The 57671-nt window shown below is 34.0% G+C and carries 50 protein-coding genes (2 of these 50 cut by a window edge); 26 read left to right on the top strand and 24 right to left on the bottom strand.

Annotated features, from left to right (window positions below; genetic code table 11):
- The 4 genes from NBRC110019_RS08660 to NBRC110019_RS08675 form a co-directional block, all read right to left on the bottom strand.
- A protein-coding gene (locus NBRC110019_RS08660; RefSeq protein WP_281754087.1) for a SusC/RagA family TonB-linked outer membrane protein crosses the window boundary here: on the bottom strand, positions 1-2211 show its 5' portion. Its footprint begins 918 nt before the window's first position; 2211 of the gene's 3129 nt are visible here — the first part of the coding sequence; the start codon lies at positions 2209-2211; its stop codon lies beyond the left edge, outside the window.
- Between the two features lie 657 nt (positions 2212-2868).
- Positions 2869-3885, bottom strand: a complete 1017-nt coding sequence (locus NBRC110019_RS08665) for a phytase (RefSeq protein WP_281754088.1) — start codon at positions 3883-3885, stop codon at positions 2869-2871.
- A 13-nt stretch (positions 3886-3898) separates the two neighbouring features.
- Positions 3899-6742 carry a TonB-dependent receptor gene (locus NBRC110019_RS08670; protein WP_281754090.1) on the bottom strand — a complete coding sequence of 948 codons (2844 nt, stop codon included), beginning with the start codon at positions 6740-6742 and terminating at the stop codon, positions 3899-3901.
- 161 nt (positions 6743-6903) lie between these two features.
- Positions 6904-8481, bottom strand: coding sequence for a tetratricopeptide repeat protein (locus NBRC110019_RS08675; protein WP_281754092.1), 1578 nt, complete (start codon positions 8479-8481; stop codon positions 6904-6906).
- 301 nt (positions 8482-8782) lie between these two features.
- Here NBRC110019_RS08675 and NBRC110019_RS08680 point away from each other — a divergent pair, with 301 nt between their 5' ends.
- Positions 8783-9757, top strand: coding sequence for a ribonucleotide-diphosphate reductase subunit beta (locus tag NBRC110019_RS08680; RefSeq protein WP_281754094.1), 975 nt, complete (start codon positions 8783-8785; stop codon positions 9755-9757).
- Positions 9758-9775: 18 nt separating this feature from the next.
- Entirely contained in the window at positions 9776-11470 is a 1695-nt protein-coding gene (locus NBRC110019_RS08685) for a ribonucleoside-diphosphate reductase subunit alpha (RefSeq protein WP_281754096.1), read from the top strand.
- Between the two features lie 93 nt (positions 11471-11563).
- Here NBRC110019_RS08685 and NBRC110019_RS08690 read toward each other — a convergent pair whose 3' ends face one another.
- The 3 genes from NBRC110019_RS08690 to rplU all read right to left on the bottom strand — a co-directional run bounded on the left by NBRC110019_RS08690 (position 11564) and on the right by rplU (position 12862).
- Positions 11564-11923 (bottom strand): hypothetical protein, encoded by a 360-nt coding sequence (locus NBRC110019_RS08690; protein ID WP_281754098.1) that lies wholly within the window; start codon positions 11921-11923, stop codon positions 11564-11566.
- Between the two features lie 169 nt (positions 11924-12092).
- Positions 12093-12353, bottom strand: a complete 261-nt coding sequence (gene rpmA, locus NBRC110019_RS08695) for a 50S ribosomal protein L27 (RefSeq protein WP_281754100.1) — start codon at positions 12351-12353, stop codon at positions 12093-12095.
- A gap of 26 nt (positions 12354-12379) precedes the next feature.
- Positions 12380-12862, bottom strand: a complete 483-nt coding sequence (gene rplU / locus NBRC110019_RS08700) for a 50S ribosomal protein L21 (protein WP_281754101.1) — start codon at positions 12860-12862, stop codon at positions 12380-12382.
- Positions 12863-13433: 571 nt separating this feature from the next.
- Between rplU and NBRC110019_RS08705 the strand changes: the two genes are divergently transcribed.
- The 3 genes from NBRC110019_RS08705 (at position 13434) to NBRC110019_RS08715 (ending at position 17435) form a co-directional block, all read left to right on the top strand.
- On the top strand, positions 13434-14759 hold the full coding sequence (locus tag NBRC110019_RS08705; protein ID WP_281754103.1) for a M16 family metallopeptidase: 1326 nt from the start codon (positions 13434-13436) through the stop codon (positions 14757-14759).
- A gap of 15 nt (positions 14760-14774) precedes the next feature.
- Positions 14775-16850: an insulinase family protein gene (locus tag NBRC110019_RS08710; RefSeq protein ID WP_281754105.1), complete on the top strand. Its 2076-nt coding sequence runs from the start codon at positions 14775-14777 to the stop codon at positions 16848-16850.
- Positions 16851-16961: 111 nt separating this feature from the next.
- A complete protein-coding gene (locus NBRC110019_RS08715) occupies positions 16962-17435 on the top strand; it encodes a heavy-metal-associated domain-containing protein (protein WP_281754107.1) in 474 nt (157 codons plus the stop codon).
- Positions 17436-17505: 70 nt separating this feature from the next.
- On the opposite strand, the gene gdhA is transcribed toward NBRC110019_RS08715, so the two are convergent.
- Entirely contained in the window at positions 17506-18846 is a 1341-nt protein-coding gene (gdhA, locus tag NBRC110019_RS08720) for an NADP-specific glutamate dehydrogenase (RefSeq protein ID WP_281754109.1), read from the bottom strand.
- A 227-nt stretch (positions 18847-19073) separates the two neighbouring features.
- Here gdhA and NBRC110019_RS08725 point away from each other — a divergent pair, with 227 nt between their 5' ends.
- Entirely contained in the window at positions 19074-19862 is a 789-nt protein-coding gene (locus NBRC110019_RS08725) for a THC0290_0291 family protein (RefSeq protein WP_444980198.1), read from the top strand.
- Positions 19863-20028: 166 nt separating this feature from the next.
- On the opposite strand, the gene NBRC110019_RS08730 is transcribed toward NBRC110019_RS08725, so the two are convergent.
- Positions 20029-20982: a nicotinic acid mononucleotide adenyltransferase gene (locus NBRC110019_RS08730; RefSeq protein ID WP_281754113.1), complete on the bottom strand. Its 954-nt coding sequence runs from the start codon at positions 20980-20982 to the stop codon at positions 20029-20031.
- 149 nt (positions 20983-21131) lie between these two features.
- Between NBRC110019_RS08730 and NBRC110019_RS08735 the strand changes: the two genes are divergently transcribed.
- From NBRC110019_RS08735 to NBRC110019_RS08755, 5 genes are all read left to right on the top strand, one after another.
- The gene (locus NBRC110019_RS08735) at positions 21132-22133 is read left to right on the top strand and encodes an NAD(P)H-dependent glycerol-3-phosphate dehydrogenase (protein WP_281754115.1); all 1002 of its coding nucleotides are present in this window, start codon (positions 21132-21134) and stop codon (positions 22131-22133) included.
- 63 nt (positions 22134-22196) lie between these two features.
- Positions 22197-23135 (top strand): bifunctional riboflavin kinase/FAD synthetase, encoded by a 939-nt coding sequence (locus NBRC110019_RS08740; protein ID WP_281754116.1) that lies wholly within the window; start codon positions 22197-22199, stop codon positions 23133-23135.
- Positions 23125-24441 carry an HTTM domain-containing protein gene (locus NBRC110019_RS08745; RefSeq protein WP_281754118.1) on the top strand — a complete coding sequence of 439 codons (1317 nt, stop codon included), beginning with the start codon at positions 23125-23127 and terminating at the stop codon, positions 24439-24441. The genes NBRC110019_RS08740 and NBRC110019_RS08745 overlap by 11 nt, the downstream gene beginning before the upstream one ends.
- A 95-nt stretch (positions 24442-24536) precedes the next feature.
- Positions 24537-25808, top strand: a complete 1272-nt coding sequence (serS, locus tag NBRC110019_RS08750; RefSeq protein ID WP_281754120.1) for a serine--tRNA ligase — start codon at positions 24537-24539, stop codon at positions 25806-25808.
- Between the two features lie 118 nt (positions 25809-25926).
- The gene (locus tag NBRC110019_RS08755) at positions 25927-27720 is read left to right on the top strand and encodes a tetratricopeptide repeat protein (RefSeq protein ID WP_281754122.1); all 1794 of its coding nucleotides are present in this window, start codon (positions 25927-25929) and stop codon (positions 27718-27720) included.
- On the opposite strand, the gene NBRC110019_RS08760 is transcribed toward NBRC110019_RS08755, so the two are convergent.
- Positions 27715-28341, bottom strand: a complete 627-nt coding sequence (locus NBRC110019_RS08760) for a MarC family protein (protein ID WP_281754124.1) — start codon at positions 28339-28341, stop codon at positions 27715-27717. The genes NBRC110019_RS08755 and NBRC110019_RS08760 overlap by 6 nt on opposite strands.
- A gap of 219 nt (positions 28342-28560) precedes the next feature.
- On the opposite strand from NBRC110019_RS08760, the gene mgrA reads away from it, so the two are divergent.
- Positions 28561-29553: an L-glyceraldehyde 3-phosphate reductase gene (gene mgrA, locus NBRC110019_RS08765; RefSeq protein ID WP_281754126.1), complete on the top strand. Its 993-nt coding sequence runs from the start codon at positions 28561-28563 to the stop codon at positions 29551-29553.
- A gap of 70 nt (positions 29554-29623) precedes the next feature.
- On the opposite strand, the gene NBRC110019_RS08770 is transcribed toward mgrA, so the two are convergent.
- The gene (locus tag NBRC110019_RS08770; RefSeq protein WP_281754128.1) at positions 29624-30574 is read right to left on the bottom strand and encodes an NADP-dependent oxidoreductase; all 951 of its coding nucleotides are present in this window, start codon (positions 30572-30574) and stop codon (positions 29624-29626) included.
- 99 nt (positions 30575-30673) lie between these two features.
- Between NBRC110019_RS08770 and NBRC110019_RS08775 the strand changes: the two genes are divergently transcribed.
- The 6 genes from NBRC110019_RS08775 to NBRC110019_RS08800 all read left to right on the top strand — a co-directional run bounded on the left by NBRC110019_RS08775 (position 30674) and on the right by NBRC110019_RS08800 (position 35370).
- A complete protein-coding gene (locus NBRC110019_RS08775) occupies positions 30674-30985 on the top strand; it encodes a DUF4286 family protein (protein WP_281754131.1) in 312 nt (103 codons plus the stop codon).
- A gap of 3 nt (positions 30986-30988) precedes the next feature.
- On the top strand, positions 30989-31771 hold the full coding sequence (gene rsmA / locus NBRC110019_RS08780; RefSeq protein WP_281754133.1) for a 16S rRNA (adenine(1518)-N(6)/adenine(1519)-N(6))-dimethyltransferase RsmA: 783 nt from the start codon (positions 30989-30991) through the stop codon (positions 31769-31771).
- A 69-nt stretch (positions 31772-31840) separates the two neighbouring features.
- Positions 31841-33196: a magnesium transporter gene (mgtE, locus tag NBRC110019_RS08785; protein ID WP_281754135.1), complete on the top strand. Its 1356-nt coding sequence runs from the start codon at positions 31841-31843 to the stop codon at positions 33194-33196.
- 84 nt (positions 33197-33280) lie between these two features.
- Positions 33281-34219: a 2-hydroxyacid dehydrogenase gene (locus tag NBRC110019_RS08790; RefSeq protein WP_281754137.1), complete on the top strand. Its 939-nt coding sequence runs from the start codon at positions 33281-33283 to the stop codon at positions 34217-34219.
- Between the two features lie 29 nt (positions 34220-34248).
- Positions 34249-34707, top strand: coding sequence for a DUF1801 domain-containing protein (locus tag NBRC110019_RS08795; protein WP_281754139.1), 459 nt, complete (start codon positions 34249-34251; stop codon positions 34705-34707).
- A gap of 273 nt (positions 34708-34980) precedes the next feature.
- Positions 34981-35370 (top strand): VOC family protein, encoded by a 390-nt coding sequence (locus tag NBRC110019_RS08800; RefSeq protein ID WP_281754141.1) that lies wholly within the window; start codon positions 34981-34983, stop codon positions 35368-35370.
- Positions 35371-35382: 12 nt separating this feature from the next.
- On the opposite strand, the gene NBRC110019_RS08805 is transcribed toward NBRC110019_RS08800, so the two are convergent.
- Genes NBRC110019_RS08805 through NBRC110019_RS08820 form a run of 4 tightly spaced genes read right to left on the bottom strand, consistent with a single transcriptional unit; the run spans position 35383 to position 39987 of the window.
- The gene (locus NBRC110019_RS08805) at positions 35383-36396 is read right to left on the bottom strand and encodes a carboxypeptidase-like regulatory domain-containing protein (protein ID WP_281754143.1); all 1014 of its coding nucleotides are present in this window, start codon (positions 36394-36396) and stop codon (positions 35383-35385) included.
- Positions 36377-38212, bottom strand: a complete 1836-nt coding sequence (locus tag NBRC110019_RS08810) for a GNAT family N-acyltransferase (protein WP_281754145.1) — start codon at positions 38210-38212, stop codon at positions 36377-36379. The genes NBRC110019_RS08805 and NBRC110019_RS08810 overlap by 20 nt, the downstream gene beginning before the upstream one ends.
- A gap of 43 nt (positions 38213-38255) precedes the next feature.
- Positions 38256-39506 (bottom strand): aspartate kinase, encoded by a 1251-nt coding sequence (locus tag NBRC110019_RS08815; protein WP_281754146.1) that lies wholly within the window; start codon positions 39504-39506, stop codon positions 38256-38258.
- Positions 39493-39987, bottom strand: a complete 495-nt coding sequence (locus tag NBRC110019_RS08820; protein ID WP_281754226.1) for a GNAT family N-acetyltransferase — start codon at positions 39985-39987, stop codon at positions 39493-39495. Before NBRC110019_RS08820 ends, NBRC110019_RS08815 begins: the two co-directional genes overlap by 14 nt.
- 123 nt (positions 39988-40110) lie before the next feature.
- On the opposite strand from NBRC110019_RS08820, the gene fbp reads away from it, so the two are divergent.
- A complete protein-coding gene (fbp, locus tag NBRC110019_RS08825) occupies positions 40111-41115 on the top strand; it encodes a class 1 fructose-bisphosphatase (protein WP_281754148.1) in 1005 nt (334 codons plus the stop codon).
- Positions 41116-41164: 49 nt separating this feature from the next.
- Here fbp and NBRC110019_RS08830 read toward each other — a convergent pair whose 3' ends face one another.
- On the bottom strand, positions 41165-41596 hold the full coding sequence (locus NBRC110019_RS08830) for a tellurite resistance TerB family protein (protein WP_281754150.1): 432 nt from the start codon (positions 41594-41596) through the stop codon (positions 41165-41167).
- A gap of 429 nt (positions 41597-42025) precedes the next feature.
- On the opposite strand from NBRC110019_RS08830, the gene NBRC110019_RS08835 reads away from it, so the two are divergent.
- The 4 genes from NBRC110019_RS08835 (at position 42026) to mfd (ending at position 47217) form a co-directional block, all read left to right on the top strand.
- Entirely contained in the window at positions 42026-42541 is a 516-nt protein-coding gene (locus NBRC110019_RS08835; RefSeq protein WP_281754152.1) for a hypothetical protein, read from the top strand.
- 102 nt (positions 42542-42643) lie between these two features.
- On the top strand, positions 42644-42847 hold the full coding sequence (locus tag NBRC110019_RS08840) for a hypothetical protein (protein ID WP_281754154.1): 204 nt from the start codon (positions 42644-42646) through the stop codon (positions 42845-42847).
- 155 nt (positions 42848-43002) lie between these two features.
- Positions 43003-43797, top strand: coding sequence for a TspO-related membrane protein (locus NBRC110019_RS08845; protein WP_281754156.1), 795 nt, complete (start codon positions 43003-43005; stop codon positions 43795-43797).
- 75 nt (positions 43798-43872) lie between these two features.
- The gene (gene mfd, locus NBRC110019_RS08850) at positions 43873-47217 is read left to right on the top strand and encodes a transcription-repair coupling factor (RefSeq protein WP_281754158.1); all 3345 of its coding nucleotides are present in this window, start codon (positions 43873-43875) and stop codon (positions 47215-47217) included.
- A gap of 49 nt (positions 47218-47266) precedes the next feature.
- Here mfd and NBRC110019_RS08855 read toward each other — a convergent pair whose 3' ends face one another.
- From NBRC110019_RS08855 to proC, 6 genes are all read right to left on the bottom strand, one after another.
- On the bottom strand, positions 47267-49453 hold the full coding sequence (locus NBRC110019_RS08855) for a M12 family metallo-peptidase (protein ID WP_281754159.1): 2187 nt from the start codon (positions 49451-49453) through the stop codon (positions 47267-47269).
- Positions 49454-49528: 75 nt separating this feature from the next.
- Positions 49529-50188 (bottom strand): aspartate kinase, encoded by a 660-nt coding sequence (locus NBRC110019_RS08860; protein ID WP_281754161.1) that lies wholly within the window; start codon positions 50186-50188, stop codon positions 49529-49531.
- 63 nt (positions 50189-50251) lie between these two features.
- Entirely contained in the window at positions 50252-50611 is a 360-nt protein-coding gene (locus NBRC110019_RS08865) for a YraN family protein (protein WP_281754162.1), read from the bottom strand.
- Between the two features lie 111 nt (positions 50612-50722).
- The gene (locus NBRC110019_RS08870) at positions 50723-51922 is read right to left on the bottom strand and encodes a glutamate-5-semialdehyde dehydrogenase (protein WP_281754163.1); all 1200 of its coding nucleotides are present in this window, start codon (positions 51920-51922) and stop codon (positions 50723-50725) included.
- Between the two features lie 21 nt (positions 51923-51943).
- Positions 51944-52714, bottom strand: coding sequence for a glutamate 5-kinase (gene proB / locus NBRC110019_RS08875; protein WP_281754164.1), 771 nt, complete (start codon positions 52712-52714; stop codon positions 51944-51946).
- A 6-nt stretch (positions 52715-52720) separates the two neighbouring features.
- A complete protein-coding gene (gene proC / locus NBRC110019_RS08880) occupies positions 52721-53527 on the bottom strand; it encodes a pyrroline-5-carboxylate reductase (RefSeq protein ID WP_281754165.1) in 807 nt (268 codons plus the stop codon).
- Between the two features lie 700 nt (positions 53528-54227).
- Here proC and NBRC110019_RS08885 point away from each other — a divergent pair.
- Complete coding sequence (locus NBRC110019_RS08885; RefSeq protein ID WP_281754166.1) at positions 54228-54635, top strand: ankyrin repeat domain-containing protein; 408 nt, start codon at positions 54228-54230, stop codon at positions 54633-54635.
- 35 nt (positions 54636-54670) lie between these two features.
- On the opposite strand, the gene rsmI is transcribed toward NBRC110019_RS08885, so the two are convergent.
- Positions 54671-55342 (bottom strand): 16S rRNA (cytidine(1402)-2'-O)-methyltransferase, encoded by a 672-nt coding sequence (gene rsmI / locus NBRC110019_RS08890; RefSeq protein ID WP_281754167.1) that lies wholly within the window; start codon positions 55340-55342, stop codon positions 54671-54673.
- 44 nt (positions 55343-55386) lie between these two features.
- Positions 55387-56178 carry a DUF8457 domain-containing protein gene (locus NBRC110019_RS08895; protein WP_281754168.1) on the bottom strand — a complete coding sequence of 264 codons (792 nt, stop codon included), beginning with the start codon at positions 56176-56178 and terminating at the stop codon, positions 55387-55389.
- A gap of 106 nt (positions 56179-56284) precedes the next feature.
- Here NBRC110019_RS08895 and NBRC110019_RS08900 point away from each other — a divergent pair, with 106 nt between their 5' ends.
- Together NBRC110019_RS08900 and alr are read left to right on the top strand one after the other, a co-directional pair.
- Positions 56285-56947, top strand: a complete 663-nt coding sequence (locus NBRC110019_RS08900) for a thymidine kinase (protein WP_281754169.1) — start codon at positions 56285-56287, stop codon at positions 56945-56947.
- On the top strand, positions 56931-57671 hold the 5' portion of the coding sequence (alr, locus tag NBRC110019_RS08905; protein WP_281754170.1) for an alanine racemase. 366 nt of this gene lie beyond the right edge of the window; the window shows 741 of its 1107 coding nt (coding positions 1-741); it begins with the start codon at positions 56931-56933; its stop codon lies off the right edge, out of view. The genes NBRC110019_RS08900 and alr overlap by 17 nt, the downstream gene beginning before the upstream one ends.

Raw genomic sequence — 57671 nt, forward strand, 5'->3', positions numbered from 1 at the left:
CATAATTTCAACCCCTTTATTTTCAACGTTACCAGCATTTACAGACATTGTAGTAAATCCGTTTTGAGCAGGAATTGTCTGATCTAATAAGAAATCTTTAGCAGATTTATTAAAGTAATCAACAGTACCATAAAGTCTAGAATCTAATAATTCAAAATCTAAACCTATGTTTGTTTGTACTTGAGACTCCCAAGTTAAATCAGGGTTTGCAAGACTAGCCAATGCTAAACCAGTAACCGGAGTACCTCCAAAAACATATCCTGAGTTATCCTGAGTTTCTCCAGATGTATAAGAAGCCAAATATTTAAACGCTGCGATACCTTGGCTATTACCAGTTTGTCCCCAACTACCTCTAATTTTCAACACATCAAAAGCAGAATTTTCCATGAATGATTCTTGATCTACATTCCAAGCACCCGCTACAGATGGGAAAACACCATATAATTTATCTGATGAGAACTTATTCCCAACTCCATCACGTCTTACAGTAGTAGTGAAAGAGTATTTACCATCATAACTGTAGTTTAATCTAGCAAACTGGCTGGCAAAAGTTGCCGTACCATAAGTACCAGAATACTTAATAATACTTTCTGAAGAAGCAAGATCTCTAATACTATTATTTAAGTAACCCTGTCCAGTTGTAGAAATATTATTATAAATCTGCTTTTGTGCAGAAGAACCTAATAATAAATCAAAGTTATGTCCGTCGAATGCCTTCTTATAATTAACTAAAAATTCACCTAAATACTGTCTTGATTTAGACTGAGTAACTGAATACGTTGCATTCGCATTTTGGTCATTAGCACTTCTAAAGTACGTTGGCCTAAATGAACTACCACTATAGCTATTTAACTGATATCCAAATTTACCTGTAACTTTTAAGCCATCAATAATTTCATAATCTAAAGCTAAATTACTTAATAAGTTATCGTTAGCGTTATCATTATCATATAACAATGCATCAGCAATAACGTTGGTACTACTAGAAACTAAGTTACTATCTGTAAAAGCTCCATAATTTCCGTTATCATCATATGGCTCATTAATACCACCACCATTTAAATAAGGTACATTGTTAAATATTCTTGCAAAACCATAAAAACCTGCAGGTAAGTTGTTGTACGTTTCAGAGTACGCATATTTTACACTAGCTCTTGCTTTTAATCCTTTCGCAATATCGTAATCTGAGTTTAAACCGATATTGTATCTTTTATACTGTGCAGTAATAACAGTACCATCATCATCTACCATACCTAAACTAAAGGCTGTTCTAGATTTATCGCTACCACCTCTAATACTAATATTGTATACTTGCTTAAATCCGGTATCAAAAGCATAATCTTGCCAGTTAACAGTTCTTAAACTTTGTGGATCAGACCACTCAGCTAATGTTTCAACACCCTGAGCTTGACCTGTTTCTAACGCAAAACCTGCAAAAGTTGGTGCATCTAACATATCAATTTGTTGTGGAGTAGTCTGTACACTAACAAAAGCATCTAAAGAAACCACTATCTGGTCTCTAAGTCCGCTCTTAGTTTTAATAATTACAACCCCCGCATTAGCTCTAACACCATAAATAGCAGCAGCCGATGCATCTTTCAATACCGAGATACTTTCAATATCGTTAGGGTTTAAGAAAGAAATGTCTTGCGTTGGGAAACCATCTACTACATATAAAGGATCGTTACTACCAAATGAAGCAACCCCTCTAATGTTAATACTCATTGCAGATCCAGGACTACCCGAGTTTTGGGTAATTTGCACCCCTGATAATTTACCTTGAATTGCCTGATTTACATCAGTAGCAGGAAATGTTTCAAGCTCGTCACTTGACATCGTATCTACCGCACCTGTTAAATCTCTTTTAGTAGCAGTACCATATGCTACCAAAACAACTTCATCTAAAAGATTACTAGACATTTCTAATGCTACATCGATTTCGCTTTGATCACCTACTACAATTTTTTGTTCTTGCATACCTACATAGGTAAAAATCAAAACACTGCTTGATGTTACATTACGAAGCTCATACTTCCCATCAAAATCCGTTACTGTACCATTCGTAGTACCTTCTACAGTAACATTGGCACCTGGAAGAGGTGTCCCCTGATCGTCATTTACAGTTCCCGTAATCGTTTTTGTTTGTTGTCCTAATACAAGAAAAGAAACAAAAAACATACACGAGAAAAATAATATTTTAAGTTTTTCCATAAAAAGTTTGTTTTAATTTCATGCGCATCATCAGCAGAATTTATCGCTACCAAAAATTACACATTTTATAAATTGATTAACAAAACGAAATTATGAATATCGAAAACTAGTAACTAATCATATTTTGTCAAATTGTTATTATATTAATAATCATGTGTATATTTTTTTATAATACATTTTTTTGGCTTGTATATATGTGAATTCATTAATTTCAAACAAAAACACAGACATCTGTACGACTAAAAATCAATTGTAAAAACTATCTTTTCTTGGTTAAATAAAGCTATTACCATTCTATAAACCTACTGATAATCTACATATTTACTAATGAAAAGTTAATTTTCTTAAAGATTCATTCACCCACAATTAATTCCATAACACAACCTCCCCGTCAATTAATGAAAAGTATTTTTCCTGACTTACATTTAACTATATCTTATTTATATATAAATAATACATGCGCAAAATAGACCTAACACAATATTTTCATTTAATGATAAAAATCACAAGGCTTTTAATCATTTTTATAACATTATAGACCACACACTATCAATTACACTACTAATTTTCTAAATCGTTTACAGCAAAACTTATTAAAAACAATAACCCCTTGCTTTTGGCAAGGGGTTATACACATGAATTAATGAAATCAACAATTTATTCTAGTCCTAACTTTTTGTAATCAAAAAAATAGAAAGAAGCATCGTCATTCATAGCAGCAAATAAACCCTGCGTAAACGTTTTGTTTAACGGCACTGTTACTACATCGCAACCATCGGTTTCAACTGTAGATAAGTTTACCGCTTTTACAAACGTATTATCACTTCTTTTATAGATATTAAACTGCCCTTGTTGTTGGTCAGATACTATTACATATCCTTTTCCATTTGGTTTGGTAGCAATTGCTATACCTTCAATATCCTCAGTAAAATCTTGCTGACCAAATAAACCAACTTGTTCGTTCCCTTTAGATGGCTCGGCATAGTATTTCTTTACTCCGGTCATTTCATCAGAATAGTATACAAATCCTAGTTCATCATCTACTGCAATAGCTTCTATTTCTTTTTTACCACTAAAGCTTCCAAACTTACGAACCACTTCTCCAGTAACTACACCAAGACTGTCTGCCGTTAATTTGTATTGATATAAGTACCCTTCCAATGGTCCAGCCTTTCTACCAACAATTGCATACATAGCATCATCTTTTGGAGACTTATATAAACTTACACCCATAGGGTATCTAAATTCATTATTCTCATCATCTGCAAAAACTGGTATTCCTCCATTATCTAAAGGCTTCATGCTAGGTACAGAATACACTCTAATTTGTTGCTTTTCTCTTTCTGTAAAAACAATAATATCAGTTTTGGTGCTATCATTAATAGCAAACCCATATCGTAAATCTACATTATTTGGTCGCTTTACATTTAATATACACTTATCCTGTATTATTTTACCATCAAGATTAAAGGCATAAATACCCCCATTTGTATCCTTATCTGTTCCAAACACAATACTCTTTGAAGCATCTTGCGGATTTACCCATATAGCAGGGTCATCTGTATCATTAGGTGTTTTTTCTGTAATTACATCCGGTGCAATAGCCGGTAGTTTTTCTTTATTGTTACACGCAAAAAAACCTAAAGCGCATAAACCTATTATAAGTTTCTTCATTTTTAATGGTTTCTTAGAATATGTTATACTTTACTCCAAAGTTCAATCTTCTTTCATAGTACTCTAACTGCATTGTTCTGCTGCTTACCCCTTGATAGTAACGTAATGGTTGGTTAGTAATATTATGAATATCTGCATAAACACTTAGATTCTTGTTAATTGCATAGTTTACATTAAAATCTAAGAAAAACTGCTGATCGTAATATCTATCTTCAAAATCGTTTCCTCCTAATTCATCTAAGTATGCATCAGAGAAGTTTCCTGATAAACGAGCACTAAACTTCTTATCTGAATATGATAAAGATGCGTTAAACATGTTTGGTGCAGAACCTGGTAACGATAAATCACCTCTTTCATCACCATCTTCGTTACGGATACCCTTAGCATCTGACTCTAAATATGTATAATTTAAGTAAATACCAAAGTTTTTAGCAAAACCAGGTAAGAAATCTAACTGACGTTGGAAAGAAACCTCAGCACCGTATACAACAGCATTATCTCCGTTTAATGGTTGGTAAACTTCATAACCTTCGTCATTCTCTGTTACAAATGTATATGTAAAGTCACTGATGTTTTTAAAGAATACACCTCCCGATATAACCCCTACTGATTTGTAATAGTGTTCTGCCATAAAATCAAAGTTCATTGATCTAGCCGGATCTAAATCAGGGTTTCCTAAGATCAATTCTTCGTCTTCTCTATTCTCCTCAAGGAAAGGTACTAAATCTACATAGTTAGGTCTTGCTAACGTATTAGTCCATGCAAAACGTAAAACAGTATTCTCAGAAGCATTTAATTTAAAATGTAATCCTGGCAAGATATTAGTATAACTGCTACTTCCTTTTAACACCTCAGTACCAGCATAATCACCATCCTCATCAAAAATTATAGAATTTCCTGTACTCTCAATGTGTGTACTCTCCACACGAACACCAAACAATACATTTAATTTGCTCGATAATTTTTGATCTGCCATTACATAACCTGCATATACATTCTCTGTTACATCAAAGTTTGCTGTAAGGTATTCATCTGGTAAATCTTCTCCTTCAAATAAATCGGTATCGTTTAAGTTTAACCCTCCTAAATATTCTGCTGTTGCAAAATACCCAGCTTGGTATTGGCTACCTGCTAAGAAATTAGGATCAGAATAATCTTTAGTAGTAACATCTGCCATTGTTTCCATTCCTGAAAGTGGCGAGTACTCAATAAAACCATTATTTCTATTCTTATTTTTAAATCTACCTCTTGTACCAAATTTAAATGTACCCTCTCCTTGACCAAATAAGTTAGCTGGTAATTCAAAGTTTGCAAACACATTCAAATCATCCTCTTCTGTATATTGATTTTCTTCTGTAAGCTCACCAAATTCAAAGTTACCTAAAGCCAAATCGTCATCATAAACTGCTTTATATCTTGGGAATTCAGAATCAATAGTTCTAGCCACTAAAAATTCAGATTCAAACTCTATATAACGCTCATTCAAACGCTCTTCAGAAGCTTTCGCGTACGATGCCATCCAATCGAATTTCACACTACCAAAAAGGTGATTACCACCTAAAGTGTAGTTTTGCATACGCTGATCTTCTAAACGTCTGTTCTTGTTTCTATTGTTATTAATCCCTCCTTTTGTTTGACGCTTAGACTCTGCTAAAAAGCTAGTTAAATTTCCATTTTCAACAGTAAAGTCATTTGGTCCAATATCTTCACCATCTAAAATTTCATACTCTACTCTATATCTATTTTCTCTATCATCTCTCCAATTATACATAGACTTGAAGAAAATAGTATTGTTATCATTAAACTTATAGTCAAAGTTTGCCGAAAAACTTCTTCTTACACGTTCAACTAAATACGTTCTTAATTCAAAAGTACTGTTATAAGGATTAACATCTACAGACTCTAAATTATCTTCGTCTCCGTTATTATATTCAAACTCATCAGACCATTCTGCTTCAATGTTATCAGAACCAAAATCATTATCATTATAAGAAGCAGCAACCATCCATCCAAACTTACCGTTTTTAGTTCTGTCTCCTACTAAGAAAGACCCATTAACAATTGGCTTGTCTGTAATAAAGTTCATACCAGAACCCACAGTTGCAGCTAAACGAAACTTCTGAGGAGCCGAACGTGTAATTAAATTTACAGAACCTCCTAATGCGTCACCATCCATATCTGGAGTAACCGCTTTATTAACTTCAATTGTCTGAATCATATCAGATGGGATAAGGTCCATCTGTACATTTCTATTATCTCCTTCAGCAGAAGGAATACGGCTACCATTTAAGGTTACAGAGTTTAACTGAGGCGCTAAACCACGAATAATAATATTTCTTGCCTCCCCTTGGTCAACCTGCATTGTAATACCAGGAATACGCTTTACTGCATCTCCTATGTTAGAGTCAGGAAACTTACCAATTTGTTCTGTAGATACAACATTCGTAATGTTTGTATTGTTTTTCTGTGTATTTAAAGCTCTTGCTTGTCCGGCCAAACCAAACCCAATCACTTCCACTTCCTCAAGTTCTACATCCTGAGAATTTAAAACCACCTCTACCGAAGTTGTTTGTCCGGCAGTTACTGTTGCAGAAACTTTTGTATCTGCAAAACCTAAATACTTTACTAAGATAGTATACGATCCTTCAGGCACATTTACTAAGGTAAACTTACCATCTTGGTTGGTAATAGCCCCTTTACTTAAAGAGGTAATAGATACCGATGCACCTGGTACATAAATACCATAATCATCAGTAATAGTTCCTTGAATTGTTCCCTCTCCACTTTGTGCAAAACCGCAGAATAAGGCAACAAACCATGTTACAATAGCTAATTTTAAGCCGTTTGATTGTTTCATTGTTAGTGTTTTTTGTTTTAACCAAAATTATGTATATCAATACATTAAGCATTAAAATTAAAAGCAACAAAAGAGAAACAATCCATTTTTTAAGAGAAACAACAAGGCAACAATTAAGATTTATTTACATTACACTAACAATAAAGAAAAAACAGCCATTTTTAGAAGTCTAACATGAAGTTAACAAGCTCTTGTTTCTGATTTATTGGTAATTTTTTTCGTAGCCTGTGTCTTGCTACTCTAACACTATCTGGAGTGACTCTTAAAACTGATGCAATTTCTTTACTAGATAAGTTAAGACGAAGCAACATAGCTAATCGTAACTCAGTAGAGGAAAGTTTATGATCTGTAGCAGCAGAAATATTTTTAATAAAGTCAGGATGTATATCTTCAAAGAATTGCATAAACTCATCCCATTCTTCATCTTGCTCTAAAGACACCTCTAATTCCTTAGCCATTTCTTTAAGCTTAGATTGTACATCTATTTTAGATCTCGAAGACATATTTCTTAAGGTAGCAGCCACCTCAGATATAAGTTTGTTCTTTTGGGCTAAATTTAAACTATACTTAGAGAGTGTTACGGTTTTTAGCTGTATTTCATTTTGTAGATTCTGTTCTTCAATAGTTTTCTTTTCAATCTCAGCCTTCATGGTTCGTTCTTTATACTCTTGTATTTTCTGAGAAGCTTTACGCTTTTTAAACAGAAACACATATATAATAATACTAATACTAACCAATGTTAACAAGCCTAACCATAACAAGTTTTGTCTGGCTGTATTAACTTCGCTCTCTTGCATTAACAATTTAATCTGTGCTTCTTTCTGCTTGGTTTCATAAATTGTTTGAAGCACATTCATCTGATTAAAGTTAAGCGAGTAGAAAAGTTCCTCCCTAATTTCTTCGGCTTGTTTTAAATGTTCATAGGCATTTTTATAATCCTTCAAAAGTATATACGTTTTCGCCAAATCCTTATGAGCACTTTCAAGCTGATGCCCGTCATTAATACGTTCCGCCAATTCTTTTGCTCGTAATGTATAAGCTAAACCTTTTTGGTAATTACCGGTTTTTCTAAAAACATCTCCAAGATTATTAAGAATATTAATCAGTAAATCGTTATCTGTATGTTTAGCCAATTCATAAGCACGCTGAAAATACATATGCGCCTTATCAAACTGATTTAGATCTTCATATATACTACCTATATTTTCGTTTACTTGCGTTACACCTATATTGTCATTTAACGATGTAAATAAACGAAGACTATTTTGCTGCTCTATTAATGCTTTTGGGTAATCGCCCATTTTCTCATAGCAACCGCCCAATATTTCAGAAGTTTGTGCCTCGCCACGTATATATTTCAATTCACTACTTAATTTAGCAGCCTTTTTTAAATACAATTGAGCTTTAGCGTAATTTTTTAGAGATAGGTAAACATCGCCTAACCTATTCAAAACCTTCACCGAAATAGTATCTGGTTTAGTTAACGCCAAGGCTAAACTGTACTGATCTACAGCTTCTGTATAAATACCCGAGTAAAAATAAAAATCTCCTAAATCTAAATACTTGCTAATAAGCAACCTTTCGTCATTTCCTTTTTTTGCTACTTCTAAAGCATCTTTATATGTATGGAAAAGCGAATCATTGGTTGCACTCTTTAAAAACCCAGAATAACTTTGAGCAGCAGCTACACAGCTATAAAAAAAACTTATAACTAGTAGATATTGTAACTTTTTAATCAACACGAAACCTAATTGAATTAATGGGCTAAAGTCTTAAAATAATATTAAGCTAAAGTTAGCAAGCCGTCATTAAATGATTAAAATAAAAAAAACAACTTTCAGAAGCCCTCATAAATACAGGTGCTAGCGCCGTTTGTTAATAACCTTTTCAAATCTTTTGGCACTATATTTAAAAACAAACAGCAACAATTTATAATTTAACGCTTCCAAACTTAAAGCAGTTTACACTCTAACACTGCTTACCCATACAACTGATATACATCAACTTACAAAAAAAAGTAACAATTAAAACAAAAGTGTAATGGCTATTTTTGACAGAAGAATTAACTACAAACCATTCGAATACCCGGATGTATTACAATTTACAGAAGCTATCAATAAATCGTATTGGGTACACAGTGAAATTGACTTCACTGCCGATACACAAGACTTCCATTCTCACTTAAGTCAAGCAGAGCGTTCTGCTATCAAAAATAGTTTGTTAGCAATTGCACAAATAGAAGTTGCCGTAAAAACTTTTTGGGGAAACATCTATCTACATTTTCCAAAACCTGAGTTTAATGGCCTAGGAAGTACATTTGCAGAATGTGAATTTAGACACTCTGAGGCATATTCAAGATTATTAGAAGTCTTAGGACACAACGATGAATTTGTTGACCTTTTAGAAGTTCCGGTAATTAAAGAACGTGTAGAATACCTATCAAAAGCACTTAAAGACGCCAACTCTCAAGACAACAAACAATATGTAGTCTCACTTATCTTATTTTCAATCTTAATAGAGAACGTTTCATTATTCAGCCAGTTTGCCATTATACTTTCGTTTACGCGTTTTAAAGGACTAATGAAAAACGTGAGCAACATTATTGCTTGGACTTCTGTAGATGAGCAAATACATGCCAATGCTGGCATTTACCTGGTAAACAAGATAAAAGATGAATACCCTGATTTCTTTGACAATGACACCATGAATCATATTAAAGATACAGTTAAACACTCTTTAGATATTGAAAGCAAAATTCTAGACTGGATTTTTGAAGAAGGAGAGATTGATATCATCAATAAGACTGACTTACTAAACTTTATGAAGTTTAGAATTGATGACAGTCTTGAAAAAATAGGTATGGGCAAAATATACCATATAAGCGCCGAGGAATACGCCCCTTTACGTTGGTTTGAAGAGGAAGTATTTGCCAACAGTCTTGATGACTTTTTTGCCAAAAGACCTGTAGATTACACCAAACACGATAAGAGTATTACAGCACAAGATTTATTTTAATTTAACCTCTATTGCCATATGATTACAAGAGAATTACCACTAACCAATGAAAACGACGTCTCATTAAGAGAAAAACTTTGGTGGAAAAACGATGAAAGTGAACAGATATTAAACAGGGGTTATTTATTAAAAGGAGAAACCGTTGAAGGAGCTATAGACCGAATTACCACCGCAGCGGCTAAACGCCTTTACAAACCAGAATTAAAGGAATCATTTCAGGAAATGATTGAACGTGGATGGATAAGCTTAAGTTCTCCTATATGGGCAAATATGGGTACCGAAAGAGGGCTCCCTATATCATGTTTTAATGTTCATGTACCTGACCATATAGAGGGAATTACCCATAAATTAGGAGAAGTAATTATGCAAACCAAAATTGGGGGTGGTACTTCTGGTTACTTTGGTTCATTACGTGCTCGTGGTAGCGCTGTTACCGACAATGGCAAGAGTAGTGGTGCCGTAAGTTTTATGAAGCTTTTTGATACCGCCATGGATACTATTTCTCAAGGAGGTGTACGTAGAGGTGCCTTTGCCGCTTATTTAGATATTGACCACCCAGATATTGAGGAATTCCTAAAAATAAAAAACATCGGAAACCCTATCCAAAATCTTTTCTTTGCAGTATGCGCATCTGACTACTGGATGCAGGAAATGATTGACGGCGACATGGATAAACGTCGTGTATGGGCTAAAGTACTTGAGAGTCGTCAACAAAAGGGGTTACCATATATTTTCTTTACAGACAACGTAAACAGAAATAAACCACAAGTTTATAAAGACAAAGGAATGCAGATAAACGCAAGTAACTTGTGTTCTGAAATTATGCTGCCTTCTTCAATAGAGGAGTCTTTTATCTGTTGTTTATCTTCTATGAATCTTGAATTATATGACGAATGGAAAGATACAGAGGCCGTAAAGCTTGCTATTTTCTTTTTAGATGCAGTTTTACAAGAATTTATTGCCAAAACAGAAGGCAATCATTATTTGGCTTCTGCTAACCAATTTGCTAAAAACCACCGAGCATTAGGCCTAGGTGTGTTAGGATGGCACTCATACCTACAAAAGAACATGATTCCTTTTGAAGGTATGGAAGCCAAAATGAGGACTACCGAAATCTTTAAGCATATACGCGGTAAGGCCGATAAAGCAACCGAAGAATTGGCTAGAATTTATGGCGAACCTGAAGTATTAAAAGGCTATGGTAGAAGAAACACCACTACCCTTGCTGTTGCGCCTACTACCTCTTCATCGGCTATTCTTGGGCAAACATCTCCAGGGATAGAGCCATTTAGCAGTAATTATTACAAAGCAGGATTATCTAAGGGTAACTTTATTCGTAAAAATAAATACCTTAAGAAATTACTAGAAGAAAAAGGTCTTGATAATGAGGATACCTGGAGAAATATTATGTTAGACGGTGGAAGCATTCAGAAAATAGACGGACTTACCGCCGAAGAAAAGGCGGTTTTTAAAACCTTTAAAGAAATCAGTCAAATGGAAATTATCCAACAAGCTTCTATTAGACAGAAATTTATTGATCAGGCGCAAAGTTTAAATATCAATATTCCGGCTACTGTACCAATTAAAGATGTAAACAAACTTCTTATTGAAGCCTGGAAGCTTGGCATTAAAACGCTTTATTATCAACGTAGTCAAAGTGTTTCTAAAGAAATGGTAAACAACCTTGTTCACTGTAGCAGTTGCGAATCTTAATTAGACATTATATTCTTATAAATAGCAAAGCGCATGAATTAAAATTCATGCGCTTTTTTTATATCACTTATAAATGAATACAACAACCGATTTTTAAAGTTTCAATACACGTACAGCGTTAAAAACTGCAAAGCTTTGATGTAATTCATCTACATTAAATTTCTCATGATATTTACAGTGTTTTTCCTCTGCATACACACTACTAGAAACAACATAATTCGCTTCCTTACAAATTATAGCATCGTAATTCACTTCGTTGCTACTAGAAAAACACTCCTGAAGTCCCTTACCAACACGCACAGATACTTTTGAAATAGAATTAGCACCTGAAAACCTTCCATTACCCTCTTCCCAATAAACATTAGAATCACTATTAGCGATACTTCTTTGCGAAAACGCCAAATAACCTAAAAAAAACAGAAAAACAAGTAACACTACTCTATTCCTTTTCATCAATTAATCTTTTAAAGATTGTAAATATTAATTTTATAATTCTTTACACGATAAAAGTAAACCAAAACAAATAGATACATATACCACTTTTACGGTATATTTTAAGCTATAAAATAAAAAAGGCGTTCAGTAAAACTGAACGCCTTTTCTATATAAAATCTTCTACAAATTATGCTTCAAAAGGAACTATTGAAACATATGATCTGTTATTTCTCTTTTTCTCAAACTTAACAACACCGTCAACTCTAGCGTGTAAAGTATGATCTTTCCCCATGTAAACATTTTCACCTGGGTTGTGAGCTGTACCACGCTGACGAACAATAATGTTTCCAGCAATAGCAGCTTGTCCTCCAAAAATCTTAACGCCTAATCGTTTCGATTCTGATTCTCTACCGTTCTTCGAACTACCGACACCTTTCTTGTGAGCCATGTCTTATACTTTTTTTAAGGGTTAAATTAGCTTAACGCTTCAATTAATTCAGCTTTCTTCATTGAAGAATATCCTTCAATACCTTTTTCTTTAGCCATTTGCTTTAAATCTGCAACAGTTAATTTACTTAAATCTTCTGTTTCAGTAGCAGTTTCAGCTTTAGGTGCTTCTTCTTTTTTAGCAGCTTTTTCAGCTTCAGAAGCAGCTACACCTTCAATTACAATTTGAGTTAAAGCTTGTCTGTGACCGTTTTTAACCTTGTAACCTTTACGTCTCTTTTTCTTGAAAACAATAACCTTGTCTCCCTGTAAATGTTTTAAGACTTTAGCTTCAACCGAAGCACCGTCTATAGCCGGGGCGCCAATAGTAACCTTCCCTTCGTCGTCTAATAAAAGTACGTTATCAAAAGTGATATTTGCACCTTCTTCAGCAGACAAACGGTGTACATATACCTTCTGGTCTTTCGCAACTTTAAATTGCTGCCCTGCTATCTCTACAATTGCATACATAATGTATCCGTTATTAAATTAGTTTATTAAAAAATGAGTGCAAATATAGTGCTAATTCATTAAATTACAAACAGTTTATACATTTTACCCCATTTTTTCAAAACTCTTTGTGTTCCAATTCATTTTTTCACGCTAGATTAACACCTAAGCTACTAAAATACTTAAACTTACACCTTCTACAAATATAAATAATAACAGCGAAAATCATTGTGCAATACCGTAAAGTATCAGGTGGCTTAAACATGTTTACTCAATAATTGATATTAAATGCTCCATGGGCTTGCCCCGAAGTAGTTTACTAACAAAAAGTACACAATACAATATGCAGCCGAAATAAATCCGTAAAAAAAATGGTATTTTTCTTTCTTTCCATAACTTTATACTCTGTTAAAAGCTCCCCACATTTTTAGTTGATTGTAAATCAACAATAAAAAAACAGCCAAATTCTTTTTTTATCAGTACTTTAAGAGATAAATGTTAAAAAAAGACCAGCAAATGCTAAAATATGTAACATTCATATTAATATTAACACATATACAGACTGAATATCATTGATAAAAACTTTACAACAATGAAAAGAAACTTACTGACACTTGCATCTGTGATGCTCATTGGAGGTGCCACACTTGCACAAGAAGTTCCTTATGAGGAATATGATCTAGATAACGGACTTCACGTTATTCTTCATCAAGACAACACTGCACCGGTAATTACAGCCGGGGTTATGTACCATGTTGGCTCAAAAGATGAAGATCCAGGAAGAACAGGATTTGCTCACTTCTTTGAGCACCTTTTATTTGAAGGAACCGAAAATATAGAAAGAGGACAGTGGTTTGATATTGTTTCTTCACATGGTGGAAGCAACAATGCAAACACCACTCAAGACAGAACATATTACTACGAAACGTTCCCTTCTAATAACTTAGAGCTTGCTTTATGGATGGAAAGCGAACGTATGTTACATCCTGTTATAAATCAAATTGGTGTTGACACTCAAAACGAAGTTGTTAAGGAAGAAAAAAGACAACGTATAGATAATGCACCATACGGAAAGGTAATTTACGGAACTGGCATTAATCCGCATTTATTCGGAAAACACCCATACGGTAAATCGGTTATTGGTAGTATGGAAGATTTAGATGCTGCTCAGTTAGACGAGTTTATTGCATTTAATCACAAATTCTACAACCCTAATAACGCTGTTTTAGTAGTAGCAGGTGATATTAAGATAGATGAAACCAAAAAAATGATTTCTGATTATTTTGGCACTATCACTAACAACGCACCAAAACCAACCAGAACAGTAATTGAAGAAACACCTATTACTAATACTATAAAAGAAACTGAGTACGATTCGAACATTCAGATTCCTTTAAAAATTTTAGCGTACAGAACTCCGGGAATGAAATCTAGAGATGCTTATGTATTAGATTATATTTCTACCTTATTAACAGGAGGAAAAAGCTCTAGAATGTACAAGAAAATGGTAGATGAGCAAAAAATTGCCATGCAGGTTTTAGCCTTCCCTAGAACTATGGAAGACTACGGAACTTATATTTTAGGCGCTCTACCTTTAGGCGATGTTTCTCTTGATACCTTAACAACAGCTATGGATGAGGAAATCACAAAATTACAGACAGAGCTTATTACAGACAGAGAATACCAAAAACTAAGAAACCAATTCGAAAATCAGTTTGTAAACTCTAACTCAAGCATTCAGGGAATTGCTAATTCTTTAGCTCGTAACTATATGTTATATGATGACACTAGCTTAATCAATAAAGAAATTGAAATCTACAGAAGCATTACTCCTGAAGATATTAAGCGTGTTGCCAACGAATACTTAAAGAAAAACCAACGATTAGAATTAGATTATCTAGCTGAACCAGCTCAGTAATTAAAAAATAACAAAATGAGAAAAAGACTCACATTTATCATAGCAATATTAGTTGCCACAATGAGTGTAAATGCACAAATAGACCGATCTCAAATGCCTGAACCAGGTCCAACACCATCTATCCATCTAGGGACTCCTGAATTATACACCCTTAGCAATGGATTAACCGTGTTATTTGTAGAAAACCACAAACTACCAAGAATTTCTATTAGCTTACAAATTAACAATACTCCGCATACAGAAGGTGACAAAGCCGGTGTTGGAAGCTTAACTGCTTCTTTAATGGGTAACGGTACTACCAATATGTCTAAAGATGAATATAATGAAGAGGTAGACTTTTTAGGAGCCAGAATTAACCTTAGTGCTGAAGGTGGGTATGCACAAGCACTTTCTAAAAACTTTGAACGAATTACCGAGTTGATGGCCGATGGGGCATTAAATCCTAATTTTACTGAAGAAGAATTAGATAAAGAGCGCACAAAATTAATTGAAGGCTTAAAATCTGGAGAAAAAAGTGCTGCCGAAGTTTCTTCTAGAGTACAAGATGTACTTTTATACGGAGCAAACCACCCTTATGGTGAATACACAACGGAAGAAACATTAAATAACGTAAGCTTAGCAGACGTAAAAAAATACTACAAAACCTATTTTGTACCACAAAATGCATATATGGTTGTTACGGGTGATTTTCAGTTGAAGAAAGCTAAAAAATTTATTAAAAAGTATTTTGGCCCATGGTTATCTGCAAAAGCTCCTTCTATAACCGTACCGGAAGCGAATCCAATTCAGTATACTCAAATTGATTTTGTAAATATGCCAAATGCTGTACAATCTGAATTAGCAGTTGTGAGCCCTATTAAATTAAAGATGGCCGATGCAGATTACCCTGCAGTATTGGTAGCTAACTATATTTTAGGTGGTGCTTTTGGTAGTTACCTAAATATGAACCTTAGAGAAGAGCACGGATACACATACGGAGCACGATCTAACGCTTCTCCAGATGAATGGACAAATGGTGAATTTAGTGCTACTACTAAAATTAGAAATGCAGTTACTGATAGTGCCGTAGTGGAAACTTTAAAAGAAATTAAACGTATTAGAGAAGAACTAGTTACAGATAAAGATCTTTCTAATGCAAAAGCCAAATATTTAGGAAACTTTATTATGGCTACAGAAGATCCGAAAACTACTGCTCGTTACGCAGTGAACATTAAAACTAAAAATTTACCTGAAGATTACTACGAAACCTTCATTAGTAGAATTAATGCTGTAACTGCTGAAGATGTAAAACGTGTTGCCAACAAATATTTCCCATATAACAACCTAAGAGTAGTGGTTGTTGGCAAAGGTAGCGAAGTACTTTACACATTAGAAAAAATAGAATTTGAAGGTAAAACCATGCCGGTTTTCTATTTTGATAAATTCGGAAATAAAATAGACCGCCCTGTATTCTCTAAACCTATTCCGGAAGGTGTTACAGCTAAAACCGTTTTAACCGATTATATTGAAGCTATAGGCGGCATGGACGCTGTAAGTAAGGTTAAAACAATTATGATGACCGGAGAAACTAAAGTACAAGGAATGACCTTACAATTAGACATTAAAAGATCAGATAAAGGTCAATTGTCCCAAGCATTATCTTTAAATGGTAATGTAATGCAAAAACAAGTTATTAACGGAGACACGGGTTACATTGTATCTCAAGGTATGAAAAATGACTTAGAAGCGGAAGATTTGAAAAACGCCTCATATGAAGCATATCCAATACCAGAATATCAGTTATTAAACAATGACAACATTAAGCTAACAGCTATTGAAACATTAGACGGCAAAGACGTATACGTAGTTACTTTTAGTGATAATAAAACTTTCTACTATGATACCCAAACTCATTTAAAAGTCAGTAAAGTTGAAACTAACGAATTTAACGGTCAAGTTTACACTACAACTTTAACATTTAGTGATTACCGCGAAGTTGACGGAATAAAATTTCCATATATTTTTAAACAAACTACAGGTCCACAAGAGTTATCTTTTACATTAAAAGAAGTAAAAATAAACGAAGGAGTTTCAGATGCTGATTTTGAATAATTCTAAATAAAAATTACTTAAAAAGGATGCCTTGCGGCATCCTTTTTTATTATATACTATTCATATATATCTAAAAAAACAGTATTTTTGAGCTATATTAAAAACTACAAAATGAAAACTACGTTGTATTTATTAATGCTCCTTTTGTCTGTTAGCTTTACTTCATGTAACTCACAAACAAAAGAAGTTACCGCTGCAAAAGAAACAAAAGTTTTAGCTGCAAACTTTGAAACTACCGAATTTAATATTGACGGTATGATGTGCCCAACTGGCTGTGCCGCTAATATTGAAAAAAAATTAAACACCCTTGAAGGTGTTAAACATGCTAAAGTTGATTTTGAAAACAAAAAGGCTGAAGTATCTTTTGATAGCACCAAACTATCTTTAGAAGCTATTGCTACTACCGTAACAACCATTGGTGATGGTCATATGTACAAAGTATACAATATGGCTAAAACTGAAAAGACTGCTAAAGGAGGCTGTACTGAAAAGTGTAGTGCAGAAAAAAAAGCAAACTGTTCTGAAGAGAAAAAAGCAAATTGTACACCTGAGATGAAACAAGGGTGTTGTGCTAAAAAAATGTAATTAGCATTATATATAAAAATAAAAAGAGGCGCAAATTGCGCCTCTTTTTGTATACTTCTCTAACCTTATATTATACCACTCCTTGTGCAAGCATAGCATCTGCCACCTTAACAAACCCAGCAATATTGGCTCCTTTCACATAGTTTATATATCCATCTTCATCACCGTAAACAACACAGTTATCATGAATATTTTTCATAATTTCCTGTAACTTGTTATCAACCTCTTCCCTTGTCCAACTAATACGTAATGAATTTTGAGACATTTCTAAACCAGAAGTTGCCACCCCACCAGCATTAGATGCTTTTCCTGGTGCAAATAAAATCTTAGTCTCATGGAATTTATGAATTGCTTCAGGTGTAGAAGGCATATTAGCACCCTCGGCAACACATATACATCCATTGCTTAAAAGTGTTTCAGCAGCATCTCCATCTAATTCATTTTGCGTAGCACAAGGTAAAGCTACCTCACAAGCAATACCCCAAGGCTTTTCTCCCTTAAAGAATGTTGCGCTAGCATACTTATCTGCATACTCGCTAATTCTACCTCTCTTATTATTTTTAAGATCCATTACAAAAGCAAGTTTTTCAGCATCAATTCCTTCTTCATCATATACATAACCAGAAGAATCTGAAAACGTTATAACCTTACCTCCTAACTGTAATACTTTCTCTGCAGCATACTGAGCTACATTACCAGACCCCGAAATAACAACCGATTTACCGGCTATACTAGTTCCACTTCTTTGAAGCATATTTTCTGCAAAATAAACAGCTCCATACCCTGTAGCTTCAGGACGAATTAATGAACCACCCCAAGAAAGTCCTTTACCTGTTAAAACTCCGGTAAATTCATTCTTAATCTTTTTGTACATACCAAATAGATATCCTATCTCTCTAGCACCTACACCTATATCACCAGCAGGAATATCGGTATGCGGACCGATATGTCTACTTAGTTCTGCCATAAAATTATGACAGAAACGCATAATTTCAGCATCTGATCTTCCTTTCGGATCAAAATCTGAACCTCCTTTACCACCTCCCATAGGAAGCGTTGTTAAGCTGTTTTTAAATACTTGTTCAAAAGCAAGAAATTTCAAAATACTCATATTTACAGAAGGATGGAAACGCAATCCACCTTTGTATGGCCCAATTGCCGAGTTCATCTGAATACGGTACCCTCTGTTCACCTGTATTTCTCCTTTATCATCTACCCATGAAACTCTAAAGCTAATCGCTCTTTCCGGCTCAACCATACGTAAGAGAATGTTTTTACCATTGTAAATATCGTGCTCAGCAATATAATCAAGCACGGTTTCTGCAACTTCTTGTACGGCCTGAATAAACTCCGGCTCGTGTTGATTACGGGCTTTTACAAGCTCCATAAACGATGCAACTTTCTGATTCATTTAGTTTTGGATTTAAAAATTCACAAAATATAGGTACAAATATAGATATATTTTAAATACAATTAAAAAAAATTGGGTAAATATTAGGAATATAAGAATTTTAATATGTTCAAAATAACAAATTGGTATTTTCGACAATTGGATCATATTATCAGACGGAAGAACTTATATAAAAACACAATTGATTACAAATTTTATATATTTGTAATTAGTTCACAACAAGAAAAATGCAAATAAAAAAACAAATCTTTTTCCTACTTCTGCTATTCATCTTATCATTCAATAAGATGTTTTCTCAATTTTCACATGAAATAGGAATTATAGCAGGTCCTACTGCATTTCAATCTGACTACGGTGAGGACAAAAACTTTGACAACATTAAAGGAAACATTGGGTACAGTGTAGGTATTGTTCATTACATGAACCTTGCATTAAACTCTGACTGTGACTGCTTTAATAGATACACCTATTTTAACGATCACTTCATGATTAGAAATGAATTGGTTTATATGAATGTAACGTTAGACCACTTTGGTAAATGGGTAGACCCTAGTTTACAATCGGAAGTAGCTAACAGTTTAAGAGCTATGCATGGCGAAGTAAATGTCATTGATTTTGGTACTCAATTAGAATATTACCCTATTCCTTTAAGAGAGTTTATAAGTGGTAACTATATATTTGTACCGTATTTTGCTATGGGAACTCAGGCAAATTATTATTTCCCTTCAAATTATTCAGACTACGGTAATATTATTACACAAAACGAAGAGGTATTTTTACCTAAATATCAAAACGGACAAGTAAACAACGGAGCTAGAGTTGCTTTCTCAGCAACTGCTAACATTGGTATTAAAATAAAGCTTACAAGAGATTCTGATTTAATGGTTGATATGCGTTATCAATTTTATTTCTCTGATTGGATAGAAGGAATGAAACCAGACCCTAGTATATATACGGAAAATCAACGTAACGATTCAGCCGTTACCTTATCTCTAGGATATATTTTCTATCTATAATTTGGCTTACACTATTATATTATTCTTTTACTCACATCATATTTACGATGTGAGACTACTCTTTTAACAGGTTATTCCTTTATAAAAAAGCAAAGCCAATTCTCGTTTAGTATAGAGAACTGGCTTTACGTAACTAAATAACCAACCAAAAACTATTTTAATATTTTTAAGTGTCAAGCTTTTTGAATTTGCTTGCATCAAACTTTTCATTATTTCTTTTAATTCTCAATTTCCCTCTAGACTCTTCCAATCCCTTGCCATTTTTATTTTCTTTTAAGTATTGGATATAGCCTCTACCTCTAAACCTATATATTGTTCCAGAATACGGATGATACAACTCTATGGTTTCGTCATTTATAACGGACAACTCAAAGTATTCATTGCCTAAATAATCATAATCTAATGTTAAAGCTTTATACTGGTAACTTCCAGACATATCTAACACTTCATAAATACCTTCATAATCCCAATACAACTGATTAATACTTGTACCTGGAGCATCTACAGAAGACAAGAAAGTATCTCCATTACCATCTGGCAAAAATGCTAAATAGTTCTCTTGGTCAAAATCATTCACAGCACCAGCCTGACTCGTATATATTTTTTCCCAAGCCTCATACTCTTGTAAAAAGTAATGAATGTTATCATAAAATAACATATCGTAATCAAAAGTAGCACGCTGATATCCATATAGTATAAAAGATGTATTTGTAGCATAATTATACAAACGTAACTTATTAGCAGCAAGTTGCTCTACAGTAAAGTTCCATACACCATCTATATCATGATCTAATTGTAAAGTGGTACCATATGCGTCATAATACCCAACATCAATACCATAACCGTTCCCATTCCCATTTGCACCAATCCCCGATAAATTGTTGTTTGCATATAACACTCCGTTTCTAAATGAAATGGTAAAGGCTATTTGCATAAACGGAATCTCTCCATTAGCATCAGACTGATTAACATCTATATACCATAATTCGTACGAACGTGTTAACTCATCTAATGTAATGGTATCATCATAAAAATCATCTTCTATATAAGTCGTATTGGTACATGAAGAAAAAGTAAAAAGCATTACAGCTATTACCGATAGTAGTTTTATTGTTTTCATAAGCAGTTCAATTTCCGTGTTAATATACCAACCATAACTCAACTACTGTGCCATTTTTTTTCATAATTAGCTAACTAACTCATAAACAACACTTCATGTAATCCTATTTTTTTTAAGTAAATTTGAATATTCTATCTAATAATAAAAGTATGGAAAACATTGTTAAAGTAGCAGTGATTGGAGGAGGAAGCTGGGCTACTGCAATTGTAAAAATTCTTTGCGAGAATTTAGATCAAGTAGGATGGTATATGCGTAATACTAATGCTATTGAGCATATTAAAACCGAAAAACACAATCCAAACTACATAAGTTCTGTCGAATTTAATACAGACAAACTGAAGCTTACGAGCGATATTAATGAAGCTGTACAAGAGGCAGATGTTTTAATTTTTGCTATCCCGTCTGCGTTTTTGGAAAAAGAACTTTATAAATTAAATGTACCTCTTAACGAAAAAATAATTTTTTCGGCCATTAAAGGTATTGTACCCGAAACCGGTCTTATTGTTGGAGAACATTTCCATAATATTTACGAGATTCCATTTGACCATATTGGAGTTATAACAGGTCCCTGCCATGCAGAAGAAGTAGCCCTTGAAAGACTCTCGTACTTAACCATTGCTTGCCGCGATAGCAATTTGGCTAAAACGGTAGCCGATGCGATGAGCTGCGAGTATATTAAAACCAAAGTATCTGACGATATTATAGGGAGTGAATATGCCGCTGTACTTAAAAACATTTATGCCATTGCCGCAGGTATTGCCCACGGATTGGGGTATGGAGACAATTTTCAGAGTGTACTAATGAGTTGTGCTATTCGGGAAATGCGACGATTTATAAAACGTGTACATAAAATTAAAAGAGACGTAAACAATTCTGCTTACCTAGGTGACCTTTTAGTTACAGGATACTCTGTATTTAGCAGAAACAGAATGTTTGGTAATATGATAGGCAAAGGATACACCGTAAAGAGCGCTATGCTTGAAATGAACATGGTTGCCGAAGGCTATTATGCGGCAAAAAGTGCCCATATGATTATCTCAAAACAAGATTGTAAAAGCAAAACACCTATTATAAATGCAGTTTACAATATTTTATACGAAGGTAAAGACGCTAAGAAAACGTTTAAAAAATTAACAGATAAACTAGATTAAATACAAATAACTCTCCGTTATATTCATTACTCTTTTTTTATCTTTGAATAAAGAAATCTGAAATTGCAATTAGTTAAATCAACTGAACATACAATAAAAGACCCTACCATAGTTACCATTGGTACTTTTGACGGGGTTCATTTAGGGCATCAAAAAATTATAGAACATTTAATTGGTGCCGCTACTATTACTGGTTATAAATCGACCATACTTACGTTTTTTCCGCACCCGAGAATGGTGCTACAACAAGACAGCGATCTTAAACTAATTAACACCATTGATGAACGTATAGAACTTCTGGAGCAATCTGGTATTGATAGTCTATTTGTACATCCCTTTAGCAAAGAATTCTCAAGAATGAGCGCTGAAGAGTACGTGGAGAAACTACTAGTTCAAAAGATTAACGCAAAACGCGTGGTTATTGGCTACGACCATAGATTTGGTAGAAACCGAACCGCCAATATTGAACACCTTATTAAATACGGTGAAGCCTACAATTTTGAGGTAGAAGAAATTACTGCAGAATTAGTAGACAATGTATCGGTAAGTTCTACTAAAATTAGAAAAGCACTTTTAGAGAAAGATATTGAAACTGCTAATACTTATTTAGGATACGATTTTTTTATTACCGGTACCGTTGAACACGGCAAAAAAATAGGCAAACAATTAAATTACCCTACAGCTAACATTCATATTAAAGAAAGCTATAAGCTTATACCACCAATAGGTGTGTATTTGGTATATAGCATGATTGATAATCAAAAAGTATTCGGAATGTTAAGTATTGGATATAATCCTACTATTGCAGACAATATTCCGAAGACTATTGAAGTTAACTATTTTGGTATCGACAAGGATTTGTACAATCAAAAACTTAAAGTATACTTTTTAGAACATCTGAGAGGAGAAGAAAAATTTTCATCACTTGAAGATCTAAAACATCAACTAGGTTTAGATAAACAACAATGCTTATCTCTTATTGAACACAAATATGCTCAATAAATTCTTATTCAAACAAATAGACAATACAGCACTGATTGTTTTCAGAGTTGTTTTTGGGCTACTTATATTTTTAGAATCCGTAGGTGCTATTTTTACCGGATGGGTTAAAAACGCTTTTATAACTCCCAACTTTACTTTTACTTTTATTGGTTTTGAATGGGTACAACCCCTATCGGGTTATGGTATGTATTATTACTATGCCATTATGGGACTGTTTGGTTTTTTTGTAATGATTGGTTACAAGTATAAATGGAGTTTAGGTGGATTTACACTTATGTGGACCATTACCTATCTGATGCAAAAAACCAACTATAACAATCATTATTACTTGTTAATACTGCTTTGTTTAATTATGTTGGTGCAACCTGCACATAAGTACCTTTCTGTAGATGCTAAACAAAAGCCTGAAATTAAGTCGATAGCAATGCCTAATTGGTGCAAATGGCTTATTATTTTGCAAATGTGGATTGTATACACCTATGCATCTGTAGCTAAATGGTACCCCGATTGGTTAGACCTTTCTGTTATTAATGTAATGATGCAATCTAAAACAGACTATCCTATTGTAGGTAGCTTGCTACAATACAGATGGTCTCATGTATTTCTTGCGTATTCTGGTATTTTATATGACCTTCTGGTAATTCCATTATTACTATACAAACCTACCAGAAAATGGGCGTTTTTTGCTTCCATATTTTTCCATCTTTTTAATTCGTTTGTATTTCAGGTGGGGATATTCCCTTACTTATCACTGGCATTTTCATTGTTCTTTTTTGAACCACAAACAATACAACGCATCTTTTTAAAGAAAAAGCCTTTATATACAGGTGATGAAATACTATTACCTTCTTATTATAAAGTTATTAAATGGATAGGTGGAGCATACCTAGTCTATCAAATTCTAATGCCTTTACGACATTGGGCAATAGATGGTAATGTATTGTATACCGAAGAAGGACACCGTATGAGTTGGCGAATGATGCTTAGAACCAAAACCGGCTTTTCTAATTTTGTTATTGTTGACAAAAAAACAAAAGAACGAAAACGCATTAAAAAATCAGACTTCTTAACTAAAAAACAAGTGCGTATGGTATCTACAAAGCCCGATTTTACATGGCAATTTGCGCAGTATCTGAAAAAAAAATACGCCAAAGAAGGGAAAGATATTAGCGTGTACGTTACTTGCAGAACAAAGGTAAATGGCGGAAAAACTAAAACCCTTATTGATCCTAAAGTAGATTTGGCAGCAACCCAGTGGAACACGTTTAAACACAACGCCTGGATTATGCCCTTTGAAAAAGAATAGTTTTTTACACTTTAGTTTGCCTAATTACTTTAAATTTGCCACTATATAGAAACCGCATTGTACATAAACAATTGTAGAAATTTTAATTATAAACCATGTTACAAGTAGCATTTATTAGAGAACAGAAAGAGGCCGTTATTACAGGCTTATCTAAAAGAAACCTAAACGCCAAAGCAATGGTAGAAGAGGTTTTAATGTTGGATGAAGAAAGAAGAAGCACTCAATCATCCTTAGATAACACGTTAGCTGAATCTAATAAATTATCCAAAGAAATAGGAATGCTATTTAAAAGTGGTAAGGCTGCAGAAGCAAATGAGCTTAAAGAAAAAACAGCTACCTTAAAAGAAACTTCTAAAGAGCTTTCTGAAAAATTAAATGATACGGCTAATGCGCTAACCGAATTATTATATAAAATACCAAATGTACCGCATGAAAGCGTACAAGCCGGAAAATCTGAAGAAGATAACGAAGAAATTTTTAGCGAAGGGGAAATTCCTAAACTAGGAGAAAAAGCTTTACCTCACTGGGAATTAGCTAAGAAATACGATATTATTGATTTTGAACTTGGAGTAAAAATTACCGGAGCAGGGTTTCCTGTTTACAAAGGGAAAGGAGCTCGTTTACAGCGTGCATTAATCTCATACTTTTTAGATAAAAATACAGCTGCAGGGTATAAAGAATACCAAGTACCGCATATGGTAAATGAGACCTCTGGTTATGGCACCGGACAATTGCCTGATAAAGAAGGACAAATGTACCATGTAACAGCAGATGATTTATATATGATTCCTACTGCCGAAGTACCAGTTACTAACTTCTTTAGAGATGAATTAATTGCTGAGAGCGATTTTCCAATCTGCTGTACTGCCTATACGCCTTGTTTTAGAAGAGAAGCAGGTAGTTATGGGGCACATGTAAGAGGACTTAACAGACTTCACCAATTTGACAAAGTGGAAATTGTTAGAGTTGAACATCCTGAGAAATCTTATGAAGCTTTAGACGGAATGGTAGCACACATAAAAGAGATTCTTAACGAATTAAAGTTACCATATCGTATTCTTAGACTTTGTGGAGGCGATACCGGATTTACTTCTGCCTTAACATACGACTTCGAAGTGTTTTCTACAGCACAAGATCGTTGGCTAGAAATTAGTTCTGTATCTAACTTTGAAACGTATCAGGCAAATCGTTTAAAATTGCGTTATAAAGATAAGGAAGGCAAAAGCCAATTAGCACATACACTTAACGGTAGCTCTTTAGCATTACCACGTGTATTAGCTGGTATTTTAGAAAATTACCAAACCCCTGAAGGAATTAAGATTCCGGATGTATTGATTCCTTATACTGGATTTGACATTATCGAATAATTCGAAAAAAATACACCTATTAAAATCCGTACTGATATATGAAATCGTACGGATTTTTTTTATTTAAGGCTACGGCTAAATTTTTGTGTATATTTGAATGTAGCAGATTGTTTGACTCATGAAAAGACATTGGATATTATTTTTAAGTAGCTTATTTTTTACCCTTATTATTCACGCACAAAATAGCCAATTGGCATTACAGTATTTTGACGATGGGGAATTTGATAAAGCACTTCCTTTATTTGAGCAACTATATAAAGATCAAAGCTACAATACTACATGGTTAACGTATTTAGCCAAGTGTCATCAGCAACTAGAACAGTATGAAGAGGCCAAACAATTATTTGTTAAACAAATAGAAAAAACCAAACGCAAGTTACCTCTTTTAGAAATTGAACTTGGGTATAATTACCTTTTACAAGATGATAAGGTAACAGCAAAAACCTACTTTAATAAAGCTATTGAATACGTAAAGGAAAAACCTGAATACGCAGGCACAATTGGTCATAGATTTCATTCTTATTCGCTATTAGACGAAGCTATTGCGTCTTACACCTTAGGTATGCAATTAAACACGGCTCTTAATTATAGCTATGTATTAGCTACTATATACGGAGAACAAGGAAACATAGAAAAAATGTTTGATACCCTTTTATCCTATATGAAATCTAACATGAATCAGGAAACTCGAATAAAAGGAGCTTTTGCACAATTTATTACCGAAGACAGTTCTAACGAAAACAATAAAATACTTAGAATACTGCTATTAAAGAGATCACAAAACAATCCTGATGTTTTATGGAACCAAATGCTAAGCTGGTTGTTTGTTCAGCAAAAACAGTACAACATGGCCTTTATTCAAGAAAAAGCCATATATAGAAGAAATAAGGAATTGTCTTTAGACAGACTTACAGACCTTGCATTAAGCGCAGAAGAAGATAATGAGAATGCTATTGCCATTGAGATATATTCTTTTATTATAGAGAAAAGTAGTTTTAAGGGAGCTGTACTCGAGGCCGAATTAGCCATTATAGATTTACAAATTGCACAAAAAGAAATTCCTATTAAGGATATAGAAGAAAAATTTAATGATCTACTTAAAACATACGGAATGATACCACAAACCGTACAACTACATATAGATTATGCACATTTTATAGCCTTTCTTAAAAACGAACCTCAACTAGCCTCAAGCCATTTAAAAAAGGTACTAAAGCTAAACCTATCATTGCATGACGAGGCCTATATAAAAATGGAACTTGCTGATATTTTGGTATACGAAGAGCATTTTAATGAAGCGCTTATTTACTACTCTCAAATTCAAGCAAAACTTAAAAACGATGTAATGGCACAGAACGCACTATTTAAGGTAGCGCAAACAAGTTTTTATAAAGGTGATTTTACATGGGCAGAAAATCAACTGAACATCTTAAAGCAATCTACATCGCAACTTATTGCTAATGATGCGCTTCAATTAAAATTATTAATATCAGACAATTCTTTAGACGACTCGCTTCAAACTGCTTTAAAAATATATGCAAAAGCCGACTTACTCGCCTATCAAAAAAAAGATAATGAAGCTATTGCCTTACTAGATAAAATAGTAAAAAACCATAAAGGCGAAAGTATAGAAGATGAGGCCTTATTTAAGCAAGGCAAACTTTTTGAACAACAAGGCAACTATGAAAAGGCTATTACTAATTATGAAAAAATACTAGCCTTTTTTAATGATGATATTTTAGCAGATGACACCCTTTTTGCGCTAGCAAATCTATACGATAAGCAACTAAACAACCCAGAAAAAGCAAAAGAATATTACGAAAAAATAATTTTTAACCATCAGGATAGTATTTACTTTGTAGCAGCTAGAAAATCGTACAGAAGGTTACGAGGCGATCAGATAGGATCATAAAAACTTAGATACTCCAGCCAATATCATCTGTGCCGCTAACGACCCCACTACAAGCCCCATAATACGGTTAAAAACACGAAGCCCATTAACTCCTAAGCGCATTTTAATATAAGGCATACGCCCTAAAATAAAGTAACTGGAAACACAACAAATAATAATTGCCACTGAACCACTAAGATAATGCTGCCAATCGGCCGCTACAACACTCATATTTAAAACAGTAGTTATTAAACCAGGCCCTACGGCTACAGGTATTGCTAAAGGCACAATACTTATATCTTCACGCTGTCCGGCAGCTTCTTGTTCTTTAGTACTATGGTTTACTTTTTTTCCATGTCCCTGAACCATGTTAATACCCATTATTAAAAGTATTAACCCTCCAAAAACACGTAATCCATCAGGTGATACCCCTAAGAACTTAAATATATACTGACCAATAAAAAAGATAATAACTAAAGCAATTAAGATACTTTTACTAGCCTTATATGCAATCCCTTTAATCTCTTCAGCGGTAGTATCATCTTGTAATAAAGACAGCATAATTACCCCAACAGAAAGTGGGTTCATAATGGTAAATACTGAAATGGTATCTGAAAATATGAGCTTTAATATCTCCAACATTGTTAATTTTAATAAAAATAAAAAAATTATACTATTACAAACCCACAACTCATTAAAAAAGTTGGCACCCTCTTAAAAAAAACCAATCTTAAACTAAAAATGATTATTTATTGATAAACCCGCAAATAATTAATAATATCTGTCAATAAAATTAAATTTTACATAAACTTCTTAGCCGTTTTATTTAGTAAGTTTGGACTCGCTAAATGATTAGAAAAAATGAATTATAAACCTTCTGCTGAACGATACCAACAGATGACCTACAGACGCTGTGGTAAAAGTGGTCTTAAACTACCAGCACTGTCTTTAGGACTATGGCATAACTTTGGTAATACCACCAATTTTGAAAACAGTCAAAATATAGTATTTACCGCCTTTGATAATGGGATTACACATTTTGATTTGGCTAATAATTACGGTCCGCCCCCAGGCAGTGCAGAAAAGAGTTTTGGTAAAATTTTGCATCACGATCTAGGAGGATACAGAGATGAATTAATTATTTCTACCAAAGCCGGATACGGAATGTGGGATGGCCCTTATGGAGATTGGGGTAGTAAAAAATATTTAGTTTCAAGCTTAAACCAAAGTTTAAGAAGAATGAAGCTAGACTATGTAGATATTTTTTATCATCACCGTCCAGATCCTGATACACCATTAGAAGAAACCATGGCTGCACTAGATCTTATAGTCCGTCAGGGTAAAGCACTCTATGTTGGTATTAGTAATTATGGTCCTGAAAGAGCCGCCGAAGCTTTTAAAATATTAAAAGAAATGGGAACTCCTTGTTTAATACACCAACCTAAATACAGCATGTTTGTTAGAACTCCTGAAGAAGGACTACTAGATGTAATAGGTAAAAACAAAGTAGGATGTATTCCATTCTCACCTTTAGCCCAAGGTCTGTTAACAGACAAATATCTTAAAGGAATTCCTAAAGATAGCAGAGTAGCTAAAAGTGGTGTTTTTTTAAATGAAAGCCATATTACCCCTGAGATTATTGAAAAGATTAAAGAACTAAACTTGATAGCCCAAAAACGCGGACAAAAGTTAGCACACATGGCACTATCTTGGTTATTAAAAGATACAAGAGTAACCTCTGTACTTATTGGTGCAAGTAAACCAGAGCAAGTATTAGACTCTATAGAGTGTTTAGAAAACTTATATTTCTCTCCAGAAGAGTTACAATCTATTGAAAAAGTTTTACTGTCTTAAACAAAACTTTAAACCCATAAAAAAACCAGCGGATAGAAAAATCTATCCGCTGGTTTTTTATATATGATTATTAAGGTACTACTACAATCTTTCCTTTAGTAGAACCAGATTCTATCTGCTTATGAACCTCTTTTATTTCAAACAACGCTGCCTTTTGTGAAATATGTGGCACCAAGATACCTTTCTTCAGCATGTTAGCTAAATAACAAAGCCACTCGTTATCAGGATGCATTAGTAGGGTATGCCCGTTCACATTCTTTTTAGTCACTTTCTCTCTAAAGACGTCAAATGAGTTAGATGGTACACATATAACATCACCTCCTGGTTTTGTTGTTTTTATGGCGTTGTCTATATTATCTAAGCCCACCAAATCTAAAACCACATCAAAAGCATTTTCATACGCATCGTAATTCACCGTCTTATAATCTATATGCGCATCCGCTCCCAAAGTATTTAGTATAAACTCTTTATTAGCCATAGAAGAACTTGCTGTTACATGCGCTCCTACATACTTGGCATATTGTATAGCAAAATGGCCTACTCCACCTGCTCCAGCATGTATTAAAATAGTGTGCTCTTTCTTTAATTCAACCTTTTCTCTTAAGGCCTGTAATGCAGTTAAGGCAGCTATAGGACTACTAGCAGCCACTTCTGAAGATATATTTTTAGGTATTTTGAATAACGATTCTGTAGTACTATGCGTATATTCTGCATAAGTATTGCCAAAACCACTATCATTATTGGCTACTCCGTACACCCTGTCACCTATTTCAAAATGGTTTACATTCTCTCCTTTCTTCACTACAGTACCCGCTACATCCTTCCCTAAAATAACCGGAAAATTAACATTCTTCAATTTTGCAGCAAATGCTTTTCCTTGTCTTGCCTTTGCATCTACCGGATTTATTCCAAAGGCTTCTACCCTCAGAACTACTTCATCTTCTTTTGGATCTGGCGCTGGAATATCAGCAATTTTTAAATTTTCAATCCCTCCAAATTCACTTAATAAAACAGCCTTCATATTATTAAAATGAAATTATGTATATTGATAACTCACAAATTACTGGAGTTTTTTCTATAAACCAAGTTATATTTGCCATTCTAACAAATTTTAAGAAGCATGTATATTTATAACGTAACCAGCAATATCGATAACTCAGTTCATGATGAATGGCTAAACTGGATGCAAGAAACACATATTCCGGATATGTTATCCACCGGAAAATTTACCGCAGCTCGTATAGTTAAAGTACTTGTAGAAGAAGAAATGGGGGGTGTTACCTATAGTGTACAATATACTACCAAAAACAAAGAAACACTTGAACTGTACTACGCTGAAGATGCCGATAGACTACGAAAAGAAGCTTTGCTAAAATTTGCAGACAAGATGTTATCGTTCAGAACCGAGTTAGAAATTATAAGCGATCATTAGACTATGACAGACGTAAGGGCAAAAAAACACTTAGGGCAACATTTTTTAACCGACGAAAATATTGCCAAAAAAATAGCAGATAGTTTAACCTTAAAAGGGTATACTAATGTACTTGAAATAGGCCCAGGAATGGGAGTATTAACCAAATACCTATTAGAAAAACCCATTACAACCTACGTTATAGAAATAGATACCGAATCGGTTGAATACCTACAAACACATTATCTAAAATTATCGAACAGGATTATTAGTAAAGACTTTTTAAAGTACGATATCAGCACCTATTTTAACGGTGAACCTTTTGCTATTATTGGCAACTTCCCGTATAACATCTCTTCTCAAATTGTGTTCAGAACATTGGAAATGCGAGATCAAATACCCGAATTTTCAGGGATGTTTCAAAAGGAAGTGGCCGAACGTATTTGTGAAAAACCAGGCACTAAAGCCTATGGCATCTTATCTGTTTTAACACAGGCCTTTTACGAAGCCACCTACTTATTTACCGTTTCTGAAAAGGTTTTCAACCCACCTCCTAAAGTAAAAAGTGGAGTTCTTATTTTAAAACGTAAAGAAAATTACAAGCTCCCTTGCAATGAAAAAATGTTTTTTGCAGTGGTAAAAGCAGGCTTTAATCAACGTAGAAAAACCCTTAGAAATAGCTTAAAAAGCTTTATTAATTCTGATAATCTAAAAGAACATAGTATCTTTGGGATGCGCCCTGAACAACTAGGAGTGGAAGAGTTTATAACTCTAACACAAATGCTCAGTACAGACACAAAGGAATAAATAACCGATTATGTTTCCGCATAAGACGTACTAACAAATTCGGGTTTACCCGACATTAATAAAACGCTTATGACTCCATTTAAACTCAGTGACGAACTTATTGAGAAAATTGAAGCACTCATAGACTCTGACAGTAAGCATGACCTACTACAGATGCTTCATGATGTACACTATGCGGATATTGCAGAGATTATCAATGAACTGAATTTAGAGGAGGCCACCTACCTTATAAAACTCCTTGATAGTAAAAAAACATCGGATATTATTACCGAGCTCGATGAAGATGTAAGGGATAAAATTTTAAACAATCTTTCTTCCAAAGAAATTGCTAAAGAAATTGTTGAGCTTGATACCGATGACGCCGCAGATATTATTAACGAGTTACCTGACGAAAGAAAGGAAGAGGTAATATCCTATATAGATGACCACGAACATGCCAAAGATATTGTAGAGCTTTTACGTTATGACGAAGATACGGCAGGGGGGCTTATGGCAAAAGAACTGGTAAAGGTAAATGAAAACTGGACGGTATTAAATTGTGTTAAAGAAATGCGGGCACAAGCAGAACATGTAACTCGCGTTCACTCTATATACGTGGTAGATGATAATGAAAAATTAATTGGTCGACTATCTTTAAAAGACCTGCTTACAGCCTCTACCCGAAGTGCTATTAAAGATGTTTACATCACAAAAGTAGATTATGTGTCAGTTCATGATGATGCAGAAGATGTTGCTAGAATTATGGCAAAGTATGACCTTGAAGCCATACCCGTAGTAGATGAACTTGGCAGATTGGTTGGCAGAATTACCATTGATGATATAATTGACGTTATAAGAGATGAGGCCGAAAGAGATTACCAAATGGCGGCAGGTATCTCTAAAGATGTTGAAGCTAAGGATAGTATTTTAAAACTTACCCGAGCACGTTTACCTTGGTTACTTATTGGAACCTTTGGTGGAATGATGGCTGCAAAAATTATCACTTCCTTTCAGCAAGGTATGGGTGATTATGTAATTTTATTAAGCTTTGTTCCTTTAATACAAGCTACTGCAGGGAACGTAGGGGTACAATCATCGGCCATTATAGTACAAGGACTTGCAAATGATTCTATTGATGGACAAATACTGTCACGATTATTTAAAGAGTTCCTTCTGGGGCTTGTAAATGGAGGTTCCATTGCTTCTGTGGTATTACTTATAACACATTTTTTATTTGACACCCAATATGTTGTAAGCTTAACCATTGGTATTGCCATTATATCGGTTATTATTATTGCGGCAATTATTGGTACTTTTATCCCTATTTTTCTTCATAAAAGAGGGATTGATCCGGCAGTGGCTACAGGGCCTTTTATAACTACCAGTAATGATATTTTTGGAATTTTGGTCTACTTTAGTATTGCTAAATTAATCCTTGGGTTTTAATAGTTAACATCCTTAACATTGAACGTAATTTCACGTTATCTTAACAGCAAACTTTGTACCTTTGTACTCTAAAAGAGTTATGTTATGAAAATACTTCACTTAGACACTAACCACCCATTATTAATGGAGGGATTGAACGCATTAGGGTTTGAGAATCATGAAGACTATCTATCCCCAAAATTAAAAGTTGCAAAAAAAATTCACGAATACGACGGTATTGTAATCCGTAGTCGTTTTGCTATCGATAAATCATTTCTAGAACATGCTACCAACCTTAAGTTTATTGCTCGTGTTGGTGCAGGTGTTGAGAATATTGATAGTGAATTTGCCAAAGAAAAAGGGATTACCCTTATTGCAGCTCCTGAAGGTAATAGAAATGCAGTTGCCGAACAAAATTTAGGGGTTTTACTTAGTTTAATGAATCATATTAAAAGAGCCAATCGTAAAGTCAGAAAAGGTAAATGGGAAAGAGAGCCAAACAGAGGAGAAGAACTGGATGGTAAAACAGTTGGTATTATAGGGTATGGATTTATGGGTAAAGCTTTTGCTAAAAAACTGAGAGGTTTTGATGTAGAAGTACTTTGCTATGATATTAAAGAAAATGTAGGTGATGAAAATGCCACACAGGTTACTTTAAAGGAAATACAGCAAAAAGCAGATATTATTAGTATACATGCTAATATAAATCCAACCTCAGAAGGTATGATTGATGCTTCTTTCTTAAATGGCTTAGCAAAACCGATATGGTTTTTAAATACGGCCAGAGGTAAAATAGTAGTTACCGAAGACTTGGTAGATGCCCTTAAAAAAGGAATTATAAAAGGTGCTGGTTTAGACGTCCTTGAATATGAAAAAGTATCATTCGAAGAGTTATATGACGACGATGTTATGCCTGAACCATTAAAATACCTTACCAAATCATACGACGTGATTCTTACTCCGCATATTGCAGGGTGGACACACGAAAGTAATGTAAAACTTGCTGAAGTTATTTTAGATAAAATTAAATCAGAATTTTGTTAATTTAGGGACTAAACCCTAATAACAAGATTATGACATCTAAAGCAACCTCTCCAGAGGAATATATTTCAGAATTACCTGAGGACAGAAAATCAGCTATTATAAAATTACGAAAAACCGTACTCACTAACCTTCCTGAAGGCTTTCAGGAAGGTATGAGTTATGGTATGATTGGCTATGTTGTTCCTAAAAGCCTGTATCCTGCAGGGTATCACTGCACTCCCCAACTACCCCTACCCTTTATGAGTTTTACTTCGCAAAAAAACTTTATAGCATTTTACCATATGGGCATGTATGCTAAAAAAGAGCTTTTAGATTGGTTTGTTACCGAGTATCCTAAGCATTGTAAATACAAATTAGACATGGGAAAAAGTTGTATCCGATTTAAAAAGATAGATGCTATCCCTTATGAACTAATGGGTGAACTTGTTTCTAAGATGACTCCTAAAAAATGGATTGATATTTACGAAACCAACTTAAAAAGGTTTTAGAAGCAGTAATTATATAATTTAAACTTAGTTCAAGTCCTGCACTAGAGTTAAAAAAATAACTTAAATCAGGATTCAATCTAAGATCACCAAGACTCCCTGCTAATGCCATTGAATTCTGACTTGTATTTCACAGTTGAAAAACTTCCATCACCTCCTACAAGCCAGTTTCCTTTGCTAATTTGTGCGTTTATCGATAATGATAAAGTGAATACAAAAAGAAAAAACATTTCAGACTAAATAATAGTATCTTTAACAAAACGTAATACATAAAGAATGAAAAAAAGAGTAACAGGACTAGGAGGTTTCTTTTTTAAATCCGAAGATCCAGACGCAGCAAAAGAATGGTATAAAACACATTTAGGACTAAATACAGATGCATATGGATGTACCTTTTGGTGGAAAGATGAAAACGGTAATGACTGCTCTACTCAATGGAGTCCGTTTAAAAAAGACACCGAGTACTTTAAGCCTAGCGAGAAACCATTTATGATGACCTTTAGGGTAGAAAACCTTGAAGAGCTATTAACAGCTTTAAAAGAAGAAGGCGTTACTGTAGTAGGCAATATGGAAACCTATGAATATGGTAAATTCGGATGGATATTAGACCCTGAAGGAAATAAATTAGAACTTTGGGAACCTATTGATGCCTCCTTTAAAGAATAGAAAAACGTACATCTATTTAGGTCTATAATCTAACGGTAGTGTTTCTTTAAAACGCATACGCCCAATATACCCCCCAAACACCAAAGCATTACTTGGAGTGAAATTTCCATACGTATCAACAAAGAAACCACTTTTATCAACCTCTAATGCCGATTGCTTATCTTTTTTATAAAGAATATCCCATTTAGGTTGGGTAGTTGAAATAAACTTAATATTTAAAGAATCTTTTACCGTAAAATAATCTTTTGGATTTACTTGAAACCTATTTTTAAACATTCCAAATTTTTGTTCTGTCAAGGTTTCACTTGCTAAAGATCTGATAAAATGAAGAACGGAACCGTAATACAACTTTTTTCGTCTTCTGGCATATTTACCAGCCCCCTTAGATGTATCTAAGAAGAAACTGCTACCTGAATAAAACACTCCTTTTAAATAAGACCTGTACAATGTATTTTGGGTATACGTAGCTTCAAACTTCACTAAATTATAAGTAATCTCATACCCTAAATCTTTATTAATAATTTTTAATGGCTGAGAAGCATACGCCAATAATTTGCTAGACTTCATATTAAAAGTAACGGTAACTGCATCTACATTCTTTATCTCGCATACGCCTTCGTACCCTTCTCCTAAAAATTCTCTTTTAAAAACGGCTAACTTAGCCTCTCTAGAGAACGGATCGGCCTGCAATACAACTTCCTCTAAATCAAAAGACTTTTCCGATAAGTACACTTTAAAAATCTTCGCTTTATACGGATCATCTATATGCTCCGAGTAATAACCAATATAACTTACAATAAGAGTGGCTGTTACTTTAGTTTTAGTAGTTAATTCAAAATACCCTTCAATATTACTAACAGTACCAATAGAAGTTCCGTCAAAGTAGATAGTAACCCCTTGCATTGGCTCAAGAGTTTCTTTATCGTACACATACCCTTTTATAGTTTGTGCTGGTAAAGCAACCACAAATAATAACGAAAAAAATAAAGAAAATAGAAGTGCTTTCTTATGTGCTAGCTGTATCATCTTTAAGATCGTTTTCCGGCATAAATTTACGTTCCAGTTCGGCCTGAAACTCTTCCATTACCGGCTTTACAGTGCTGTCTGGCAAATCGGCAATTCGTATATACATTAACCCATCTACCGAATTATTAAACAACGGATCTACATTAAATGCCACAACTTTGGCATTTTGTTTAATGTATTTCTTAATTAACACCGGCAAACGTAATTCTCCCGGCTCTACCTCATCAATAATTTTATCAAATTTATTCAGGTCTGCCTTAGTTTCATCAAAAATAAAGTCCTTATCAGCATCTTTAAGCTTTACCTTAAATTCTTTTTTAGGCTTTATATATTGGGCTACATACGGATCATAGTAATTAGATTTCATAAACTCAATCATCAATGATTTAGAGAAATTAGAAAACTGATTACTAATACTCACCCCTCCAATTAAATAGTTATGTTCCGGATGCCTTAAAGTGGTATGCACAATACCCTTCCATAATAAAAAGAGCGGCATTGGTTTTTGCTGATATTCTCTAATAATAAAAGCACGTCCCATTTCTATAGACTCGCTCATCATTTTATATAGCTCAGGCTCAAACCTAAACAAGTCGTGCAAATAAAAACCTCTAATACCATGCTTTTCAAAGATCAACTTTCCCAATCCCATTCTGTAAGCTCCAGCAATACATTTTGCATTGTCATCCCATAAAAATAAATGGTGGTAATACTCATCAAAACTATCAAGGTCAATTGCCTGATTAGTTCCTTCCCCTACTTCTCTAAAGGTAATTTCACGCAACCTTCCTATCTCCTGTAAAGCATTAGGCATATCTTCAGAAGCCGCCAAGAACACCTCGTAGTTTTTGCTCTTAAGTAATCTACATTCCTTTTTACGCAAACTATCTACCTCAACCTGCATAGCTTTTGTACAAATAGGGGTAATAATATCTTTAGGCTGCTTATTCTTAGGCAACTTTAAACTTGTAGGTATTTGTTTTAATAAGCTATCTTTTTCATAAGCATTAGACAACACATAGGTCTTTCTTCTTAAAAAAGCTGTATAATCTCCTAAATCAGTAAATTCTTTTTGAGCGTCTACAGATATGGTTCTACCAATACGAACTTTGACAACACGTTTACTTTGCGTTAATAATTCTGAAGGTAATTTTGCTGTACGCAAAGTGTCACTTATTTTAGAAAGCCTATAAAAAAGCGGGCTGTTTTTAGCATGAAAATAAATAGGCACCACAGGCACTTCAGCTTTTTTAATCAATTTTATACCTGCCTCTTCCCAAGGTTTATCTATAATAAGCTTCCCGTCTTTATAGGTAGACACCTCACCTGCAGGGAAAATCCCCAAAGGGTGTCCATCTCTTAAATGAGCAAGAGATTGCTTGAACCCTATTATGCTCGATTTCACATCCTTCCTATTTTCAAAAGGATTAACCGGCATTATAAACGAAATTAAGGGCTTTATTCTGTGTAATAAAAAATTAGCGATAATTTTAAAATCAGCACGTTGCTCTAACATTAATTTCAGTAGCAACACACCATCTATACCTCCTAACGGATGGTTAGAAATAGTAATAAATGGACCATCTTTTGGCAAACGTTTTAAATCTTCTTCAGGAATTTCAAACTTGATATTAAACTCGTCTAGCAACGCATTTAAAAAATCAACCCCTTCCAAATGTTTGTGCCGATTGTAGATTACATTAAGTTTAGATATTTTAAGAACCTTCATAAGTAACCACCCTATGAACGTTCCTATAAATCCGTACTTATCTATATGTATTGCTTTTGCTACCTCTTTTGCTGTAACTAACCCCATCCAATTATTACATTATACAAACAAAGATAGCAAAAAGCCATTGTTATCTTGAAACAATTTGTACAGTATCCTGTAAACGCTGTTTTAGAAGTATTTCTTTACCCTCTTCTATCTGTTGCAAAGCACTGCTATCTACATGTCTTACAGTGTATAAAGACACCTCTTCATAGCACTCAATCTTAAACTTTCCTTTCAGTTTATTTAACAATTCCTGAAGGGTATTAAACTTATTTTCTATACATACAGAAAAACTAATAGCCGAATTTTGGATTACATCTACCTTCATTTTAGCCTCATGTAAAAGTCTAAAAATCTCGCTGATATTGTCTTCAACAATGAATGAAAAATCTAAAGAAGATAGCGATAATAAAACCTGTCCCTTTTTAACAATAAAACAAGGAACCATAGGATCTAAATCTTTTCCTTTACTTACAGTAGTCCCCGCTCCCGTAGGGTTTAAGAATGATTTTACATGTAAAGGAATCTCTTTACGTTGTAAAGGCTGTAACGTTTTTGGGTGAATTACTGAAGCACCATAAAATGCCAACTCAATAGCTTCATGATACGATATTTGATTTAATAGCTGTGTATTTTCAAAATAACGCGGATCGGCATTCAATACCCCAGGTACATCTTTCCAAATAGTTACACTCTCAGCATCTAAACAATACGCAAAAATAGCCGCAGTATAATCTGAACCTTCTCTGCCTAGGGTAGTAGTAAAGTTATTAGAATCACCTCCTAAAAACCCTTGCGATATATTAAGTACTTCTTTATTAACACCGCCAAAAATTTGTTCTTGAGTAGTTGTCCAATCTACTTTTGCATCGCGGTAGTTAGCATCGGTTTTTATTAACGTACGTACATCTAACCATGTATTTCTTATGCCTCTGTCTAAAAAGTAAAAATGTAATATGGTGGTAGACAATAGCTCTCCAAAACTCACTACCTGATCATACACATAACTATAGTTAGGCGATTTATTTCTATCTAGAAACGAAACCAATTCTGCAACAAGACCATCTACTTTATAAAAAACCGGATTTTCTTCATTCTTAAATAAGTCAATCATAATAGTATTATGGTAACTTTTTAATTCCTCAATACTTGCAGCAAGCTGTTCTTTGTTTTCAAAATAATTTTTAACCACCACCTCTAAAGCGTTGGTTGTTTTTCCCATAGCCGAAACAACTAGTAAGGTACCCTCATATCCTACAGTCTCAAGCACACTTACCACATTTCTAACTCCATCGGCATCTTTCACCGAGGCTCCTCCAAACTTAAAAATTCGCATGGTTCAATCTATTAATATAATTTTTTATTCCTTCTTCACTTAGCTGAACTACATCCCAGTCTCTTAACACCTTAGCTCCGTTACTTTTATAAAAATCTATGGCCGGCGTATTCCAATCCAACACATTCCATTCAATTCGCTTAACACCTTCATTATATCCGTATTGTATCACCTCTGTTAACAATGCTTTTCCAATACCTTTTCCTCTGCAAGATTCTGTTACAATAAGGTCTTCTAAATGAATAGTTTTACCTTTCCAAGTAGAGTATCTATAATAAAATAATGCCAAGCCTACTACCTGTTCTTTCTCTACAGCAACAAAACTGATAAACGACGGATTTTCTCCAAAACCGTCAGTAATTAAATCCTCTACTGTTACTTCAACTGCATCAGGTTCTTTCTCAAATATAGCTAGCTCATTTATAAGGTTATGTACCTGTTTCATATTATTTTTAGTCGCTAACCGAATCTCAAACATAATATTATAAATTAATGTTTCAAATATAACTAAAAGTTACATATTTAAGAATTTAAAATTCAGCGAAATCGTTATAGTGTCACATTTTTATCGATATTTGTATAGAACCACAACAAATAACTATATATGACTAAACGACACCAAACGTTAGGAGAGTATATAATCGAGAATCAAAACTCGTTTAAGTACTCTTCAGGAGAATTATCCAAACTCATTAACGCTTTGCGATTAGCTGCCAAAGTAGTGAATCACGAAGTAAACAAAGCGGGCCTAGTTGACATATTAGGCGCCGCAGGCGAAGTAAACATTCAGGGAGAAAATCAACAAAAACTGGATGTTATGGCTAACAACATCTTTATTCAAACACTACGAAACCGGGAGATTGTTTGTGGTATTGCATCTGAAGAAGAGGATGATTACATCTCTATTAACAGTCATGATGACAACCACCAAAACAAGTACGTTGTATTAATTGATCCGCTTGACGGATCGAGTAACATAGATGTAAACGTTTCTGTTGGTACCATTTTTTCTGTCTATCGACGTATTACACCAATAGGTACCCCTGTACAAATGGAAGACTTTTTACAACCAGGAAGAAATCAGGTGGCTGCAGGGTATATCGTTTATGGTACTTCTACCATGATTGTATACACTACAGGAGATGGTGTAAATGGGTTTACCTTAAACCCTGCCATTGGTACGTTCTATCTGTCTAATCCAAATATGCAGTTCCCCGAAAATGGTAAAATCTACTCTGTGAATGAAGGAAATTATATTCACTTCCCTCAAGGAGTAAAAGATTATATTAAATATTGCCAGAAGGAAGAAGAAGACAGACCATACACCTCTAGATATATAGGCTCTTTGGTTTCCGACTTTCACAGAAATATGATTAAAGGAGGTATTTACATGTACCCTAAGAGTTCTAAAGCAGAAGAAGGTAAATTACGTTTACTTTACGAATGTAATCCTATGGCCTTTTTAGCAGAGCAAGCGGGAGGTAAAGCTAGTAACGGGTATCAACGAATTTTAGATTTGCAACCTACCGAACTACACCAACGAGTACCTTTCTTTTGCGGAAGCAAAAATATGGTTACCAAAGTAGAAGAGTTTATTCAAAACGCTTAAGCGTGCTTTATTTTATAAAATAAAAAACCGGGAAATCCCCGGTTTTTTATTATCTGTTCATGTGCTTAATTTCTTCCTTAAAGGTATCCAAATCAACCCCCAAGTTTAATAGGTACATTGCTTTTTTAACAATAAACTCCACATTACCCGGAGTAAACCCTAAGCCAATAGCCAAACGAATCATAATTTTCATTTCTTCTTCATCTGCTATATGATCTACATATACCATTCTGGCTATGTCATATAAACGCTCTAACCTTGTCTCGTATAATACAGGTGGGTTAATATCATACAGCGCAGGGTTTTCTATAATTTCTTCTTTTTTTTCATCAGAAATTTCTAAGCGATGTGCAAGCCTATCAATAAAAGAGCGCTCTTCATCATTTATGAATCCATCTGATAAAGCTACTCGAACAATCGCTGCAAAATGTGCTCGGTTTCGATCCCTGAAACCGGGTGAGTATAAGTCTGAAAATGCCATTATCTAGTTTTTTAGTTTAACAAAGATACACAATCATCAATATTCCTTCTTTAAAAATAAATTTTCCTCTAAAAAATATCCTGCAAATTTGTTATATCTAATTCATTTCTATCTAAATTCTTATTTAGATATACCGTTGTTTCTTTAATTTATACAGGTGTTACCACCGTTCCTTTATATAGTATATAGGATATTAACGCTCATATTCCCGTACCCTAGAACCACCTCAAAAATCATATGTTAAAATACTCATGAATATCTTAACATACCGCTTAATTTTTTAAAAAAACTTTAATAGTGACACCCTTTGGTTTGGCATTTATATTGCGCAACTTTATATAACGCAACTACTATTAGTAAAGCCTTCTAGTAGTTAGTCTCGATAATCGAGAAATTTTAACTGAATTGTGAACTCTAAAATGGAAAAAAATGAATCGTAAAACCTTCATTTTAGCAGCTTTACTAACCGGTTTAGTAAGCTGTAATGCGCAACAAAAAAACGAAAGTACAACCAACCCTACCACTGCTGAAAACACTACAAAGCAGGAAACACCAAAAGGTAACTGGACTGTAAACAAAGAGTTTGATGAAAATGGGAACTTAACTAGTTATGACTCTATCTACACTTACGGATACAGTTCTGATGGTAACGACACGCTGCCGTTTAACAACAAAGAAGAAGTTATGAAACACTTTCAGCAGTATTTTGGTAACACCCAAATGCCTTCGCAATTTATGAATCAGTTTTTTAGTGACTCGCTGGGAGTAAACGAAAATTTCTTTGACAAGAACTTCTTTAGCAATCGAATGTTTTCGGATGATTTTCAAAAACAAATTCAACAAATGGACTCGTTACGAAACTCATATCTCCAACAATATCAATCACAAATATGGGATAATAAAAAGCAAAATTCTAAGACTACAAATAAAAAGAATAAAGCCTAATAAGGATATAAAATACTAGAGCCTCTCAATAAATTAAGAAGGCTCTGGTGTTTAATTATTTAATAAATTAAAAAAGATTAATACCTTTCAAAAAATACATCTATGAAAAAAACACACCTCATACTTCTCGTTTTATCTCTTATCTGTTTAATTATTGGCTATGTATGGAAATCAGAAAAAATATTTCGAATGGAAATTGATGGAACCAACTATACATTTCCGTACCAATTTATATTTCTATCGGCTGCCATTATACTAGCCTTTACTTTTTTAATGATGTCTATTGTAAGAATGTTTAAAAAATAAAATGCTTGGCTAAGTTATTTTGTATTAAATATCTTTATGCGAGTAATCCCTAATTCATAACGCATTTAAAGGTTATCTTACCGTAGTCTTAAAGAAAATCATCTAATAATTTTAAAAATGAATTGCTTTTGTTAATTTCAATAAAAAATAACATTATGGCAAAGCGCTTAGCTATACTCAATTTTCTATCAGTTATTGTAGCAATTTTTATTGGGTACTATACTCAAGCTATTCATTTAAACGGCAACACCATGGCTAGTTTAAGTACTGAGTATTACAACCTGTTTACTCCTGCAAATTATGCTTTTGCCATTTGGGGGATTATTTATCTACTGCTGGTTGTATCTTCTGTAAGTCATTTAATTCTTGTGTTTGGAAAAAAACAAGAACCTAAATTTTTACTACAGTCAGGCTATTGGTTCTTAATTGCCAATATAGCAAATGCAACTTGGGTTATTGTTTGGCTATATGAACTTACCGGAATTTCAGTTCTCGTAATACTTGTTCTATTATTTTCACTTTTAAAAATTGTTCAGAAAACCGGTATAGCCTTTGCTCCTAAAATAGCTCCCAATGTAAAAAGAATACACTGGGTTACTTTTAGCATATACAGTGGTTGGGTAGCGGTAGCCACCATTGCTAATATAGCAGCCTATCTGGTAAAACTAGGCTGGAACGGCAATCCATTAAGTGAAGCTCAGTGGACTATTTTAATGATTACTATTGCCTATTGCATTAACATTATAATACTCTTTAGACGTAATATGATTGGCTTTGTAATAGTTGGTATTTGGTCGTTAATTGCTATTTACATGCGACATAAGGAATACGAAAAAGGTATTGCGTATACCGCTCTTGTGGAAGCGATAATTTTAGCCGCCATGATTGTTTATCATCGCTTCTTAAAACAAAAAGGTAAATTACTTCAGGAAAAGTCTCCAAGTATTTAATATCGATTATAGAATACATAATAGCCGGTTTTGGTTGTTGCTTGCCTAAACTACAAGTCTTATCTTTGCGGCAATATGAGTACTTCTACAATGCTTCAGAATTTTTTACAGTCTCCGCAAACGCAGAAACTGCAAAAGGCTATTGCCCAAACCGAACATAAAATACACTTAAAGGGTCTTACAGGTTCTTCTTTTTCTTTTGTTATTGCTACTATTTTTAAACAAACAGAACATCCGTTTCTATTATTGCTTAACGACAAAGAAGAAGCAGCCTACTATCTTAACGACTTAGAACAACTTTGCGGTGAAAAAAATGTAATGTTTTATCCTGGAAGTTATAGAAGACCTTACCAGATAGAGGAAACCGATAATGCCAATGTGTTACTGAGAGCGGAGGTTTTAAACCGAATGAACTCTCGTAAAAAACCGGTAATTATTGTTAGTTACCCTGATGCCCTTTTTGAAAAAGTGGTAAGCAAGCAGGAACTAGATAAGAATACGCTTAAAATTAAGCTTAATGATAGTTTATCTCTAGATTTTGTGAATGAAATGCTCTTTGAATATCATTTCAAACGCGTAGATTTTGTTACAGAACCAGGTGAATTTTCAGTACGTGGAGGTATTGTAGACGTATTTTCTTTTTCAAATGATTCACCTTATCGTATTGAGTTTTTTGGTGATGAAGTTGATAGTATTAGAACCTTTGATATAGAAACTCAATTATCTACCGATAAGGTAACACAAATTACGATTATCCCTAATGTTGAAAATAAAGGACTAACTGAAGTACGTCAAAGTTTTTTAAAATACATTTCTAAAAACACTACGGTTTTCATTAAAAACCTAGATTTACTAAATGGCAGAATCAATAGTTTATTTGCAAAATCTGTTGATGCTTTTGATAAATTATCCGAAGATATAAAACATGCAACACCTGAGGAGCTATTTACATCTGCCGAGTTATTGAATAAGGAATTACTGTCCTTTACCATTGCAGAGTTTGGTCCAACCGCTTTTTTTAAGGCTGACACTTTTATAAATTATAAAATACAACCACAGCCCTCTTTTAATAAACAATTTGAACTACTGATTGAAAACCTTAACGATCAATATGAAGATGGGTATACTAACTATATTGCCTGCGTAAGCGAACAACAAGCAAAGCGTTTTCATGATATTTTTGATGAAATGGATACCAAGGTACACTATACAACCTTTGTACTCTCCATGTTCCAAGGATTTATAGATACCGAAAACAAAATAGCCTGTTATACAGACCACCAAATATTTGAGCGTTATCACAAATTTAGCTTAAAGAGCGGCTATGCAAAAAAGCAAGCACTTACGTTAAAAGAGCTTACCAGTTTGCAAGTAGGAGATTATGTTACTCACATAGACCATGGTATCGGAAAATTTGCTGGGCTTCAGAAAATTGATGTTGAAGGTAAAAAGCAAGAAGCTATAAAGCTAATTTATGGAGACCGTGATATTCTATATGTTAGTATTCACTCCCTACATAAAATCACCAAATACAACGGAAAAGATGGGCAAGCACCAAAAATATATAAATTAGGTAGTGCTGCCTGGAAAAATCTTAAGAAGAAAACCAAAACCCGAGTTAAAGAGATTGCCTTTAGTCTTATTAACCTTTATGCGAAACGTAAGCTTGAAAAAGGGTTTCAGTATAAGCCCGACTCTTATTTACAACATGAATTAGAAGCGTCTTTCTTATATGAAGATACTCCCGATCAGAGCACGGCTACACAAGACGTAAAAACTGATATGGAAAGCGAACAACCTATGGATAGACTTATCTGCGGTGATGTTGGTTTTGGTAAAACAGAAGTGGCTATTAGGGCAGCATTTAAAGCGGTTGATAACGGAAAGCAAGTTGCCATATTAGTACCCACAACCATATTGGCTTTTCAGCATTATAAGTCGTTTTCTAGCAGAATGAAAGACTTTCCGGTACGTGTAGATTATCTTAACAGATTTAGGACTGCCAAAGACAAAAAGGAAATATTAGCCGATTTAAAATCGGGGCAAATAGATATTGTAATTGGAACCCATCAACTAACCAATACTTCTATTCAGTTTAAAGACCTAGGTCTATTAATAGTAGATGAAGAGCAAAAATTTGGGGTTTCGGTTAAAGACAAGCTTAAAACGATTAAAGAAAATGTGGACGTTTTAACGCTAACCGCCACTCCTATACCACGTACCTTACAGTTTAGCTTAATGGCAGCAAGAGACCTATCGGTTATTAACACACCACCACCTAACAGATACCCAATAGACAGTCAGGTAATTCAATTTAATGAAGAGATTATACGCGATGCGGTATCGTATGAAATACAACGAGGCGGCCAGGTTTTCTTTATTCATAACCGCATAGAAAACATTAAAGAGGTTGCCGGAATGATTCAACGTTTGGTACCTGACGCTAAAATAGGCATAGGACACGGCCAAATGGACGGTAAAAAACTGGAACAACTTATGATTGCCTTTATGAATGGTGATTTTGATGTTTTGGTAGCCACCACTATCATTGAAAGCGGATTAGACGTACCAAATGCCAATACCATTTTTATAAACAGCGCTAATAATTTTGGACTATCAGACTTACACCAAATGCGCGGGCGTGTGGGTAGAAGTAACAAAAAAGCGTTCTGTTATTTTATAACACCTCCTTACTCGGCCATAACTGAAGATGCCCGTAAACGCATACAAGCATTAGAACAGTTTACCGATTTAGGTAGTGGTTTTAACATTGCTATGAAAGACTTAGAAATTAGAGGTGCTGGTGATATTTTAGGTGGTGAGCAGAGCGGTTTTATAAACGAAATTGGATTTGATACCTATCAAAAAATTCTAAAAGAAGCCATTGAAGAGCTGAAAGAGAACGAATTTAAAGACTTATATCCTACAGATGAAGCTGATAAAACATATGTAAAAGAAACTCAATTAGATAGTGATTTTCAGATATTATTCCCCGATGATTACATTAACAACGTAACCGAGCGTTTACAACTATACAACGACTTAAGTAATGTTGAGAATGAAGAACAACTAAAAATTTATGAGAACAATTTAATAGACCGATTCGGACCACTACCATCTCCCGCAAAAGATTTATTAAAAAGCGTTCGCATAAAATGGATAGCCACAGAAATGGGGCTAGAAAAAATTGTGCTTAAGAAAAGTAAAATGGTGGGGTATTTTATTGCAGACCAACAAAGCAATTTCTACCAAAGCCCAAGATTTACCAAGGTAATGCACTATGTAAAAGAGTTAAGAGGAAAAGGCTCTATGAAAGAAAAGGAAACCCGAAACGGTTTACGATTATTAATCTCCTTTGACAAGATTAACTCTGTTTCTAGGGCTTTAGAAATGATGGAAATATTTAAAAATATGATATAAAAAAAGGCTGTTTTACAACAGCCTTTTTCGTATATAAATATCTTATTTCTTAGTATTTAACCACCTTAAAATTAACTGTTGTTCCTGCGACATCCATTGCAAAGAAATACGTTCCTGCAGCAAACTTAGCCAAGTTTACATTAGCAGTAGTTAATCCCGGAAGTGCAGTATATAATAATTGTCCTGTAGTACTGTATACTTCAACCTTCTCTATTTGTGAAGCTGCCGTAATAGAAACTTCTCCTGAAGTTGGGTTTGGATAATATGAAAAATCTACTTGTTCATTTTTGTCTAATCCAAAAGTCGAATCTACACAAGAAACATTTGCTTCCCAACCTGCTGCAGTTGAATATGAATCGGGTATAAACTCAAAAGTTAATGCCCCATCTGCCGCTGTAGATGTGAATGTACCTGGATTACTTGATCCTGATAATCCACCAGGAGTTAACAAAGTAGAATTCGTATCTGATCCATCATAGATATACATAAAATCGTAATCCTCTTCAGTATTAAAACTAGTAAAGGTAACCTCAGTAGCCTTACCTGTTTGCTCTGGTGTAAAAGTTCTAATTACAGTCTCACTATTAACATATTGACCACTAGTTCCTCCTTGATCGGCAAACACAAAACCACTGCATACATCTCCGTTAGTTCCTAAAATGGTAATATTAGACGCTGGTGTAGCAGTTGAATTGGTACACACAGGACGTATTCTAACTTTATAATACGTATTGCTTGTTAAACCATTTGCCACATAAGAATATCCTGTAACTGTAGAATAAGTTGCTAATGGGAAATTATACGGAGAAACAGCAACCTCAAATTGAGATTCACCTCCATAAGAATCCCATGTAATAGTTGCAGAAGTTTGAGTAATATTAGAAAATTGAACATTGTAAACTTGATTAACACAAGGACTTGAACAATCACTACTTAAACAATTAGAACCATCAATAGTATTTATAATAACATTTGAAGGTTGGTTACCAAAACCAATGCTAAAATTAATACCAACTCCAGAAATTAAGTGACAATAACTCATAATAGAACCTGCATTTGGAATAGAACCCTCTGCACAAGAACCTTCACTATATCCTGCTTGTTGTCCACAGCCATCAATTGCGGTATTATCATTATTCCACACACAAGCATGGGTATGCCTAGAACCCAAAAGGTGACCAAATTCGTGAGTAATTACCTGAACCGTCCAAGAATAAGTTGGTACTGTACTATAATAATAGCTAACATCTGAATAGGCACGATTTTCTGAGGAACACAAACCATCAATAGTACTCGCAAGACCTCCTAATCCACCTGAATCAATACCAACTAGCATTCCTAAGTCTCCATTAACTATATCTCTATTTTGGTAAAACAAACTTAGATTTTCACTAGAAGAAGTACCCGTAAATGGGTCTGTAGAGGTCCAAATAAACATATCGTTTAAAGCTACTGTAATACCATCATTAGTATATAATGTTTGAACATTATTAAATACTGAGGTCATCCAGTTTGTGGTGGCTGTAACATCACTAGAGTTCTGAACATAAATATCATTATCTATTTCCAAATACAGAGTAACGCAGTTTGTAGTAGCTACATTAGCTGTACCTTCAATTTTATATCCTTCATGGTTATCAGTTTCTTTCCCGCCATTATCTTCAGTATGACACTCAAAATTAAGGCCTGTAACTAAATCCTGATCATCATATATAATGTATCCTGGTGTAGTCTTATCATTATCTAACTCCCCAACTACAATGTTCCCAACATTTTCTCCAGATAAAATACCATTCACCTCATTCGCAAAAAAGTTAAAAGAAACAACAGAAGTACTTTCTCCATTAATTACCCCTCTATAATATACTCCTGGAGTATAGTTAACATTCGTTTCTTTATCTGTATCAACATTAAAGTTATCTGTAAACAAATTAACCTTATAAAGTTTTGCTACAATATTCTGTTGAAGATAAGGTATCTCAATCTCAATAGTCTCATAAGCATTGGTAACAATATCTGAAACTGCTGAAGTATTTAAGGTAGCATACACGGCCTCCGTAACTGCCTTTGAAGACTCTAAAGTCTCAACCGAAGCATCTACATTTAAAACAGAAAAATGCTTAAAATCAGCACCTGTTTTTTCCAACTCCTTAACTTTTTTAGCTATTTCTTGCTGTGCATTTGCAAAAAAAACAGCTCCAAAAATAAGGCAACTAAATAGTAATATTTTTTTCATGATTTAAAACGATTCTTTAAAAAGATGTACAAAGCAAACTGTTTTGAAACTAAATTCAAAATTTTAACATGTTAATTATAAACTTTTCAAATCCTTCATCACTTTAAAGGCTTTGTCTATTTGATCCTCGGCCACAATAATGGTAAACTCATTTGAAGTAGATATCACTTCGTTAATAGTAATACCCTCCCAAGCCAAACGTTGAAAAATAAAATAATAAATACCAGGTGTAGAAACGTTATCCTCAGGTAACTTAACCGAAATAGATGATAAATTCTCTTGTTTCTGTGTATACTTCTCTAGCTTAAAAGTATCCTCAACAACAGTCTCCATAGTATTACTAACAACAATGTTTATTTCGTTAACACCTCTAGAAGAAGTATAAAACACATCTTTATTCTTATTAATTTCTCTTAAAAGTTGTGACTGACTATTTAATATAGATTCAGATACTAAAAAAGTATAATCTGTAAGTGAAGAACGTACTGTAATTTCTCCAATATTTTTTAATACCTTCAAAATTCTATGAGTAGCCCTAAATTCCATATCTGCAGAAAGACGTTTTAAGGCCATTACTACGGCTCCGCTTCTAACTTCTTTACCCAAACCTTCCTGAATATCTTCCTTAATCACTCGAGATAATGATGTAAGGTTAATGATTCCTTGTGCCAGAGCACTTTGTAAAAAAGGTTTCGACTTAATGTAATCTTCTACAACTGAGGATATTGTTTTCATAGATTTTGTTTTATGTCTCAAAAATAAAACATTTTGTTGTAAATACAACATTTTATTATTCTTTTAGAAGAAGTAAAATGCATCCTCTATATGATTAACAACTAGTCCGTCTTTTTGCTTTAAAATTGCTATTATATCAAATCTAATCTCTACATCTAAATTATTTTGCTCTACATATTTATTTACAGCATTTATTAGAAATTGGATTTTACGTTTACTAACAAATTGCTCAGGATCACCAAAATACCCAGTACTTCTAGCCTTCACCTCTATAACCACCAACACTTCATTATCAAATGCCAAAATATCAATTTCAGCCTTTCCATATCTATAGTTACGAAAGGCTATTCTATAAGCTTTCCTCTTTAAATAGTTTACCGCCTCATCTTCCGCTAGTTTTCCAAAATCGTTATGTTCTGCCAAATCAAAAGTGTTATTTGATATTCATATTTAAATGCTGTAACATGTACAACATATAAAAAAAGGGGAACCGAAAATTACGGTTCCCCTTTTTACATTTATAATAACATCAAATTATTCACGTATCTGCCCGTTACCAAACACATAGTATTTATTGGTAACCAACTGCTTTAATCCAAGCGGGCCTCTATGGTGTAACTTATCAGTACTAATAGCCAGTTCTGCACCAACCCCCATTTGTCCACCATCTGTAAATCTAGTAGATGCATTATGATATACAGCAGCACTATCTACTTGTTGCATAAATGCAAACGCAACTGTAGTATCTTCCGTCATAATTGTAGAAGAATGCCCTCCTGAATACGTATTGATCTTTTCAATAGCAGCATCTACATCGTTAGTCATGCCAATTACACATCGCATAGCTAAAAACTCTTCATACCAAACAGCCTCATCTGCAATCACCTGATTTTTGGTTAATACTTTAGATACGTTATCATCTACCAATACAGTAACATTGGACTCCTTCAAAATTGCATTTAACTCTTTAAGTTTTGCTTCAAGATCGGGTAAATCAGCATCAAACAAAATTTTATCTAATGCATTACAAGCAGAAATTTTATGCGTTTTTGCATTTAAAATAACGTTCACCGTTTTATCCCAATCTGCATTCTTATGTACAAACAAGAAATTATTTCCTCTACCACTAATAAGTACAGCACATTGTGCATGTTCTTTTACAAAAGCAATTAAACGCTCACCTCCTCGTGGTACAATTAAATCCAACTTCTGATCAGGATTTTTCAAAAATGCCTGTGTCTCATCACGGTTTAAGGTTAATAATTGAATCCAATCTCTCTCTAATCCATTTTCTTCTAAAGCAAGATGCCAACAATATACTAACTCCTTGTTGCTATGCACCGCCTCTTTACCGCCTTTTAAAAGAATTTTATTATTTGCCTTAAACGCAAGAACCGCAGCTTCAATAGTAACATCAGGTCTAGATTCATAAATAATCATAATAGTACCAAAAGGCGCCGTTTTATTAATCACTTTTAAACCATTAGCCAACGTAAGACTAGATATTTCTGTATCTACAGGATCATCTTGCTCCATTACTTCCGTAACCGCCTGTATCATTCCATCAACCTTTTTATCATTCACTACCAAGCGATCATACATAGCCTGATCATCTTTAGTAAATGCATCAAGATCTCTTTTATTAGCGTCTATTATTTCCGCTCTACGATTGCCTAAAATGGTAATCATAGACTTTAAAACTTTATTCTTTATCGCTTTCGCCATCAATTTCATATCAATTCTATACTTTAGTTGTTAAGCTGTAAATTTTGTACCAACAGATTTTCCATGAACAATATCCAGGATAATGTTTTCATTCTTTCCATTAGCTATAAAAGTAGGGATGTTTTTCTTAGCTGTAGCCTTTGCAATATGTAGTTTAGAGGCCATACCCCCTCTACCTTCTGCTTCTCCTTTACGGTTCTCTGCTACATATTTCTCAACATTCTCAGCTACTTTTACGTTTTGAATAAGTTTGGTATCCTCATCTTCAGGGTGCCCGTCATATAAACCATCAGTATCGGTAAGCATAATCAATAAATCAGCATTAATCAATTCTGCTACTAAACTTGCTAACTCATCATTATCAGTAAACATGCTACTGGTAAGCGATACAGCGTCGTCCTCATTTGCAATTGGCACAACTCCTTCAGACAATAATCCCTCATAACAATTTACCATATTTTTTCTATGATCACCCGGATTAAAATCTCTTTTAGTAGCTAATACTTGAGCACATTTCATTCCATAATCATGAAAAATATTGTAATAAAGGCGCATCATTCTTGGTTGCCCAATGGAGCTAAACACCTGACGTCTCATAGCCTTATCACTTATAGTGCTTTCTCCAAGTACTTCTTTACCTGCAATTACAGAACCCGATGACACTAATACGGTCATTACGTTCTCTTCATATAATTGTGCTACTTGTTTTACCAAATGTTCTAAAACAGGTCTTACAATTCTATTGTCTTTGTTGGTCATTACGTTTGTTCCTACTTTAATGACCACACGTTTATCGTACATGTTTTTCTATTTTTCTTTTCCTAATTCAACTGCTCTGTCAAAAGCGGCATAAGCAGCCTCTTTAATACGCTCTTTCACGTTATTATCTTCCATAGAATCTAATGCAGCTCTTGTGGTTCCTCCTTTAGAGGCAACTCTATCCATCCATGTATTAGGAGATAAATCAGATTGATTAAACAACTCTACTGCTCCATCAAAAGTTTGTGTTACTAACACTTTTGAATCCCCCGATGAAAATCCCATTTTTAAGGCAGCTTCCATCATAGACTGCATAAAATAAAATACATAGGCAGGTCCACTACCAGAAATACCAGTAGAAGCATCTATATACTTCTCTGAACTTACTTTAAGTGATTTTCCTGTTGTATTTAAAAGACTCTCTACAGTAATTAATTCTAAACGAGAAACCTCTTTACTTGCCGTAAAAGAAGTAACACCTTTACCAACTTGTGCCGGTAAATTTGGCATAGCTCTTACCACCTTAGTTATACCTAATGCAGTTTGCATTGTTTCTATGGTAACACCTGCCATTATAGATATAATAATCTGATCTGGTAATACCATTGATTTCATCTTTGCAAATAATTCAGCACTATGAAATGGCTTTACCGCTATAAAGATAATATCTGCTTTTGGCAAACAATCTTTAAGCTGATCATACACGTCAAAATGTTCAATTTTTTCTAATGATAATAATTTTTCTGGAGAATTATCTAAAATCATTAGATCTTTCTTTTTCAAGAATTTAGACTTAGACATAGCCTGGGCATAGGTGAGACCCATATTTCCTGCACCTATAACTAAAACTTTCATGTATTAGTTTTTGAGTTAATATTAAATTATGGTGCAAAGTTGCCTAATTATAGGCCCTTATGCCAATTTTAACCATAGAGATTATTGACTCCTATCCTTTAATCATAAATAAATTCTATACAAAAAGTAAGTAAAAATTTATTTTATCTATCGATTGAAGAGAAAAGAAACCTTGGTAGACCTTATACAGTATAGTCTAAGAAATTTTTAAAAATTCCAAAAAAATGAAATATAAATTTCATTTCCCATTACAAAAAAAGCACTCTTTTCCTATGTTAAAAAATGCTAACCAAATTTAAGAGAACGTTAAACAAGCAAATAATCCATCGATAAACTATACTATAAAGAATCTACGTTCTTAAAAAGAAAGATAAAAAATACAAATTATAACTGTAAATACAACAAATAAAAACCGTATAAACGCAACCAAACTGTATTTAAAAAATTAACTAGAACGCAATAGTTTAACGGGTTTACAGATGAAAAATCAGTTTACCAAGCTTGACTCTCACAATACCTCTAATCCACAAATATTTTATTAATTTTTCAGTACAAAACTGATTTAATGACAATATGTTAAAAAAAGATTAAAAAAATAATTATATGTAACAATCCTGTAATTTCACAGTCTATTATAAACGAGTAAAGTACTCAAAACAATAATTAAAAATCATTCATTAAATCAAATAAAATATTAATTATGAAAAGAACAATTGCAACCTTCGTTTTAGCACTTAGTGCTTTAGTAGCTACTGCTACTGAATTACCAACTTTAGAAAAAGTAGATAATTCTGAAATTACAACAAATACTGTATTAAACTCTGAATTAAATCCATTCTGTAAAGCGATCGTTTTAGGAAAAACAGATATGGTAAAACAGATGATTGAATTAGGAGAAAATATTAACCAAAAGTGTTTGGGTAAAACTCCTGCTATGTATGCTGCACGCTACAATAAAGCAGAAATTTTAAGCTTGCTTATTACCAATGGAGCAGACCTTACTATTCAATCGGATAAAGAACATTATACTGCAGAAAAATTTGCTAAATTATCTAGTGCTACCGAAACATTAGCCATTATAACAGCAGCTAAACAAGACGTATTATAAAGTTATATAACCAAAAAGTGATGTGTTTAAACACATCACTTTTTTTTACCTTCTACTACTATTACTATTTCTCCTTTAGGAGGTTTATTGTTAAAATGTTGAAGTACCTCGGTTACTGTTCCTCTAATAGTTTCTTCATGTAACTTACTTAACTCTCTGGAGACCGATATACGCCTATCTTCACCAAAATATTCTTCAAAATGTTGAAGTGTCTTGATTAACTTATGAGGCGACTCATAAAAGATTATAGTTCTTACCTCTTCAGCTAAAATTTGAAATCGAGTTTGTCTACCCTTCTTAACCGGTAAAAAACCTTCGAACACAAATTTATCGTTAGGCAATCCACTATTAACTAGAGCAGGTACAAAAGCTGTTGCTCCTGGCAAACACTCTACTTCTATACTATTTTCTATACAAGCTCGCGTTACTAAAAATCCGGGATCTGATATCGCAGGAGTACCTGCATCACTTATTAAAGCTCCCGTTTCCCCTCTCTTTAAACGGGCTATAACGGTTTCTACTGTCTTATGCTCATTATGCATATGGTGACTATACATAGGAGTACCTATATCAAAATGTTTTAAGAGTTTCCCAGAGGTACGGGTATCTTCCGCTAATATAAAATCAGCTTCATTTAAAACTTTTATAGCTCTAAATGTCATATCTTCAAGATTCCCTATAGGAGTTGGAACAATATATAACTTCATATTACAATAACGCTCTAAATACTTGTTTAAGAATTTGGCTCTTATTAGTCAAATTTCTTTTCAATAATAGCATAGAAACGCGTTTCATATTCTTCTTTACCATCCCAATTATTATAATCTGGTTTTACCATTTGTTCTATAAATGTTTGAGCCTCTACAAAGGAAGTGGCTGTATTTAATTGAGAAATAACTCTATTATAGTCATCTGAATTACCTCCAAACAAATGTTTTACAAACCCTATTCTATCATTTAATCCTATCTGAATACCATGTCTAAACGCTCTGTCATTTAAAGATTTTGACAATTTACTTACTTTTGGTTCCTCTACTACAGGTTTACTCACAACAGGTTCAGGTATCTTCGCTTCTTTAACTTCCTCCTGAACAGGTTCAGAGGGTGTTTCCTCAACTTTAGGTTCTTCTTTTACCACAAAAGAAGCTTGTTCTTTTTTTACAAACATAGCTTCCGAACTAAAACCAGATAAAATATCGTCTAATGTTTCTTCTTTATGATCTTTCTCGGGCATTTCTTCTACCATCCCTTTAATGGTATCCATTAATGGCGACACAATATCTTCTTCATTAGGGTTACTTTCAGGAACTTGTTTATTGTTAGTCATTACATTACCCGCCATTTCTTCAAACTTCTCAATCACCTCATTCTTACCAATTGTTGGCTGCACAGCTCCAAAATGCTCCTCAACAAACTTCAAAACCGTAAGTTTCTCATATAATTTTTGGGTTTCCGTCAGCAAGGCATCAATATCTTCTTTCCCCTTTAATTTCAATACTTTATGAGCAATACTAATTAATTCTGACTCTAATTTCTTTTTCATATTTAAAATTTTAAGCAAATTGCTTCTTAACTTTTTGATAAATTTGCATAAGCTTATTAGCTTTACAAAAAAGCAAGCTGACAGCTTTAGACCTGAAAAGTACAAAATGTTTCTCGAAAATACTGTTAATCACAAAGAACAATTTGGTTGGATAGAAGTTATATGCGGATCCATGTTCTCGGGGAAAACCGAGGAACTTATTCGTAGACTAAAACGTGCCCAATTTGCTAAACAACGTGTTGAAATTTTTAAACCTACCGTAGATACTCGTTATGACGAAGAAATGGTAGTTTCTCACGATGCTAACGAAATACCTTCTACTCCGGTACCAGCCGCAGCTAATATTAGATTATTGGCCGATGGCTGTGATGTTGTAGGAATTGATGAAGCTCAGTTTTTTGATGATGAAATCGTAGCTGTTTGTAACGATTTAGCCAATAGTGGTATACGTGTTATTGTTGCCGGATTAGATATGGATTTCAAAGGAAATCCGTTCGGACCAATGCCTGCACTTATGGCCACTGCCGAATACGTTACTAAAGTACATGCGGTATGTACCAGAACCGGAAACTTAGCACACTACAGTCACCGTAAATCAAGCAACGATAACTTGGTATTGTTAGGTGAAACTGAAGAATACGAACCGCTAAGTAGAGCTGCTTTCTACAAGGCCATTCTAAAGGAAAAATTAAATAAGATGGAAGTAAAAGATGCTAATGAAATACTTCCGAAAAAAGATCTAGAAAACAAAAATGCCGAAGGCGAATGAAACGATTCTCGAAATAGACCTTACTGCTCTTAAACATAATTATGAGCACTTACGATCTAAACTACAACCAAATACTAAGTTTTTAGCTGTAGTTAAAGCTTTTTCCTATGGTAACGATTCGGTACCCATTGCACAACACTTAGAGAAATGCGGAACAGATTATTTTGCCGTTGCCTATACCAGTGAAGGTGAAGAGTTAAGAAATGCCGGAATTAAAAAACCGATTCTTGTATTACACCCTCAAAAAATAAATCTGGAGACCATCATAAATCGCTGTCTAGAACCCAGTATATATTCCCAAAAAACGTTACTCGAGTTTATTGAAACAGCAAAACGAAAAAACCAAACCAATTACCCGATTCATCTAAAGTTTAATACTGGATTGAATCGATTGGGTTTTGATAAACAAGACCTTCCTTTTATTACTGAAACACTTTCAGGAACAACAGCGGTTAAAGTTGTTTCGTGCTTTTCTCATTTGGCGGCTTCAGAAGATTTAACCGAAGATGCCTTTACAAAATCTCAAATAGCTTTATTTAAAGATATTACCAGTAACCTTATTCCAAAACTGGGATACACCCCCATTTTACACCAATGCAATACTTCAGGAATATTAAACTACCCACAAGCCCATTTTGATATGGTACGGAGTGGTATAGGTATATACGGATTTGCTAACGACCCTAAATATCAACCAGATCTTATTCCTATTGCCTCGCTTAAA

Source organism: Neptunitalea chrysea (assembly GCF_027924145.1).
GTDB lineage: Bacteria > Bacteroidota > Bacteroidia > Flavobacteriales > Flavobacteriaceae > Neptunitalea > Neptunitalea chrysea.

Coding starts and splice junctions, on each gene's coding strand:
- NBRC110019_RS08665 (WP_281754088.1), bottom strand. CDS start 3,885: ATGAAGAAACTTATAATAGGTTTATGCGCTTTAGGTTTTTTTGCGTGT.
- NBRC110019_RS08670 (WP_281754090.1), bottom strand. CDS start 6,742: ATGAAACAATCAAACGGCTTAAAATTAGCTATTGTAACATGGTTTGTT.
- NBRC110019_RS08680 (WP_281754094.1), top strand. CDS start 8,783: ATGGCTATTTTTGACAGAAGAATTAACTACAAACCATTCGAATACCCG.
- NBRC110019_RS08685 (WP_281754096.1), top strand. CDS start 9,776: ATGATTACAAGAGAATTACCACTAACCAATGAAAACGACGTCTCATTA.
- NBRC110019_RS08690 (WP_281754098.1), bottom strand. CDS start 11,923: ATGAAAAGGAATAGAGTAGTGTTACTTGTTTTTCTGTTTTTTTTAGGT.
- rpmA (WP_281754100.1), bottom strand. CDS start 12,353: ATGGCTCACAAGAAAGGTGTCGGTAGTTCGAAGAACGGTAGAGAATCA.
- rplU (WP_281754101.1), bottom strand. CDS start 12,862: ATGTATGCAATTGTAGAGATAGCAGGGCAGCAATTTAAAGTTGCGAAA.
- NBRC110019_RS08705 (WP_281754103.1), top strand. CDS start 13,434: ATGAAAAGAAACTTACTGACACTTGCATCTGTGATGCTCATTGGAGGT.
- NBRC110019_RS08710 (WP_281754105.1), top strand. CDS start 14,775: ATGAGAAAAAGACTCACATTTATCATAGCAATATTAGTTGCCACAATG.
- NBRC110019_RS08715 (WP_281754107.1), top strand. CDS start 16,962: ATGAAAACTACGTTGTATTTATTAATGCTCCTTTTGTCTGTTAGCTTT.
- gdhA (WP_281754109.1), bottom strand. CDS start 18,846: ATGAATCAGAAAGTTGCATCGTTTATGGAGCTTGTAAAAGCCCGTAAT.
- NBRC110019_RS08725 (WP_444980198.1), top strand. CDS start 19,074: ATGCAAATAAAAAAACAAATCTTTTTCCTACTTCTGCTATTCATCTTA.
- NBRC110019_RS08730 (WP_281754113.1), bottom strand. CDS start 20,982: ATGAAAACAATAAAACTACTATCGGTAATAGCTGTAATGCTTTTTACT.
- NBRC110019_RS08735 (WP_281754115.1), top strand. CDS start 21,132: ATGGAAAACATTGTTAAAGTAGCAGTGATTGGAGGAGGAAGCTGGGCT.
- NBRC110019_RS08745 (WP_281754118.1), top strand. CDS start 23,125: ATGCTCAATAAATTCTTATTCAAACAAATAGACAATACAGCACTGATT.
- serS (WP_281754120.1), top strand. CDS start 24,537: ATGTTACAAGTAGCATTTATTAGAGAACAGAAAGAGGCCGTTATTACA.
- NBRC110019_RS08755 (WP_281754122.1), top strand. CDS start 25,927: ATGAAAAGACATTGGATATTATTTTTAAGTAGCTTATTTTTTACCCTT.
- NBRC110019_RS08760 (WP_281754124.1), bottom strand. CDS start 28,341: ATGTTGGAGATATTAAAGCTCATATTTTCAGATACCATTTCAGTATTT.
- mgrA (WP_281754126.1), top strand. CDS start 28,561: ATGAATTATAAACCTTCTGCTGAACGATACCAACAGATGACCTACAGA.
- NBRC110019_RS08770 (WP_281754128.1), bottom strand. CDS start 30,574: ATGAAGGCTGTTTTATTAAGTGAATTTGGAGGGATTGAAAATTTAAAA.
- NBRC110019_RS08775 (WP_281754131.1), top strand. CDS start 30,674: ATGTATATTTATAACGTAACCAGCAATATCGATAACTCAGTTCATGAT.
- rsmA (WP_281754133.1), top strand. CDS start 30,989: ATGACAGACGTAAGGGCAAAAAAACACTTAGGGCAACATTTTTTAACC.
- mgtE (WP_281754135.1), top strand. CDS start 31,841: ATGACTCCATTTAAACTCAGTGACGAACTTATTGAGAAAATTGAAGCA.
- NBRC110019_RS08790 (WP_281754137.1), top strand. CDS start 33,281: ATGAAAATACTTCACTTAGACACTAACCACCCATTATTAATGGAGGGA.
- NBRC110019_RS08795 (WP_281754139.1), top strand. CDS start 34,249: ATGACATCTAAAGCAACCTCTCCAGAGGAATATATTTCAGAATTACCT.
- NBRC110019_RS08800 (WP_281754141.1), top strand. CDS start 34,981: ATGAAAAAAAGAGTAACAGGACTAGGAGGTTTCTTTTTTAAATCCGAA.
- NBRC110019_RS08805 (WP_281754143.1), bottom strand. CDS start 36,396: ATGATACAGCTAGCACATAAGAAAGCACTTCTATTTTCTTTATTTTTT.
- NBRC110019_RS08810 (WP_281754145.1), bottom strand. CDS start 38,212: ATGGGGTTAGTTACAGCAAAAGAGGTAGCAAAAGCAATACATATAGAT.
- NBRC110019_RS08815 (WP_281754146.1), bottom strand. CDS start 39,506: ATGCGAATTTTTAAGTTTGGAGGAGCCTCGGTGAAAGATGCCGATGGA.
- fbp (WP_281754148.1), top strand. CDS start 40,111: ATGACTAAACGACACCAAACGTTAGGAGAGTATATAATCGAGAATCAA.
- NBRC110019_RS08830 (WP_281754150.1), bottom strand. CDS start 41,596: ATGGCATTTTCAGACTTATACTCACCCGGTTTCAGGGATCGAAACCGA.
- NBRC110019_RS08835 (WP_281754152.1), top strand. CDS start 42,026: ATGAATCGTAAAACCTTCATTTTAGCAGCTTTACTAACCGGTTTAGTA.
- NBRC110019_RS08840 (WP_281754154.1), top strand. CDS start 42,644: ATGAAAAAAACACACCTCATACTTCTCGTTTTATCTCTTATCTGTTTA.
- NBRC110019_RS08845 (WP_281754156.1), top strand. CDS start 43,003: ATGGCAAAGCGCTTAGCTATACTCAATTTTCTATCAGTTATTGTAGCA.
- mfd (WP_281754158.1), top strand. CDS start 43,873: ATGAGTACTTCTACAATGCTTCAGAATTTTTTACAGTCTCCGCAAACG.
- NBRC110019_RS08855 (WP_281754159.1), bottom strand. CDS start 49,453: ATGAAAAAAATATTACTATTTAGTTGCCTTATTTTTGGAGCTGTTTTT.
- NBRC110019_RS08860 (WP_281754161.1), bottom strand. CDS start 50,188: ATGAAAACAATATCCTCAGTTGTAGAAGATTACATTAAGTCGAAACCT.
- NBRC110019_RS08870 (WP_281754163.1), bottom strand. CDS start 51,922: ATGAAATTGATGGCGAAAGCGATAAAGAATAAAGTTTTAAAGTCTATG.
- proB (WP_281754164.1), bottom strand. CDS start 52,714: ATGTACGATAAACGTGTGGTCATTAAAGTAGGAACAAACGTAATGACC.
- proC (WP_281754165.1), bottom strand. CDS start 53,527: ATGAAAGTTTTAGTTATAGGTGCAGGAAATATGGGTCTCACCTATGCC.
- NBRC110019_RS08885 (WP_281754166.1), top strand. CDS start 54,228: ATGAAAAGAACAATTGCAACCTTCGTTTTAGCACTTAGTGCTTTAGTA.
- rsmI (WP_281754167.1), bottom strand. CDS start 55,342: ATGAAGTTATATATTGTTCCAACTCCTATAGGGAATCTTGAAGATATG.
- NBRC110019_RS08895 (WP_281754168.1), bottom strand. CDS start 56,178: ATGAAAAAGAAATTAGAGTCAGAATTAATTAGTATTGCTCATAAAGTA.
- NBRC110019_RS08900 (WP_281754169.1), top strand. CDS start 56,285: ATGTTTCTCGAAAATACTGTTAATCACAAAGAACAATTTGGTTGGATA.